Source organism: Clostridium sp. FP1 (genome assembly GCF_011065975.2).
Classification (GTDB): domain Bacteria; phylum Bacillota; class Clostridia; order Clostridiales; family Clostridiaceae; genus Clostridium_AD; species Clostridium_AD tagluense.
On sequence record NZ_JAAMNJ020000001.1, the window covers coordinates 3310789 to 3368459 of the forward strand.

A 57671-nucleotide genomic window follows, 5' to 3' on the forward strand; every position below is an offset into this window, starting at 1 on the left:
TCATCAAGAATTTTTTTAGCTTCTTTTTCAGCCTTAGAAATATTTGCTTGAGATATATTTTTTCTAGTATAAATTACAACAAAAATACCCACTAAAACAACAACCAAAATAGCACAAACTATTAAGATCATTCGACTATTAGTATCCATCGATTATCAACACCTCCTTTGCTTATTTTCGAGTCTATTTAAGAGTAAACATGAAAGCTAGAGAAGGTGTAATATTTATTCAATTGGTAGCAGTTTGAATATGCTAAACCAGTATTTGTATTTATTTTATATTACTTTTCAATTAATGTCAAGATTTTAACATTTAAATAAATTATTTTACTTTACTATCATACAATAATTATGCTAAACAATAATATGATACACCTTAAAAAGCATCTACTTCACATTATTATAGTAATAATATTCCACAGTTATACTTAGAATATACTAGTTAAATTAAGATAACATATAGCCTCTAATAATGAAAAGAAGAAAAAAAAGCAAGTAGCCACTTGCTTTTATTCTTCCTTTTTACTAACTTCTTTTATTTCTTTTACTTGTTTTACTTCTTTCTTATCAATTACTGGAGCTTTTGATAAAGGTAGATTATATTTTTCTCTGATTTTATTTTCTATTTCAAACATTACCAGAGCATTGTCTTTAAAGTATTGTTTTGCATTTTCTCTTCCTTGTCCAAGACGTATATCTCCATAGGCAAACCATGCTCCACTTTTTTGTACAATTTCTTCTTTAACGCCTATATCTAAAACATCTCCCTCACGAGATATACCTTCACCGTACATAATATCAAATTCAGCCTGTTTAAATGGAGGAGCAACTTTATTTTTGACTATTTTTATTCTTGTTCTATTACCCATAAATTGATCACCTTGTTTAATTGTATCTATTCTTCTGATATCTATTCTAACAGAAGCATAAAATTTTAATGCTCTACCACCAGGAGTTACTTCTGGATTTCCAAACATTACTCCAACTTTTTCTCTTAATTGGTTTATAAATACAATAACACATTTTGATTTATTTATAGATCCAGCAAGTTTTCTTAGTGCTTGTGACATAAGTCTTGCTTGCAATCCTATATGAGAGTCCCCCATTTCGCCTTCAATTTCGGCTTTAGGCACCAATGCGGCTACTGAATCCACAACAATAACATCTATAGCCCCTGAACGAACTAAGGCCTCTGTAATCTCTAAAGCCTGCTCACCAGTGTCTGGTTGAGAAACTATTAAATCATCTATATTAATTCCTAATGATTTAGCATAAATAGGATCTAGTGCATGCTCTACATCAATAAATGCAGCTGTACCGCCTTCTTTCTGTGCTTCTGCCACTATATGTAGTGCAACTGTAGTTTTACCTGAAGATTCTGGTCCAAAAATTTCAATCATTCTTCCTCTAGGAACACCACCTATACCGAGCCCTATATCCAGTCCCAAACAACCAGTAGAAATAGCATCTAAATTTAAAGTACTATGGTCTCCCAGTTTCATTATTGAACCTTTACCAAATTGTTTCTCTATTTGACCCATAGCTGCTTCTAGTGCTTTTAATTTTTCATTATTCATACATTTCCCCTTAGGGTTCACCATCCTTCTCATTACGAACATTTGTTCTATGTTAAGTATACACCATTTGTTTTGCATGGTCAACATGCAAAATAAAAATTCCTAGTTTTTCCTTCTCTTGGAATATTACAATATTAACCCCATTATTTGTATTATTAACAAATTATAATAAATTAATCACTTATCAATTCTAATTGAGTCTTTATTTTTAACAAAATAGTCAACTCCTGATATTATTGTAATAATTACTGCAGCAGCCATAAATATATCAGTTAATACATTTAAAATCGGATGTACATAAGATAAGTTTAATAATGCTGTAATTATAGCAACTATTTGAATAACAGTTTTTATTTTCCCCCACCAGCTAGCTGCAATTACTTTTCCTTCTGAGGCAGCTATTGTTCGAAGACCTGAAACTGCAAATTCTCTAGCAATTATAATCATAGCTACCCAACTAGCTACAATCTGAAGTTCCACTAAGGAAACAAGTGCAGCAGTTACCAACAGTTTATCAGCTAGAGGATCCATAAATTTACCGAAATTAGTTATTTGGTTTCTGCTTCTAGCTATATATCCATCTAATTTGTCTGTAAGAGAAGCTACTATGAAAATAATAGTAGCCACTTCTCTTCCATAAGGTATGTCTTGAACTGCCATAAATATTAAAAATATAGGCACTAGAAAAATTCGGAGCATTGTAAGTTTATTCGCAAGATTCATAGCACACAACTCCTATTAAATCGTATTCTAAAGCTTTAGTAACTTTGACATTAACAAATTCTCCCTTATTATACACCACATCAGATTCAAAGAAAATATTTCCATCAACCTCTGGTGCCATTTCATAACCCCTGCCAAAATATGTTTTATCATTAACCCCTTCTACTAAAACCTTGTATGTTTTTCCTATCTTTTTACTATTTAGTTCTTTGGATATACTTTGTTGTATTAACATCAGTTCTTCTTCACGTTTTACTTTTATATCTTCAGAAATTTGATTTTCCATTTCTGCTGCGGCAGTACCATCTTCCATTGAATACTTAAATACTCCCAATTTATCAAATTTAGTTTCTTTAATAAACTGTTTTAACTCCTGAAAATCTTCCTCTGTTTCACCTGGGAATCCAACAATAAGTGTAGTTCTAAGATTTACTCCAGCAATGTTTTTTCTCATCTTGTTTATGTTTTCTGTTATAATATGCTTTCTTCCTTTTCTTCTCATGGATTTAAGAATATCATCACTTATATGTTGGATTGGTATATCTACATATTTGCATACTTTATCGTTAATTGATATTTCATTTATAATTTCATCCGTAATTTCTTCTGCATAACAGTAAAGTACTCTAATCCATTCAATTTCACTTATTTCAGAAATTTTCCTTATCAGCTTATGCAAGGTTTTCTCACCGTATAAATCAATACCATATCTAGTAGTATCTTGAGCAACTAAAATAATTTCTTTGCAACCATGCTGGCTTAAGTCCTTAACCTCTTGTACTATATTTTCCATCTTTCTGCTTCTATATTTACCTCTAATATTTGGTATTGCACAATATGCGCAAGCATTATCACAACCCTCTGATATTCTAACATAAGCAGTGCACGTTCCTGTAGTTAGTACCCTTTGACCTTCATTAATATTTTCATCACTATAACTATAATGTTGTACTTTAATATTTTTAGAAAGCACCTCTTCTATACTATTTAGTAACTTACTATAATCATTGACACCCAACATTATATCAAGTTCTGGCATAAGCTCAAGCAGTTCTGCTCCATAACGCTGAGTAAGGCACCCAGTTGCAATTAAAACCGTACACTTGTATTTGTCTTTGTATTTTGACATTTCTAAAATAGTGTCTATTGATTCTTGTTTTGAAGATTCTATAAATCCACAAGTATTTACTAAAATTATATTTGCAAGTTTAGGATCGTTTGTAATATCATATTTTTCACTTAAACTACCTATTATAATCTCACTATCAATTCTATTTTTATCACAACCTAAATTTATAACTCCAACTTTTAATTTTTCCACGGGTCATCCTCCTTGTTTATATACCTTTTTAGATAACATTTAACTGTTATCTTCCTTGTTTGGTTTTATAAGTGAATAATAGTTATTAACTATTAACCTCATACATTTGTACACATAAATTATTGTAAATGTGATTTACAAATTAAACAAGGGTATTTGCAGTTTTTCTTACATAAATTTATATTATTAATCTTTTAATTCACTCTGGCTTAATAATATTTCTCTAGGCTTACTTCCATTTCTACCTGAAATAATTCCACGTTCCTCCATTTGCTCTATAATTCTTGCTGCTCTATTATACCCTATTTTTAGCTTACGTTGCAATAAGGAAGTGGACGCTTGATCATTTTCAACTACTATTTTAATTGCTTCATTTAATAACTCATCAATATCGCAAGCCTCATCTTTATTACTTAAACTACCTTCTATTTGGTCTATTATTTCTTTTTCATAGTTTAATTCTGAGTTCTGACTTTTTATAAAATCAACCACTCGCTCAACTTCTTCTTCTGATACAAAAGCCCCTTGAATTCTAAATGGTTTAGCCTCTCCTACAGGGTAAAAAAGCATATCGCCTTTACCTAGCAATTTTTCTGCACCAGCAGAATCTAAAATTGTTCTTGAATCTATTTGACTTGAAACTGCAAAGGATATTCTTGAAGGTATATTGGCCTTTATAACCCCTGTAATAACATCTACTGATGGTCTTTGCGTGGCAATTACTAAATGCATACCAGCCGCTCTTGCCATTTGTGCCAGTCTTCCAATGTATTCTTCTACGTCACTCGCACAAACAGTCATGAGGTCTGCTAATTCATCAATTATAATTACTATCCAAGGTAATTTATTTTCTTCAATACCTTTATTAACTAGTTCATTATATCCTTCAATATTACGTACATTGTTTTCAGCGAAAAGTTTGTACCTTCTTGTCATTTCATTTACAGCCCAATTTAAAGCGCCTGCAGATTTTTTGGGATCCGTTACAACTGGTATCAATAGATGTGGTATTCCATTATAAATATTTAATTCAACTACCTTCGGGTCAATTAATAAAAGCTTAACCTCCTCTGGAGAATATTTATAAAGTAAACTTATTATTAATGAATTTATACAAACACTCTTTCCAGATCCCGTAGCTCCCGCTACCAGCAAATGAGGCATTTTCGTTAAATCTGAAACAACACAATTACCCCCTATATCTTTTCCTAGACTAAAGGATAAATTTTTATTTGTAGCTGAAAATTCATTTGACTCTATTACCTCTCTTAGGTAAACTGCACTTAACTCTTTATTTGGCACTTCAATGCCTACAGCTGCCTTACCAGGTATAGGGGCTTCAATTCTTACACCAGAAGAAGCCAAATTCAATGCAATATCATCTGCTAAATTTACAATTTTGCTGACCTTAACACCTGCATTTGGTTGAAGCTCAAATCTTGTCACTGAAGGTCCTTTTGTAACTTGAATAACTTTTGCTTCAACTCCAAAGCTACTTAATGTTTCTTGCAACTTAGTAGCACTACTAAGCAACTCTTTTTTATCATTTTTATTCATTTTGGAAGTAGTATTTTCATTTAATAAATCCACAGTTGGAAAATCATATTTATAATTTGATTTTGAATGCGCACTATTTAATTGAATTTCTTGTTCTACTTCTTGTTTAATAGAATTATCTATATGCTTTTCTTTAGATACGCCTGCATCGCCTTGTTTAATATCATTAACAGTTTCTTCTTTATTTACAATTTCCACTTCTGACGCAACTTCACTCGATCTTATAAAATCAAATATTTTAATTTTATTGTTACTTCCTTTAATAAAATCATTTTTTTCTTCATTTGGTAGTATCAATTCTTCTTGCTTATCACTATTTTCTATATATAACTCCTTATTATTATTAGTCTTCTTAGTCTTTTTAGTCTTTTCAGTTACAAATTTATCCTTTAGATCGAAACAAATGTCATGCCAAGATATTTCTAATATTAAAGTTAAACATATAACATAAATACCAATAAAAATTATAAAAGTTCCCACAGCTCCAAATAATGTATGCAGTGGTACATCAATTGAATAACTAATAATCCCACCATGCAGCACATGCTCTGAATTGTATATTTTATTTATTCCCTGCCAAAACTCACCTTTAGCATAATACTTATTGAAAGACAGCATTTGTATAAATAGCAATGTATTTATTATAAAAAGTATTATTCCATAAAACTTCTTACTGAAGTTTATCTTACCTTTCTTAAGGATGGAGCATATACCAATAAATATTATCAAAAACGGCGAAAAGTATGCACCTACCCCTAGTATTGCAAAAAGTAAGTGGTTAATAAAATCTCCTATAGTACCTGATATAGAATCAGAACTTGAAAACATAGTAGAGAAGATACTAAATAAAATCAATATGCCTATTGTTATTAAAATAATTCCAAAAATTTCACTATCAGAACCTACACTACTACTAACTTTAGATTTAGTTTTTTTTCTAGTCAAAGTATCACCTCCATTCTTAATATTTCTACAAATTTTAGAAATCTCCTTTAACTTTATATAGATTTATAGATGAATTTTAAACTATAACATAAAAAACTCAATTACTCTTATGGGTTATGGTAAAAAAATCAATAAAATAGATATAAATAGGCCCATAGAACCTATTTATATCTATTTTTAAGCTTTATCTATCATTTCATTTAATTTTGATAAGGCTTCACTAATTCCACCAACCTCATCTATTAATCCATTATCAACTGCTTGTTTTCCGATAAGTATAGTGCCCATATCATTTAAAAGTTCATCAGTTTGAAGCATTAACCTATTTACGGTTTCCTTATCGATTCGAGAAGTTCTAATAATAAATTCAGTTATTCTTTCTTGCATTTTATTAAAATATTCAAAAGTTTGGGGAACCCCTATTATCAAACCATTCATTCTTATAGGGTGAATTATCATAGTTGCAGATGGTGATATGAATGAATAGGTAGCAGCTGTTGCGAGGGGGATACCTATTGAATGGCCACCGCCAACTACTAGTGATACTGTTGGTTTGCTAACACTTCTAATCATCTCAGCTATTGCAAGGCCTGCTTCCACATCTCCTCCTACAGTATTTAGAACTATAAGGATACCTTTTACTTTTTCATCCCTTTCCATAGCAATTAGCTCTGGAATAACATGTTCATACTTAGTAGTTTTGGTTTGAGGAGATAACATCATATGTCCTTCTATTTGACCAATAATAGACAAAATTTGAATTTTGTCGCTTTGAGTTGGAACATTAGTTACTCCCAGTTCTTTGATATTTTCAACCTGCTGATTTGAATTTTCCACAATAATTTCACTTTTCTTATCTTCTTTATTGTTTTGATCTTTTGGCATTTGCATTCCTCCTAATCCATCTTTATTTTGTGCATTAAGAGAAACTATATACATTTATTATCCTAATTTAAATTCCCTGTGCAAGGCATTAATTGCGCCTTCAACATATTCTGTTTCTACAAGACACCATATAGTCATATGTGAATCTGCTGTTTGTAGCACTTCAATTTTTTCTCTAGTTAACGCTTTAAGTATCCTAGCCATAACACCTGGTATACCTCTCATTTTTGAACCTATAATTGAAATTTTACTACAATCCTTCACAAAAGAACAAACCAGATTAATCTCTTTTATTAAATTTTGAAATTTAATAAAGTCTTTTTCATCAATGGTAAATATTTTTTCTTTAGGGAAAACGTTTATAAGATCTATGCTTATAAGGTTTTCAGCTAAGATATCAAAGAGATCCTCGTAACTAGAATCTAAATTTTTACCTATTTTTATTTGAACTCTATTATTCATATGTGTAATACCTGTAATTATATTTTCATAGCCTTCATTTCCTAAATTACTAATTATCGTTCCATCACAATTGTTCATAGTGTTCTTTATTACGAGTGGTATATTATATTTTCTAGATATTTCCACTGCTCTTGGGTGTATCACCTTGGCTCCTTGATCTGCAAATTGAAAAATTTCATCATAACTTATTTTCTTTATTAGAGTCGCTTCAGAAACTATTCGTGGATCTGCTGTCATAATACCATCTACATCAGTGTATATTTGAGTCTCTACTGCATTAAGTGCCGCTCCGAGTATTGCAGCAGTAACATCACTTCCACCTCTACCTATAGTTGTAATATAGTTATTTTCATCCTTACCTTGAAATCCTGCTACTACAGGAATTTTTCCTTTTTGGAGTATGCTAAGTATTCGTTTTGTATCCACGTTAAGTATTGCTGCATTGTTATAATTGCAATCTGTAATTATACCTGCTTGTCCCCCAGTTAAGGGCACAGCATCAATACCTTTATTATTTAATTCATTACACATTATTACAGTACTTATAGTTTCTCCACAACTCATTAGCAAATCTAGTGCTAATGGATTTGCTACTTTAAAATTATCATCTATAAGTGATAGCAGAGTATCCGTAGCGTAAGGATCTCCTTTTCGTCCCATGGCAGATACTACTACCACAGGAAAATAGCCTTCTTCCTTTGCGTTCATTACTTTACGTACTACAAGCTTTCTCTTTTCCTGTGTTGAAACAGATGTGCCTCCAAATTTTTGCACTAATATTTTCATTTATGGCCTCCAAAGTTAAATATGAGATTTTTTTAAAAATTCATTATCAACATCAATTATTATAGTTCTTGAGCCTATTTTTTTTACATATTCCCAAGGTACCTCAATAATATCATTATTTTTGAAAAAACTAAATTTAGAACTACCCTCATTAATAATTAAAAATTTCAGAAGGCCATTCTCATCGATAACCACATCATTGCTACCTAAATTGCTATACTTATCACCATCATTAATATTGATAATTTCATATCTTTCCATTTCACTGTATAATTTTATGTTATCTTCCATATAAGCTCCCTCCTTACCAATTCTCTGAGGGACATGAAAATAAATAACAAATACCTTTTATTTATTTTCATGCCCCTAAAATACTATGGAATATATTGTGGAGTTATGCATAATTTCTATATTATCATAAATAAATTTACTTATCCATAGAAATAATATTTCCTTTAAAGAGCTTATTTAGCATTTCTCTTTCTTTACCTACATATGCAGAATTTATTATACCCTTTTTAAAAGTCTTTTCCATGACAGAGTTTACACGTGCCATATCTATCTCATTTATTTTTCTAAGTACGTCTTTAGGCGTATTAATTTTATTCAAAAACATAACAGACTTACCATTACTAAACATTCTACTGCTGGTGCTTTCAAGCCCTAGAATATAGCTACCCTTTAACTGCTCTTTAGCCTTTAGTAATCTTTCATTGTCAATTCCTGATTTTGCGAATTTTTTAACCTCTTCTTTTATTGCATCAATAGCAACTTCTGCGTATAATGGATTTAGCCCCGCATAAATGCTTACAATCCCAGTGTTTTTAAAGGCTGATATGTAAGAATAAATTGAGTAACATAGTCCTAATTCTTCACGAATTTTTTGAAATAACATTGAGGAGGCTCCTCCTCCTAATATATTACTTAGTAATATTAGAGTATATGTGTCCTCATTTCCAATTTCCACTCCAGGTATTCCTAGACTTATGTGAAGTTGTTCAATATCCTTTTTTCTAAAATAATGGTGATTTAAAAGCCCAGGACTACTATATTTAGTAATATTTTTATTTTTAGTATGCCATTTCCCAAAATATTTTTCTAGAAGCTTTTCTATATTTTTCATGTCAAATTTACCAGAAATTGATATAACCGAATTTTCCGGTATATAATATGAATCAATGTAATCTAACATCATTTTTCTATTAAAAGATTTTACAGTTTCCATGGTTCCCAAAATAGGTAAGGATATAGAATCCTTATTCCAAATCGCCTTTGTGTGTAGATCTATTAATACATCCTCTGGTGAATCTTCGCTCATATTTATTTCTTCGAAAATTACACCTTTTTCTTTTTCAATTTCCTCTTCTGAAAAATTACTATTAAAAAGCATATCTGACAGAATATCCAATGATAATTCTAAATGTGTATCTAAGGCTTTTATGTAATAACAGGTGGCTTCTTTTCCTGTAAATGCATTTATTTGACCACCCACGTCTTCAATAGCTTCGGCAATTTGTTTTGCAGTCCTACCACTTGTTCCTTTAAAAAGCATATGCTCAATAAAATGTGATATTCCACTACTACTTGCATTTTCATTTCTTGAACCATTTTCTATCCATAGGCCTACGCTTACAGAGTTTACATATTCTATGTTCTCAACTACAACTCTTAACCCGTTATTTAACTTAAATAAATTATACATATGCGCCTCTCCTTAATGAGAATTTATATTTAATATGTGCATATTAGTGTTTTTTTATTAAAAAAAATAAAAAGGCATCTAAGCCCTTCTATTATTCAGCATCTTTTTTTTCAGTTTCACTATCTTTAATAGCATCTCTTCTTGAAAGATTTACTCTTCCTTGATTATCTATTTCCATTACTTTTACTAATATTTCATCGCCCACTGAAACAATATCTTCTACTTTATTTACTCTAGCAAAATCAAGTTTAGATATATGCACTAATCCTTCTTTATTAGGAAGTATTTCAACAAATGCTCCAAAAGCAGCAATCTTTGTTACTTTTCCTAAATATATTTCGCCTACCTTAACTGATTTAGTTAAATCTTCAATGATTTTTACTGCTCTATTTGCACAAACACTATCACTAGACATAATTACAACTTTTCCATCATCATAAGTGTCTATTTTAACACCGGTTTCTGCTATAATTTTCTTTATCATTTTTCCACCAGGTCCAATTATGTCTCTAATCTTATCAGGTGCTATGTTTAGTGTGTAAATTCTAGGAGCATATATTGATATTTCACTTCTTTCTCCTGAAATACATTGATTCATTTTCTCTAATATATGAAGTCTAGCAACTTTGGCATCATTAATTGCAGTTTTAATGCAATAATTAGACAAGCCATGAAGCTTTGTATCAACTTGTATAGCTGTAATCCCTATCTCAGTTCCAGCTACTTTAAAGTCCATGTCACCAAAGAAATCTTCTATACCTTGAATATCTGTCAATACTTTTTCTTTAGTTAAATCAGCATTTGTAATAAGTCCCATTGCAATACCCGCAGCAGGTCTCTTAAGTGGAACCCCAGCATCGAGTAGTGCTAAAATACTCGCGCTTACACTTGCTTGTGATGTTGAACCATTAGAACTTAACACTTCTGATACCACACGAATAGCATATGGAAAATCTTCTACAGATGGTAAAAGTGGTTCTACTGCTTTTTCTGCTAGTGCACCATGACCAATTTCACGTCTTCCAGGTCCACGCATTGGTTTAACTTCTCCTACGCTATAAGCTGGAAAATTATAATGATGCATGTATCTTTTAGAATCTTCATTTCCTATTCCATCTAAATTCTGAGCTTCACCTAATGCTCCAAGTGTTGCAACACCCATTACTTGAGTAAGCCCTCTTGTAAAGAGACCTGTTCCATGAGTTCTAGGAAGTATTCCTACTTCGCAACTTATTGGCCTAACTTGATCAAAAGCTCTTCCATCTGGTCTCCTATTTTCATTTAGCATCATATTTCTAACTATTTCTTTTTGGATGCTATATGCAACTTCACCTATATCAGATTTTTTATCTGCGTATTTTTCATTAAATTCAAGGCTTATTTTTTGTTTTATTTCATCTACCATTTTATTTCTCTCATCTTTATCCATTATGTACATTGCTGTCTTAAACATATCAAATGAGAAATCTCTAACTTCACTTTGGAGGGTTTCATCTATTTTACTTATTTGAGGAATGACTTTTTCTTTTCCAAACTTAGCCACAGCTTCTTCTTGGAAAGCTACAATTTTTTTACATGCTTCAAAAGCAAAATCAATTGCATTTATCATTACATCTTCTGGTATTTCATTTCCACTAGCTTCTATCATTGTTACATTGTCTTTTGTTGCACAAACTGTAAGATTCATAGAACTAGCATTTCTCTCTTCTACAGTAGGACTCAATATGAACTTATCGTCAACAAGGCCCACTGAAACCGTTGCAACAGCATCAGTAAAAGGTATACTTGATATGCATAATGCCATTGATGCTGCATTCATAGCAAGTATCTCAGGTGAATTATCTTGCTCAACTGATAATACAGTACAAACAATTTGCACATCATTTTTATATCCTTTAGGAAATAATGGTCTAAGTGGCCTATCAATACCTCTTGCTGTTAAAATTGCTCTTTCTGATGGTCTTGCTTCTCTCTTTATGAACCCACCAGGAATCTTGCCAACGGCATAAAGTCTTTCTTCATATTCTACACTTAGTGGGAAGAAATCAATACCTTCCTTTGGTTTTTCTGATGCATTTGCATTAACCATAACTACTGTTTCGCCATAGCTCATGAATATTGAACAGTTTGAAAGCATTCCAACCTTACCATATTCAACTTTAAGAGTTCTACCTGCAACAGTAGTTTCTATAACATGAATCATATATTTGCCTCCCTTCAATTTTTACTAATATTATTAGCTAATATATGTGTTTTTAAAATCTAATTTTATATATTTTATTACTATTACTTAAAATAATAGAGCGGCTAAGCCGCTCTTAATTACTTTCTTAGTCCAAGCTCTGCAAGAATTGCACGATATCTTTCAATATCCTGGTTCTTTAAGTAACCTAACATACCTTTTCTTTGTCCAACCATCATTAATAGACCTCTTCTTGAATGGTGGTCTTTTTTATGAATTTTTAAGTGTTCAGTTAACTCTAAAATTCTTTCAGTAAGTAGTGCGATTTGCACCTCTGGAGAACCTGTGTCTCCTTCATGTCTCGCATGTTTAGTCATTATTTCTTGTTTTTTAGCTTTTTGCATTTTACAACACCTCCGAATATAATCCCCATATTCCAAGTACACCGTTAGCAATTCGGTGAACTTAGCATAAGGTTCAAATCAATTATAACAAACTAAAATTAAATTGTAAATTAGTTTTTATATCTTAATGATATTTTTCTACTTTTTTTGCTTAATAGCGTATTCTTTATCTTTTATAAGCTGTTGTCTTAATTCCTCAACGGTATCAAATTTAACTTCATCTCTTATCCTATTTACAAAGTTAATTTTAACCTTTTCACCATAGATTTGTTTATCAAAATTCAAAATATAGGTTTCTACTGATAGCTTTCCACCTTCTACAGTAGGATTATACCCTATATTTGTTATAGCTTTATAAATATTATTATCATACTGGGCTAAAGTATAGTATACCCCCCCCTTAGGAATGATATATTGCTTATTGTAATTTAAATTTACAGTTGGAAATCCAATAGTTCTTCCAAGTTGTTTCCCTTTAATTACTTCACCAGTAATAGAATGCGATCTTCCTAAAAGTTCATTTGCTTTAATGATATTCCCCTCAGCTATAAGATGGCGTATATTTGAACTACTTACAACCTCATTGTTATTACTAATAGCTTCACAAACATATAGCTTATAGCCTAGTATACTACTGTACTTTTGCAGCATTTCTACATCGCCTAAATTTTTATATCCAAATCTATAATTAAAACCAACAACTATTCCCTTTGTATTATAGAAATTCACCATGTCTTTTATAAATTGCTCTGGAGTTATCTTCATAAATTCTTTATCAAATCTAACTAAATTAACAATATCAATACCTGTTCCCTCTAATAATTTTATTTTGGTATCATTATCCATTATTAGCTGTGGACAAATTTCTTTGTTGATAACAGACAATGGATGATTTTTAAAAGTACAAATCATACTTTTAGCATTATTCTCTTTTGATAATTCCACCGCTTTATTTACAAGATGCATATGTCCTAAATGGAGTCCATCAAAACTTCCCAGTGCAATGTATGTTGGATATTCAAGTTTAGTTTTAAAATTATCTTTTATAATTACCATTTTTAATATACTCCTATATAAATGATTTTATTAGCCTAACACCATCTTTTCCTTTATCTGCAATTCCAATAAAGTCGTTGTCATTATTATAGATACTATACATTTTTTCGCTTTCAAACTTAGAAGCTAAAGCTTTATCTTTTACTACAACACCATTTAATAAGAACTTAACAAATCTATCCTCTATGGTGATTTTAGTATTATTTTTAAAAATACTTTCTATAGGCATAATATGTCCATTTATATTTTCCTCATTTAAATCATTAATATTTATAGCATCTTCAATATGAAATTGCCCTGTAGCTGTTCTTTGCAAGTTCCACATCATTCCACCACATTTTAATAATTCTCCAATATCATAACATAGACTTCTAATATAGGTACCCTTAGAGCATTTTACCCTAAAGTTCACGTAAGGTATTTTAATAGAACTAATTTCTATGTCATAAATTGTTATAGCTCTTGCTTCTCTCTCTATTTCCATCCCAGCCCTTGCCAGTTCATAAAGTTTTTTTCCATTAACCTTTAAAGCTGAGTACATAGGCGGAACTTGTTTTATTTCTCCTATAAATGAATTAATCGCCCGTGTAATTTCATCTTCACTCCAATTGACCTCACACTCATGTAGAATTTTACCTTCTCTATCATAAGTATCTGTAATAACGCCTAACTTAAGTTCAGTTTCATAAATTTTAAAGTCCCCCATTATATAATCAATAGCTTTTGTTGCTTTTCCTATACAAACAGGTAAAACCCCGCTAGCCTCAGGGTCTAGAGTGCCAGCGTGGCCTACTTTTTTTATATGACTGATTTTTTTTATTATGCGAACTACATCAAAAGAGGTCATTCCTGTAGGTTTAAATACATTTAATATACCATTCATTTTATCAACTCTTTTTCTATAATTTCCAGCAATTTCACTTTAGTGTCATGAAAATCCCCTTCTGTGAAAAAACCTGAAGCTCTAATATGTCCGCCACCGTTAAATGCTTCGGCAACTTTACTAACATCTACTAGTGATTTAGATCTTAAACTCACTTTAACACCATTTTCAGCATCTTTTATAAGAATAGTAACTTCAACCGTATCTATGGAAGCACCAAAAGCAATAACATCTGATGTATCTTCGGAAAGGGTCTCATATTTTTCAAGCATGTTTTTAGATATATACATAATACACACTTTAGCATTGAGTTCTGAAGTCATACTATTAATAACTTCTCCATAGAATTTTATTTTTTCAAATTTCTTGTTTTCAAAAATCATTCTATGGATGTTACTAAACTCTATACCTGTATTAATAAGTTCACCTGCTATATTATGAGTTACTGCTGTGGTGTTCGAATGCCTAAATGATCCCGTATCTGTAAGTAGTGAAGTGTACAAGCATGCACTTATTTCTTTGTCTATTTCTATGTGAAGAAGTTTAAGCACTTCATACACAATTTCTCCAACTGCAGAAGCGCTTGTATCAACAAAATTTAAATCTCCATATAAATCATTAGATAAATGGTGATCCATATTAATTAATTCAAAATTCTTATTTTGCATACATAAATTTGCATTAATTCTTTTAAAATCACCACAATCTAACACTATAACACACTCTGTATCCTTTAATGGCTCAATTGTTTCACCATTAATTTCATTTGAGCATGGTAAAAACTGAAAAGTTTGTGGTATAATTTCTTTTGAAATTATATAGACTTCCTTTTTTAGTTTTCTAAGTCCAATAAGTAAAGCTAGCGCACTACCTAACGAATCACCATCTGGTGAAGCATGAAAAGTTATAGCAATTTTTTTGAATAGCTTTATCCTATCAACAATTTCGTTAATTTTCATCACTATCTTCGTTACTTATATCTTCTTCATTCATATCCTCATCATCTATATCTTCGTCAATTTTTTCTTTTGCCTTTATTTGATGAAAAATACTTTCTAAATGTATTGCACGTTCTATAGTTTCATCTACCTCTATGATAACTTGAGGAACATGTCTTAGCTTAACATGAGCCCCTATTTCTTTTCTCATAAGTCCAGTTGAACTTTTAAGTGCTTGAATTGTTTCTTTTTTAGAAGCTTCGCTACCAAATATACTAACATAAACCTTTGTATATGTTAGGTCTTTTGTTGTATCTACTTTTGTTACACTTACCATAGCACTTTTTCTTGGATCCTTTATTTTGTTTTGAATTGTATTGCTTACTTCTTTTTTGATTTCTTCGTTTATTCTACCATTTCTATAATTAACCATACAACCCACCACTCCTTATACTTATAATTTTGCTTTTACTTCTTCCATTATGAATGCTTCGATAATGTCGCCTTCTTTAAGATCATTGAATTTTTCTACACTTAATCCACATTCATATCCAGCAGCAACCTCTTTTGCATCATCTTTAAATCTCTTCAATGAAGCTAGTGTTGATTCAGTTATTACTATTCCATTTCTAAGCACACGTACACTACTATTTCTTGTAATCTTACCAGTTAATACATAAGACCCAGCTATTGTTCCTACATTTGAAACTTTATATATTTGTCTTATTTCAACTCTACCTAGAACAACTTCTTTATATACAGGATCCAGCATTCCAACCATTGCAGCTTTTATATCATCAAGAGCATCGTAAATCACTCTATAAGTTTTAATTTCTACCTTTTCTTTTTCACCAACTATTGCAGCATTATTATCCGGTCTTACATTAAACCCTATAATTATTGCATTTGAAGCTGCTGCAAGTGTAACATCTGTTTCTGTAATAGCTCCAACTCCAGAATGTATAATTCTTACTTTAACATTATCAGTAGATAATTTTTCTAGGGATTGGCGTACAGCTTCTACAGATCCTTGAACATCAGCTTTTACAATAACACCAAGTTCCTTAACAGCGCCTTCTTGTATTTGACTATATAGATTTTCCATAGAAACTCTATTACTAGATTGAAAATGTTCTTCTCTTGATTTTGATTTTCTAGTTTCAGCCATATTTCTTGCAGTTTTCTCATCTTTAACTACATTAAATCTATCTCCAGCTTCTGGCACTTCAGATAATCCAAGTATTTCTACTGGTATAGAAGGTCCTGCAGTTTTTATTTTGTTACCCTTATCATCAAACATCGCTCTTATTCTTCCGTAAGTTGAACCAACTATTATAGAATCACCAGTGCTTAATGTACCATTCTGTATTAATAGTGTAGCAAGTGGGCCTCTACCTTTATCAAGTTTTGCTTCTATTACAGTTCCTTTTGCGCGCCTGTTTGGGTTTGCTTTGAGTTCTAACATTTCAGCTGTAATAAGCACCATTTCAAGTAGTGTATCTATACCTTCTTTAGTATGAGCTGATACTGGAACACAAATTGCATCTCCACCCCAATCTTCTGCTACAAGTCCATACTCTGTTAATTCTTGCTTAACTTTATCAACATTAGCTCCTGGTCTATCTATCTTGTTTATAGCTACTATCATTGGTACCTTAGCAGCCTTACAATGATTTATAGCTTCTGCAGTTTGTGGCATAATACCATCATCTGCAGCTACAACAAGTATAACTATATCTGTTATTTGAGCACCTCTGGCTCTCATTGCTGTGAAAGCTTCATGACCAGGTGTATCTAAAAATGTAATTTTTTCTCCATTAATATTAACAGTATAGGCACCAATATGTTGTGTAATTCCACCTGCTTCTGTTTCAGTTACCTTAGCTTTTCTAATACAGTCAAGTAATGATGTCTTACCATGATCAACGTGACCCATAACTGTTACAACAGCTGGTTTTTTTGCTAATTCTAAATCAGCTTCAACTTCTTCAACTTCTTCATCATCAGCAATTTTGCCTTCTTCTGCGTCTTTGAGTACTGCAAGTGCGCCATATTTTTCTATTACTTTTTCTGCTGTAGCAAAATCAATTTCTTGATTCATTCCAGCCATAACGCCTATGAAAATAAGTTGTTTTATTACTTCAACATAAGGTCTCTTTAGCGTGTCAGCTAAGTCTTTAACTGTAATAGAAGCTTCAATTACTACAACTTCGTCATCTATTGCTTCAACACCATTGTTAGCATTTCCAAGTTCATCTCTACCTTTTCTACCTCTTTTTCTAATAACGACTTTGTTAGCATCTTCATTAGCTATATTTTCATAATGCTCTACTGTTTCATTTTTTTCATCTTTAAGTCCTGAATTTTCGTCATTATAAAGTTCCTTTATTAATTCAGCATCTTCTTCCTCAATTACACTCATATGATTCTTGGCTTTTATACTAAACTCTTCGAATAGTACATTAATTAATTCTTTACTTGACACCTCTAACTCTTTTGCTAATTCATATATTCTGACTTTTGCCAAATCATTCACCCCCGAAATTTAATTTATTCATTACTTTCATTCCATAAGCTAAGTAACTTATCGCTCATTCTTTTATCACTTACGCACAAAACATTAATTTCTGCTCTTCCTAGACAATTTCCTAGAACCTCATTGGATACTCCTTCTATAAGGGGTATATTATTTTTAACACTAAATCTTTTAAATTTATCTTTAGTATTTGTGGCGCTTTCCTCGGACAAAATTATAAGGGTTCCTCTCCTATGTGATAGTGCTTCTTCACATTGGTTGTAACCTTCAATAAGTTTGCCTGCTTTCTTAGTCAAACCCAAAAATTGAAAAAATTTATTGTTCATGCTATACCTCACCTTCAGGATTTATTTGTTCCTTCAGTGTTCCATAAATTTCTTCACTTATTTTTCCACCTAAATTTCGCTCTAATCTTTTTGTCTTAAAAGATTTTTCAAAGCATTCTATATTTTTACAAATATATGCACCTCTGCCTGGCTTTTTCCCAATTAAATCTATAGAAATTTCTCCTTGTTTACTACGAACTATACGTAATAACTCTTTTTTACATTTCATTTCCATACAACCTGTACACATGCGCTGAGGTATTTTTTTAACTTTCATAAAGCTATCACCTACTCTTCAGTAATTGTCTGGATTACTTCATTTTCAATAGTTTCGATTGTTTCCATCTGATATTGTGCTTGTGTTCTACTTTTGATGTCAATTTTCCAACCTGTAAGTCTTGCTGCTAATCTAACATTTTGGCCTTCTTTTCCTATAGCCAGGGATAATTGATTATCTTCCACTATAACCTTTGCAGATTTAGAAGCTTCCTCAACTACTACATTCAATACCTTTGCTGGACTTAAGGCATTTGAAATATATTCTTCAGATTTTTTGCTCCACTTAATAATATCAATTTTTTCATTTCTTAATTCATTAACTATATTTTGAACTCTAATACCTTTTGGTCCAACACAAGCTCCCATTGCATCAACATTTTCATCATTTGAGTATACTGCGATTTTAGTTCTTGAACCCGCTTCTCTTGAAATACTTTTTATTTCAACAACTCCACCAAAAACTTCTGGCACTTCCAGTTCGAATAAACGTTTTACAAGACCTGGATGAGTTCTTGATACTCCTACTTGAGCACCTTTAGTAGTATTTTTAACCTCAACAATATATAGTTTTAGTTTTTCATTGAAATTATATTCCTCACCAGGCATTTGCTCACTGGCTCCAAGCACAGCTTCAATTTTACCCAAATCTATAAATACATTTCCTCTATCTTTCCTTATAACACTTCCTGTAATAATATCAAATTCTTTGGTAATAAATTCATTGTAAATTATATTTCTTTCGGCTTCTTTAATTCTCTGAATAACAACTTGTTTTGCAGATTGTGCAGCTATTCTTCCGAATTTTCTTGGAGTTACTTCAATATCAACGATATCATCAATTTGATATCTAGGGCTATATTCTTTAGCTTCTTCGAGTGATATTTGATTAACTTCTTCAATTACTTCTTCTACAACTACCTTTTGACCATAAACATGTATTTCGCCTGTTTCTCTATTCATTGATACTTTTACATTTTGGCTATTGCTGGACAAAGTAGCATAATTTTTTTTATATGCTGCAACTAATGCATCTTCGATAGTTTGAAAAAGTAAATCTTCGCTGATTCCCTTTTGATCTACAATTTCTCTCAATGCTTCAATAAATTCCTGATTCATTTTAACGTCCTCCTTACAGCACTGGTTTCAAATTCACAATGGAAATCTTTTCTTTAGGAATAGATATATTATTCCCATCATATTGAATTTCTATTTGTATATCAGAAAATCCTAATAAATTGCCCTCAAGTTTTTTCTTGCCCTCATATAGACTATTTAAATTAACTAGTACATTCTCACCAATGTATTTTTTCAGATGATTATCATCATATAAAGTTCTCTCAATTCCTGGAGAGGAGACTTCTAAACAGTAACTATCAGTTATTGGGTCTTCTACATCTAATATCTCACTTGTGGCTCTGCTGACCTTTTCACAATCTTCTAAAGATATTCCATTATCACTATCTATATAAATTCTCAGAAAATTTTCTCCTGCTTCTTTTACATACTCTATATGATATAATTCAACATTATTTTTTTCTGCTATTGGCTCAGTTATTTTTCTAAGTCTTTGTATCAAGGTATCATTTTTCATTTTAACACCCTCCTTTTATTAATATTTTCTACAATTATTAACATAATTAATCATAATATTATAATTAAAACGCAACCATGAGTTGCGTTTCAATAAATAGAGAGTAGGCGGGCCTACTCTCTTACAATAAAATTCTCTCTTACAATAAAATTATCAGCCATAACCAATATGTATTATTCTATCATATAAAATTTGCTATTTCAAGGGCTAATTATATTTCGCTAAAAAAACGACAACTGATTTGTCTCAGGCAGCCCTTTTAAGCATCCATGATTCGCTAATGCTTCAACCACTGTTTTAGAAATTTTGCAACGAGTTCTCAAATCTTCTTTTGAAATGAACTCACCTTCATCTCTTATGGCAACTATGCTTTTAGCAGCATTTTCTCCTACACCCTCAAGACCGTTTAATGGTGGTCTTATTGCATCATCTTCAATTTTAAATTTAACAGCATCAGATTTATAAAGATCCACATTTAATAATTTAATTCCTCTTTTAAACATCTCATAAGATAATTCAAGGGTTGTTAGAAGTCCTTTTTCTTTAGTTCCTATATCATTACCCATAGCCGTTAGTTCATCCATTTTAAATTTTATAGCACTCTCACCTTTTGCAATCAAATCCGCATCAAAGTCATCTGCTCTTATTGTAAAGTAAGTAGCATAGTATTCCTTAGGATAATATACCTTATGGTAGGCTATTCTTACCGCCATCATTACATAAGCTACTGCATGCCCTTTAGGAAACATATACTTTATTTTTTTACAGGATTCTATATACCAATCAGGAACATCATGTTCTCTCATTATCTTTTCATCATCTTCCTTAAGTCCCTTACCTTTTCTTACACTCTCCATGATAGTAAAAGCCGTTTTAGGCGGAAGCTCCTTCTGCATTAAATATACCATAATATCATCTCTTGTAGAAATACAATCTTTTAATGTTGTAAATCCTTCTTTAATATAATATTGTGCATTATTAATCCATACGTCCGTACCATGAGATAATCCTGAAATTCTAACAAGGTCTGCAAAGGATTTTGGCTGAGTATCGAGTAGCATCTGTCTAACAAATTTTGTACCAAACTCTGGCAGACCATAACTTCCTACTTCACAACCCAATTCTTTAATGGTAAGCCCCAATGCTTTTGGTGACGTAAATAAACTTATAACCTTAGGATCTGATAATGGGATAGTTTTGGGATCAAGTCCTGTTAAGTCTTGAAGCATCCTAAGTACTGTAGGATCGTCATGACCAAGTATATCAAGTTTTAATAGCCTACCACTTATGGAATGGTAGTCAAAATGTGTTGTAACAATATCTGATGTTGGGTCGTCTGCAGGATGTTGTACTGGACAGAAATTATATATCTCATTGTCGCTTGGAACAACCATTATTCCACCTGGATGTTGCCCTGACGTCCTCTTAACACCAGTACACCCAAGTACAAGCCGTTCTATTTCGGCTTGGGGCACCATAATATCTTTTTCACCTAAATATTTTTTCACATATCCATAAGCAGTCTTGTCAGCAATGGTTCCAATAGTCCCTGCTTTAAAAGTATGCCCTTTTCCAAATAGTACCTCTGTATATCTATGGATGTCTGCTTGATTTTCTCCTGAAAAATTCAAATCTATATCTGGTTCTTTATCTCCTTCAAAGCCTAAGAAGGTTTCAAATGGAATATCATGACCATCTTTCATATATTGTGCACCACAATTTGGGCACTCTTTTCCAGGCAAATCAGCGCCTGAACCAATAGATCCATCTAAAAAGAATTCACTCTTTTTACAGCTCGGACATACATAATGGGGTGGAAGGCCATTTACTTCTGTTATATTAGACATATTGGCTACAAAAGAAGATCCAACTGAACCTCTCGAACCTACTAAATAGCCGTCAGCAAGAGATTTTGCTACTAGTTTTGCAGCTATCAGATACAGTACAGCATATCCATTATTTATAATAGAGTTTAATTCCTTGTCCAATCTTTTTTGGACTACTTCTGGTAAGTCATCGCCATATATTGAATGAACTTTATCCAAGGTCATCTTGCGAATTTCATCTTCTGCACCCTCTATTTTAGGTGGAAAAGTTCCATCCGGTATTGGTTTTATAACTTCTATAAGTTCAGCGATTTTGTTTGGATTTACAATTACTACTTCCCTGCATTTTTTTTCTCCTAAATAAGCAAACTCCTTTAACATCTCATTAGTCGTTTTAAAATATAGAGGTGGTTGGTCATCTGCATCTGAAAAACCTTTACCAGCCATTAAAATCCTTCTAAACACTTCATCTGAGGCATCTAAAAAGTGCACATCTCCTGTAGCCACTACTGGTAAATTATTTTTTTCTCCTAAAGCACATATTTTTTTATTAATATCCATTAATTCATTTTCATCTTTTACCATGCCATTTTTAATCAAAAATTTATTATTTAGGAGGGGTTGTATTTCTAAATAGTCATAAAATTCTACAATGCTTGTAATATTTTCTTCCGATTTCCCTTGAAGCACTTCCTTATATACTTGCCCAGCTTCACAGGCGGATCCAATTATAAGACCTTCTCTATATTTTTCAATTAATGTTTTAGGAAGTCTAGGCCTTCTATGGAAATGTTCTAAATTTGAAATTGAAATAAGCTTATAAAGATTTTTAAGACCTATTAGATTTTTCACTAAAATAATCACATGATAGGTATTTGCCTTTTTTATATCAAAATCACCTAAAAACTTTTTATTTAGTGTATCTAAGTCTAAAATATCTTTTTCTTTTAATAAACCAAAGCAATGTAATAATATTTCTGCAGTAGCTTTAGCATCATCTACAGCTCTATGATGATTTTCTAATGAAATGCCTAAATGCTTAGCCACAGTGTTAAGCTTAAAACGTTTCAGAGTTGGAAGTAAAAACTTTGCTAGTGGGATTGTATCCATAATTGCATTTTCAAAGACGAGTCCTAACCTCTGTGCATTTTTTATAATAAAAGCTGTATCAAAAGCAGCATTATGAGCTACTACCACGCTACCCCGTGTAAACTCTAAAAACTTAGGAAGAATTTCGCAAATAGAGTCTGCATCCTCCACCATTTCGTTTGTTATTCCAGTAAGTTCTGTGATCTTGTAAGGTATATCTATTCCTGGATTTACAAATTCATTAAATCTATCTACTATTTTCCCATTTTCAATTTTAACTGCCCCAATTTCAGTAATTCTATCATTTTCACTGGATAGACCCGTTGTTTCTATATCAAATACTACAAAGCAATCATCTAAAGTTTCATTTTCATTATTAATAACAATAGGAACTCCATCATCTACAAGGTAACCCTCTACACCATATATAATCTTAATATTATTCTTTTTTGCTGCATCCATGGCTTCAGGAAAAGCTTGCACTACACCATGATCAGTTATTGCTACTGCGCAGTGTCCCCATTTAGCAGCTCTTTCAATAAGTTTAGAAGTTGGAGTCATTCCATCCATTGCACTCATTTGAGTGTGCATATGAAGTTCAACTCTTTTCTCCTGCGCATTGTCCATTCTTTCTATTTTCTTTAGCTTTACTATATCTCTTGCCATTATAACAACTTCTTTTGCATAGGTATCATAACTTGCTTCTCCACGCAGCTTACAATAAAGTCCTACTTTAATTTCTTCCATAATCTTTTCTACATCTTTAGGCTTTGGAAAACATTTCACTGTAATTGAACTTGTGTAATCCGTAATAAAAAACGTTATAATTATTCTTCCTGTTTTTGTTTCTATTATATTTACTTTAAAAATATCACCACAGGCACATACTATTCCTGAAGTTTCATTTATATCTTGTATTTCTATATTTTCGCCATTTATATTTCTTCCCATTATTGTGTTTTCATCGGCAACCTCATTTTTTTTATAACCTTGCCCATTACCTTTATTCCATTTATTACTGTTGCTTAAATCTTTATTTTGACTATTACCTTGACTACTGCTCTGTGGTTTATCTTTCTTTTCTACATTTATATTTTTAATAATCTCATTGATTATAGTTTGATTTTCCTTTTCTTTTTTTCCGAGATCCTCTTCTTTAGAAAGTTCACTGTTATGCTCTAATTTAATAAGTGAATTAACTCCGAACATATCATTTATAGTGTTTTTTAAAAGAAGTTCTATGTTTTTGTCTCTTAGAATTTTGCACATAAAATCATTACCACACTGAATTTTCAACGTACCATTTTCAATAGTTCTAGAAGATTTTAACAAACTATCCTTACTTGATGGTTGTGAGGTAGCTATTACATTGACAACATCTAACCAAAACTTATCTGCTACATCTTCTATTGTGGCATTTGATACATCTTGGTAACAAATTAATTGTATATCTTCAAAACTACTTAACCGTTTTGAAATAATATTTTTGATTAGTAGTTTTTTATAATCATCTATATTTACAAAAGATTTTATTATTACCCTTAATTTGTTGCTTTTTTTAAGGTATTGAACTCGGAGTACCTTAATATCATCTACTAATGTTTGTTCGTTTGAATCAAAATCATTTTTTAACATTTCAGCTAGGCTTACATTCATTAGTATTCCTCCTGATGTGACATTTTATAGTTTATCTATCTCGCGAAGAAGTTCTTCCACTAGATCTTCTTCCTTAACAGTTTTAATTATTTCGCCTTTTTTAAATATTAGGCCAACTCCTTTGCCTCCAGCGATTCCAATATCAGCTTCTCTTGCTTCACCAGGACCATTAACGACGCACCCCATTATTGCTATTTTTATGTTCTTATGGCAATTTGCCAGTCTCTGCTCTACTTCATTTGCAATTTTTATAAGATTAATTTGAGTTCTACCACAAGTAGGGCATGATATAAATTTAATTCCATCATCAATATAGCCCAAAGATTTTAAAATTTCTATAGCAACTTTAACCTCGTCTACTACATCTCCAGTTAGAGATACCCTTATAGTGTCTCCAATTCCATCTGCTAGTAGTGCTCCAATGCCCACACTTGATTTTATTGTTCCTCGCCATGTAGTTCCAGCCTCAGTAACGCCTAGGTGCAGTGGATAATCTACCTTACTTGATATTAATTTATAACTTTCAATCATCATTACTACATCAGAAGACTTTATAGAAATAACTATATCATAGAAATTTAAACTCTCTAATATCTCAACATGCCTTAAGGCACTTTCCACTAGTGCCTGCGCACATACATGACCATACTTTTCAAGAATATCACTTTCTAATGATCCTGAATTTACACCAATTCTAATAGGAATACTCTTATCACTGGCTGCTTTTGCAACTAATTTTATTTTATCAATACTACCAATGTTCCCTGGATTAATCCTTAGTTTAGCTATGCCATTTTCAATAGATTTTAATGCTAGCCTATAGTCAAAATGAATATCTGCAACTAAGGGTATATGAATTCTTTTTACAATATCTTTAATAGCCTCTGCCGCTAGCATATCCGGCACTGCGCATCGTACAATGTCACAGCCCGCCTCTTCTAACAAAAGAATTTGTGCTACAGTAGCCTCTACATCTCTTGTATCAGTGTTTGTCATAGACTGCACCGCTACCTTCGAGTCTCCACCTATATATATACTTCCAACTTTAATCTTCTTGGTTTCGCGTTTTTTCATAGTCCTCATCTCCTAGAATTTTATTGGACTGACTATATCCTTAATGACTACTAATACCATTATTGCCATTAAAACCATAAATCCAATATTATTTACAGCTCCAACTTTATTTTCATCTAATTTTTTACCTGATATTATTTCAAATAACAGTATAAAAATCCATCCTCCATCCAAAGCTGGAAAAGGTATTATGTTGAATATTCCCAGTTGCACACTAAGTAGTGCAGTAAGAAAAAGTAATTTCACAAGGCCAGCGTGTGCCGCCATTGTTGATATTTTTATTATACTTACTGGTCCCCCAACATCATTGGCAGAAACTTGGCCGCGAAATAAGCTACCGAAAAATCCAAAAGTTTGTTTTGCTGTACCAATAGTTTGATTAAATCCATATCCCACAGACTGACCAAAGTTTAATTTTTTTTCTAAATTAGAAGCTGCAATTCCTATCACGAATCTTTTTTCTTTGACATTCATAATAGGTTTTACTGTAATTTTTTCTGCCTTTGAATTTCTTACTATTTCAATATTCATACTTTCACCTTTAGAAGCCAAAATCTCATTTAAAGCTTGATCCCATCTATCTACTTTAACTTCATTAACCTTAGTAATTTCGTCTCCAACTTTTATTCCGGCCTGCATTGCTGGACTATTAGGGGATACTTGCCCTATTATAGGTAATACATACCCTTCTGAAGCTCCTACAATAGCAAATAAAACCACCGCTAAAATTAAATTCATAATTGCACCTGCTGAAACTATGCTTAATTTTTGACCTGGAGTTTTATTGTTGAAAGCTCTCGGATCATTGCTTCCTTCATCTTCACCTTCCATTTTAACATATCCACCAATAGGAAATGCCTTAATTAAATACTCTGTTTCTTTTCCTTTTATTCCAAAAAGTTTTGGCCCCATTCCTAGTGAAAATTCATATACTTTTACTCCATTTAGCTTACACATAGCAAAATGACCTAATTCATGTATTATAATCAAAAGACTAAATGCTAATATGGCCATAATAAAATATGGTATATTTGCTATAATACTACTCATAGTAATTCCCCTCCCTATTCTTTATCATAATTATTTCTTACGTATTCTCTTACCTTTAAATCAATTTCTAAAATTTCTTCTAAATTAGGCCTGGTTTGGTGCTCAAATTTATTCATACATTTTTCTATAATATATTCTATTTGAAGATACTTTATTTTATTATCTAAGAATAATTCAACCGCTACTTCATTAGCTGCATTCATTATAGCAGGCATATTACCGCCCATTTTTCCCGCACTATAAGCTAATTTAAGACATTTGAAAGTATCCATATCCGGCTTTTCAAAAGTCAAATTACCCATATTATAAAAATCTAATTTATCAATAACAACGTCTTTTCTTTCTGGGTAGTTAATAGCATATTGAATAGGTAATCTCATGTCAGTAGAACTTAGTTGTGCTATTACACTTCCGTCTATGTATTCTACCATAGAATGTATTATACTTTGAGGATGAACTACTACTTGTATATTTTCGTAATCTACACCAAATAACCAGTGTGCTTCTATAACCTCAAGCCCTTTATTCATAAGCGTTGAAGAATCAATAGATACTTTTTTGCCCATATTCCATTTAGGGTGTTTTAGTGCCTCTTCCGGTTTTATTTCCACTAATTGCTGTTTGCTTTTCCCTCTAAATGGTCCACCTGACGCAGTTAGTATTATTTTATTAACGCTCTCCAACCTATTACCTTGAAGACATTGAAAAATAGCACCATGTTCTGAATCAACCGGTAAAATATTTACATGGTTTTTTCTAGCTGCCTCCATTACAAGGCCACCAGCCGCCACTAGTGTTTCCTTATTAGCTAAAGCGATATCTTTTCCAGCATGTATAGCTTTTATAGTAGGAACAAGTCCTATCATACCTACAACTGATGTTACTACAACATCAACTTCTGCTAGTGTACTTATATAGTTTAAACCTTCCAGTCCTTGCAAAATTTCTGTTGAATAATTTTTATCCCTGCAATGTTTTTCAAGTTTGACTGAAGCTTCCCTGTCCATCATGGCAACATATTTAGGTTTAAATTCCTCTATGATGGGTATAATTTTTTTCCAATTTGTATTGGCAGATATTCCTACAATATCAAAATTATGAATATCATTTCGAATAACATCTAAAGTTTGAGTTCCTATGGACCCCGTAACTCCTAAAATAGTAACCTTCTTCATGCAAATCTCTCCATTCGTGTATTGCTATAATTAAATCATCACTTGCGCAACTGTTTATCTTCTTCGAATCTACAATATTAGTTTTACCTTATTATACAGCATTTAATATAACATATTTATCTACTAAAATAAAGCGAGTAGTAACATTTCCTATTATATAAGATATTACTACATATGTAGTATAATTCCATAATCAGTGGAAATATTACTTTGAAATATAAAATCATATATTTTCGCCAATGCCAATTATTCAATTGAGTTAATAATAACTACGAATAGTTTTTTGCATTCTGCTAAATATATGTTTTTTTAACATTATGTGAATTTATAATCCTAATACAAATGTAATATAATAAAATGCTCCCACGGATACAAATAGAATACTATCAAACCGATCCAAAATTCCGCCATGTCCCGGTATAAGACTACTATAATCTTTAGCTCCTACAAATCTTTTTATAGATGAAGCAATTAAATCTCCAAATTGTCCAACAATCCCACAAAGAACACCAATTATAACAAAATGATATAATTGAATAGGAACACCATATTTTGAAATAGCATAACCATAAATTGTGCACCCTATAGTACTTCCAAGTAAGCCTCCGATTGAACCCTCAATTGTTTTATTAGGGCTAACTTTAGGGCATAGCTTATGAATACCTCCTTTACCAAAAAATCTTCCGCAGTAGTAAGCTGACGTATCACAAACCCATGAGCAAATAAATATAATCCAGACTAAATATCCACCATAGGGTTTACTATTTGTAAATACTATAAAGCTAAAAAATACTGCCACATACAAAAAACCGAATATAGTGAGAGCCACATCCACAAAATTATAATTTGTATAAATCACAGGAATACATAACATCAAGAAAATTGCCCCTATCAAAATGTATATATTAAAACTACTTGAAAAATCATTTCCCATATTTAAGTAATATACTATACATAAAATATATCCTATAAGTCCCATGGGCTTATAGTGTTTTTTCCTAGAAACTTTGTAGAACTCATACATACCCAAAAGTGAAAGTACCATTACAAGATATTTTAGGTAAACTCCCCCTAAAAATAAAAATATTATTAGCGGTGCTAGAATAAGTGCTCCTATATATCTATTATTCATAATTTTCTCCCCTATTTAACCTTTCCAAATCTTCTGTCTCTTTTTTGGTAATCCACTATTGCAAGTGTTAGATGCTTCTCATTAAAATCGGGCCAATTAATATCTGAAAACCAAAATTCTGAGTATGCGCTTTGCCAAAGTAAAAAGTTGCTTAATCGAAGCTCTCCGCTGGGCCTTATTATAAGATCTGGATCTGGCATTTCCCCCGTATACATATATTTTGAAAATAACTCTTCGGTTATTTCATCCTTTGATATTTTTTTGTTAATTAGATCTAGTGAAATTTCTTTTACAGCATCCACTATTTCGTTTCTTCCACCGTAATTTAAAGCTAAATTTAAAACTAAGCCTTTATTATTCTTTGTTTTTTCATAAGCATTGTCCAGTTCCACTCTACATATCCTTGGTAACTTCGATATGTTACCAATAGAATTAATAACAACATCATTAGCGTTTAATTCCTCGAATTCATTTTTTAAATATTCTACTAATAATTTCATTAGTGCATCTATTTCTTGCATTGGCCTATTCCAATTTTCAGTGGAAAATGCATATAGTGTTAAATATTTAACCCCTAGATTATTACATTCTTTTACAATTTTTCTTATTGTTTCTACACCAGCCTTGTGCCCAAGTGCTCTAGGCAGATTACGTTGCTTGGCCCATCTTCCATTTCCATCCATTATAATAGCAATATGCACAGGTATTCTTTTCGTATCTAAATCAATATTAGTGCTTATATTTTTATCTTTTTTTAAAAAAGCGAATAATTTTTTCAATAAAATTCTCTCCTTTTTATTAGTTATAATATAATTTTAAATAGAACCTGCATAACTGCAGGTTCTATTTAAAATTATATACTAAACTACCATTATTTGTTTTTCCTTAGTGTCTATCATTTTATCTACTTCTTTAATAAATTTATCTGTTTCCTTTTGGATGGTATCTTCTGATTTCTTCACTTCATCCTCAGTAACTTCATTGTTTTTTTTCAAAGCCTTAATTTTATCATTAGCGTCTCGCCTAATAGACCTTATGGCTACTTTAGCATCTTCTCCTGCTTTCTTAACAGTTTTAAGCAGTGTTTTTCTTGTTTCCTCAGTAAGTTCAGCAATAATCAATCTAATCGCAGAACCATCATTCGATGGGTTTAATCCTAAATCAGATTTCAATATAGCTTTTTCTATATCTTTCATAGATGATTTATCCCAAGGCTGAATAAGCAATACTCTAGGTTCTGGTGCAGAAATGTTTGCTAGTTGACTTAGTGGCACAAAACTACCATAACATTCAACCTGAACCCTATCTAGCATTTTAGGATTTGCTCTTCCTGCTTTCATACTTTCAAACTCATGTTTTAAAACAGCAATAGTTTTATTCATTTTTTCATCAGCAATACTAATAATTCCCTTAATCATAGAATTCCCTCCATATTATTGTTATTCTTTAATAGAAGCAGTTACTAAAGTACCAATTTTTTCTCCTAAAACTGCTCTTTTTATATTTTCTGGTTTATCAAGTCCAAAGACTAATATAGGTATATTGTTGTCCATACATAATGATGTAGCAGTAGAATCCATAACTTGAAGCCCTTTTTCAAGCACATTAATATAACTTAGCTCCTCAAACTTCACTGCATCCTTATAAATATGTGGATCCTTATCGTAAACACCATCAACTTTTTTAGCCAGCAGAATTACTTCAGCTTCTATTTCTGCTGCTCTGAGTGCTGCTGTTGTATCAGTTGAAAAATATGGATTTCCTGTGCCGGCTGCGAATATAACAACTCTACCTTTTTCCAAATGTCTCATTGCTCTTCTTCTTATAAATGGTTCTGCTACTTCTTTCATTTCAATGGCAGTTTGTACTCTAGTATTAACTCCTAGATTTTCTAGTGAATCTTGAAGCGCTAATGCATTGATGCAAGTTGCCATCATCCCCATATAATCTGCAGTAGTTCTGTCCATACCTTCACCACTTCTACCACGCCATATATTTCCACCACCAACAACTATTCCTATTTCAACACCGAGTTTTACCAATTCTTTTATTTGAAGTGCTATATCATTTGTAATATCAAAGTCTATTCCAAATCCCTGCACGCCAGCTAGTGCTTCTCCGGAAATCTTTAACATAATTCTTTTATACTTAGCAACCTCCATAAACATTACACCTCCAAATTTAAAGTATTACTTATTTTAAAAAAGAGAACACGCAGTGTTCCCTTTAATTATTATTTACCTTGCACTTGTCTTTGAACTTCTTCAGCAAAGTTTTCTTCCTTCTTTTCTATTCCTTCGCCTCTTTCAAATCTTACAAATCTTGTTATCTTTATTTCAGCACCAAGTTTTGCAGATTCTTCTTGAAGATATTTCGTAATAGTATAGTCAGCGTTTTTAACCCAAACTTGTTCAAGCAAACAAACTTCTTTATAATATTTATTTACTCTACCCATAACCATTTTTTCAACGATTTTTTCTGGTTTTCCTTCGTTTAAAGCTTGAACCCTGTATATTTCTTTTTCTTTTTCTAAAGTTTCATGATCAACGCATGTATTATCTAAGAATAGTGGACTAGCAGCTGCTATTTGCATTGCAACATCTTTAGCAATCTGAATTAACACGTCATCTTGTTTGTCGCAAGCTAGTTCTACTAAAACTCCTATTCTTCCGCCACCATGTATATAGCTTTGAACTATACCTTTTTCAATAGCAAACTTTTGAAATCTTCTCACAGACATGTTCTCACCCAATTTTGCTATTAGTGCTGTAACAACATCATTAATAGTAATTGCTTGATCAGCTATGTATTTTTCTGAAACAAATTCATCAATAGTAGTTGAAGAATTTTGCATTGCTTGAATTGCTACGTTTTTTGCTACAGTAATAAAATCTTCATTATCAGCAACGAAATCTGTTTCACAGTTAACTTCTACAATAGATCCAGCCTTCATATCTTCTGAAATAGCTGTGCATACTAATCCTTCTGCAGCTATTCTTCCAGCTTTTTTAGCTGCTGCTGCTAACCCCTTTTCTCTTAAAAGTTCAATAGCTTTATCCATATCACCCTCTGTTTCGCTTAGAGCTCTTTTACAATCCATCATTCCAGCCCCAGTTCTTTCTCTTAACTCTTTAACCATGCTTGCAGTAATCATTATTTATTTCCTCCTATTCCTATCTAACTTAAAAGGTAAATGAAAGAATTAACTTCCACCTACCCCTCAAATGTTATTTCATAATTATGTTTTAGATAAATATAGCTACTATTCTTATTAGATAAATATAGTTACTATTATTCAGCTAATTGTTCGCCTTGTCTTCCTTCTATAATAGCATCAGCTAATCTTTCAGTTATTAATTTAACTGCTCTTATAGCATCATCATTACCTGGAATTACATAATCAACTTCATCTGGATCACAGTTAGTGTCAACTATAGCAACTACAGGGATTCCAAGAATTTTAGCTTCAGAGATTGCATTTTTTTCTTTTCTTGGGTCTACGATAAATAGAGCTCCAATTTTACTCGCATCCATACTTCTGATTCCGCCTAAATTCTTTTCTAGTTTTTCTCTTTCATTTAAAAGTTTACTAACTTCTTTTTTAGGAAGAACTTCAAAAACTCCATCTTCTTCAATTTTATATAATTCTTCTAATCTTTGTATTCTTGTTTTAATTGTTTTGAAGTTTGTTAACATTCCGCCTAACCATCTATTGTTTACAAAATGCATTCCTGATCTTATAGCTTCAAATTTAATAGCTTCTTGAGCTTGTTTTTTTGTTCCTACGAATAGGATATCCTTACCTTCTTCAGATACAGATTTAATAAAGTCATATGCCTCATCGATTTTTCTAACTGTTTTTTGTAAATCGATAATGTATATTCCGTTTCTTTCTGTAAATATGTAAGGAGCCATCTTAGGGTTCCATCTTCTAGTTTGATGTCCAAAATGAACACCTGCCTCTAATAATTGTTTCATTGAAATAACTGCCATTAATAGTAACCTCCTTGGTTTTTACCTCCATTACTATCATCTTATTGAAGACCAAATATTGGCACCCTTCCATAATCAAGCAATGTGTGTATTTTCTCACGGACTTATTGTATCACATGCTAAATATCTATTCAATAAAAATTTTCAATAAAGCCAAAAACTTTTAATATACTAAAGGATTTTTAATAGAATTAAAAAATAATACATTTATTAAAATGCTCATTTAATACATATTTATACTTTAAAAATAAAAAAAAAAAAATGAGTCAGGGCCTCATTGCCCTGACTCAATTTATTTTATTTTTTTAAGTTCATCCATTAGTTTATCATTTAAAATTTTAATATGAGTACCCTTCATTCCAAGTGATCTTGATTCTATTACTCCTGCACTTTCAAATTTTCTAAGTGCATTGACTATAACAGATCTCGTTATTCCAACTTTATCTGCTATTCTAGATGCTACTAGCAATCCTTCAGTACCATCTAATTCGTTAAAAATATGTTGTACAGCCTCGAGTTCTGAATAGGATAAAGTTCCAATAGCAAGTTGCACTACAGCTTTCTTCCTTGCTTCTTCCTCTATCAAATCATTTTTCGATCTCAAAATTTCAAGACCAACTATAGTAGCACTATATTCAACTAAAACTAAATCTTCATCTGTAAAATCTTTATCAAATCTTGCAAGTAAAAGAGTACCTAGTCTTTCTCTATTTCCGTTTATTGGTACAATTGTTGTTATTTTATTTTCTATTGCACATTCCTTACTATCTTCGAATACACAGTTTTTTTTGTTAGTAAGATTTTCTCTTGTTTCATTGATATTAAGTAAACTATTATTATAATTTTCTGGGAACCTCATATTTTTTATAATTTCATCTTTCATAATATCACATTCATATCCGCTTGATAAATTATAACCAAGTATTTTACCTCTTCTGCTAATAATATACACACTACACTGCAGTACATCGCTTAGCAAATTACAAATATCATCAAAAACTACAGGCTCTGTTCCTGATTTTTGCAATATTTTATTTAACATTCTTGTTTTAGCTAATAGTGACACAATATTCCTCCTCGTTTATGTTATAAAACACAATCTATATTATTTAACCCAACTCATAAAGCAAGTTTTTCAAAAACTACTTCTGAATAGATAGAAATCAAAATATTTTAAATTTTTAGAATCGTTCCTTCTCTATTTATAATATCATAGTATTCATTCTATATCAACAGTGTTTTCATAAATTTCGACATAATATTTATATATTTATTAAAAAATCTGGTGATTTTACCTCGATTTTACTTTTCTTCGGCATTTTCTTCGGCATTTTCTTCGGTATTCTCCTCTACTTTGTATTCCTTGTGTTTACATTCTTTATTTGAGCATTCCATATATTCCCCTTTAGTTTTGCTATACCTTTTTAACATATACACACCACACAAAGAACATTTTATTTCAGTGGGTTCAAACCAACTTACAAAATCACACTCTGGATAATTACTACATCCGTAGAATTTAGTGCCCTTCTTACTTCTTCGTTCTAAAATTTTCCCTCCACATTTAGGGCAAGGAACTTCTAACTCTTTAGTAATTGCTTTTGTATTTTTGCACTCTGGATACCCGGGACATGCCAAAAAATCTCCAAATCTCCCATGTTTTATTACCATGAACTTACCACATTTATCGCATTCTACCTCTGTAACTTCATCTTCAATGGTAATTTTAGCTATCTCTTTTTCAGCAATTTCAATATCTTTTTTCAATGGTGTAAAAAATTCATCAACTATATTTTGCCACTTTTCTTGTCCTTCTTCTATAAAATCTAAATTATTCTCCATCTGTGCTGTAAATTCAATATCCACTATTTGTTTGAAATATTCACTTACAATGTTATTTACTATATGCCCCAGTTCTGTTACTTCCAATGTTTTTTTATCTTTTTCTACATACCTCCTGTTTAGGAGAGTTGTAATAATTGGTGCATAAGTACTCGGTCTGCCTATACCATTTTCTTCTAATGATTTCACTAGAGATGCCTCTGAATATTTTGCAGGTGGTTGCGTAAAATGCTGTTTCCCTTCAGTTTTTTCACTTTTTAGAATATCCTCTTCATTCAATTCTGAAATTTTCAAATTATTTTCTTCTTCATCAAGCTCTTCATTATAAACTTTTCTAAATCCATCAAAGGCTACTTTAGAACCTGATGCCTTAAGCATATATTCTCCGTTAATAATGTCTATAGAAATAGTGTCAAGTAAGCATGATGCCATTTGGCTTGATACGTATCTATTCCAAATCATTGTATACAGCTTGTATTGTGGAGCTTTTAGAGTTTTTTTCGCTATTTCTGGCGTTATTTCAACATAAGAAGGTCTAATAGCTTCATGAGCATCTTGTATATTTTTTTTACTTTTAAATATTCTAGGAGTACCCGGATAGTATTTCTCCCCATACTTACTACAAATAAAGTCTTTTGCATTTATTTGGGCTTCTTCAGATATTCTAGTGGAATCAGTTCTCATATATGTAATTAGTCCTACTGTCCCATGTCCTTCTATCTCCATGCCTTCATACAATTCTTGAGCAATAGACATAGTTCTTTTAGTTGCAAAATTAAGTTTTCTGTATGCATCTTGTTGAAGGGTACTTGTTGTAAATGGTGGTAGTGGATTTTTACTTTTAGATAATCTTTTTATCTTGCTTACAATAAACTCTTTTTCATTAAGTGAATTAATAATAATCTCGCTTTCTTCTTTAGAATTTATTTCAATTTTTTCTCCACCCTTAGAAGTTAATTTAACATTTAACTTCTGTTTCTCTCCGTCTTTAAAGAGCTGACATTCTATGCTCCAATACTCTTTAGTGATGAATTTTTCTATCTCCTTTTGTCTGTCACAGATTATTTTAAGCGTAACTGATTGAACACGCCCAGCGCTAAGTCCCCATTTAACTTTTCTCCAAAGTATAGGACTAATTTCATATCCAACTAATCTATCCAGTATACGCCTTGCTTGTTGCGCATCTACTAGAGTTGCATTTATTACTCTTGGAGTTTTTATGGCATTTTTAACAGCTGTTTTTGTTATCTCATTAAATTCTATTCTGCATTTTTCTTTGTCATCTATCTTCAAGGCTTTTGCTAGATGCCAAGCTATGGCTTCACCTTCTCTATCAGGGTCAGTAGCCAAGTAAATTTTGTCACATTTTTTTGCTTCTTTTCTTAATTTATCAAGTAGTTCACCTTTACCACGAATAGTTATATATTTAGGTTGATAATTATTTTCTGTATCAACCCCTAATTGACTCTTTGGCAAATCTCTAACATGTCCCATGGACGCCTCAACTATATAATTACTACCTAAATATTTTTTTATAGTTTTAGCTTTTGCTGGTGACTCAACTATAACAAGTTTTTGTCCCATCTTATCCCCTCCATCAATGTATTATATCTTTAACTTATATTTTGTTGTTTACTCTTACATAATAGTTTCCTGATAAACATAATATTTCATTTTTAATCTGCATTTCAAATAATACCTCATATAATTGTTTTATGTCAATGTTAGTTATTCTAATAATATCGTTAATATGTAACGGAGTATCATTTATAATGCTATATACTCCACTATGAATTTCCCTATTAAAAGACCTTACAGTTGTCTCATTTTGATTTTTCATTTCTATTCCAATTAAATTAAATATATCATTTGCGGCTGTCAATGGGAAGGCTCCATCTTTAATTAATTTGTTTGTTCCTTTACTTTCCGCTGAAAATATAGACCCTGGAACAGCCATAACATCCTTACCTTGCTCAAGAGCTAAATTCGCTGTAATTAGGGACCCACTTTTCTCACCAGCCTCTATTACTATAATAATATCACTTAGAGCGCTTATTATTCTATTCCTTAGTGGAAAATTGTAGGCATATGGCGGTGTTCCCGGTAAAAATTCTGAAATAACGCAGCCCTTTTCGACTATTTTATTGAAAATTTTAAAGTTTTCTTTAGGGTACACTATATCAAGGCCCGAGCCCAAAACTGCACAAGTATAACCTTCATTATCCAAACAGCTCTCATGAGCAAAAGTATCAATTCCCTTAGCCATTCCACTAACAATATTAATATTATTGGCACATAAATCTTTACATATAATTTTAGTAACATCCTTTCCGTAATTTGAATACTTCCTTGCTCCTACTATAGAAATATTATATCCTTCATTTATGGGCGTTATGTTCCCTTTATAAAATAATGCAAATGGTGCATCCTCATAATTTTTTAATTTCTTAGGATATTTATCTTCGTGATAGGATATTGATTTTATTTCATTTATTTCTAAGCTTGTTTTTATATTAGCAATTTCACTTTCATTCCAGGCATTATTTAGTATATCCATTAAATTATTTTTAAAATATTCTGTTTTTTTGCTATGTACACTATAATACCATATTTTTTCTGTGTCATGGAAATCATTTATTAATTTCAGCTTAACTTTAGGGGCTAATTTAACTAGTGAAAACCATATATCATAATCATTCATATCATTATACCTCCAGTATATTAATTTTTTATTAATTAAATTATTCTTTCATCTATAAATTTTCTGTATTGCATAGCTTCAATGATATGTATATCTAAAATATTTTTACTGCTATCCAAATCTGCAATAGTCCTAGCTACCTTAAGAATCCTAGAATACGCCCTTGAACTTAGATTAAATTTATCATACATAAGTTCCATGATTTTACTAACACTATTATCTAAATGACAGTATTTTTTAATTAGCTTTTGACTCATTTCTGCATTACAATGAATTATATCTTGGCTAAATCTTTTTTCTTGAATTTTTCTTGCTGCTTCAACTCTTTTTTTTATAATCACAGATTTTTCGCTATTCGCTACACCCGCTATTTTATTATAAGGCAAAAGATTCACTGCTGTAAAAATATCAATGCGGTCCAGTAATGGTCCACTCAGTTTACTCAAATACCTTCGTCTTTCATAATCACTACAACTACATTGCTTTTCATAAGAGCCGTAATATCCACAGGGGCACGGATTTAAAGCACTTACAAACATAAAATTTGATGGATATTCAACAGTTCCGTTATACCGTGAAATAGTGATTTTTCTCTCCTCTAGAGGCTGCCTTAATATTTCTATTACACTCTTTTTAAACTCTAATATTTCATCTAAAAACAATACCCCTTTATGTGCTAAAGATATTTCTCCAGGTATTATTTTATTTCCACCACCAACCAAAGCAATCCGTGATATAGTATGATGAGGATTTCTAAAAGGTCTTTGCAGAATAATCCCGCAATTACCATCGAGCTTTCCAGAAACACTATAAATTTTAGTAACCTCCAGTGACTCCTCCTGACTTAGGGAGGGTAATATAGTGGGAATCCTCTTTGCCATCATTGATTTTCCAGAACCTGGTGGTCCATACATAAGCAAATTATGCCCTCCAGCCGCAGCTACTTCAATGGCACGTTTCGAACTCTCTTGCCCCATAACATCCTCATAATCTAACTCTTCATTAATTAATATCTCTAGATCCGTGCACTGCTTATAAGGCATTAAATCCTTATAATTTAAAAAATCCACTACTCCATTTAAATTATCTAAAGGAAATATCTTTGCAGTTTTAACAAGACTACATTCTTTTGCATTGTTCGTCGGAACTATAAACTTTTCAATTTTATTTTCAATCCCCTCCATGACCACCGGTAATGAACCTCTTACTTTTTTAAGTTCACCCGATAGTGATAATTCACCTATAAAAAGATAATCATTAATATCATTAACTATTATTTGTTTAGTTGCTAGCAGTATACCTATAGCTATTGGTAAATCAAATAGAGAACCTTCTTTTTTGAGGTCCGCTGGTGCTAAATTTATAGTTGTTCTATTTACTGGAAAATCAAAGCCTGAATTTAGTATTGCAGATCGTACTCGCTCTTTTGATTCTTTAACTGAAACATCTGCAAGACCAACAATGTTTAGCGCAGGGAGTCCCCGAGTAATATCAATTTCAACTGTAACTAAAACCCCTTTAATTCCTGTAAATGCAGCAGACATAATTTGTATTGCCATATTATCACCTTTACCCTTATTATTTGTTATTACATAATTATTGACAAAATAAAATTCAGTAAACTTAATATTAAATAAAATTTACATTAACTTTTAATTTTATGTACATAATTATTAGTATACAAATTAATAAACTTGTGGAAGGGTGTTTTATTCATGAAGGCTTTCAATAAAGATGTCGGATCACTTGGTGAAGATATATCAGAAAATTATTTAAAAAATTTAGGATATAGGATTTCAGAAAAAAATTTCAGATGCAAATGTGGCGAAATAGACCTAATAGCCACAAATAAAGGTTACATTTGTTTTATAGAAGTCAAAACTAGATATGGAACGAATTTTGGTGTGCCCGCTGAATCAGTCACTTTTTCAAAGCAGCATAAAATTCATAAAACAGCTGAGGTATATATTTTAAGAAAAAATATTATTGACTGTAATTTTAGATTTGATGTTATAGAGGTCTTGCTAAGTCATGATAATAATAATTTTTCAGTTAATCATATCCAGGATGCTTTTCAATTAGGATTTTAGGAAAAAAAACAAAGGCACTTTTGTAATTTAAAAGTACCTTTGTAAATTTTTCGTTAATTATTATTTTCTAGTATGTTTCTCAAAAAACTTTTTCTATGTATTGGAGTAGTTCCATATTTTTTTATTGCAAGCACATGTTCTTGCGTACCGTATCCAACATTTCTGTCAAAACCATAATTGGGGTACTCCTCATGATACTTTAGCATCAGTTCATCTCTGTATACTTTTGCAATTATAGAAGCACAAGCGATACTTATACTTTTAGTATCTCCTTTTATCACAAACTCATTTAAACTAGAAAAGTTTTTTATTTTGTATCCATCAGATAAAACTAAATCAGGCACAATAGAAATCGCCTCACAGCAGTCTAAAAACACTTGATTATTACAAAATCCAACACCCTTTTCATCAATAATTTTATTATCAATAGCAATGATTTTATAGGCTAAGGCTTTTTCTTTAATAATATATGATAGTTCTTTTCTGCAAGATATTGATAATTTTTTAGAATCGTTTGCTCTTAGGATTAAATCGCTCTCTTCATTTGCTTTTAAATCTAATATTACAGCCGCTGCTACTATAGGGCCAGCTAGAGGACCTCGTCCCACTTCATCAACCCCAGCAATGTATTTATAGTTTCCAAAATTTTTATCGAATTCGTACATTTTTTTTACTCGCTGAATTTCCTTTTCTTTTAACTCAATACTTTTATACATTTTGTCACCTAGTTTTTGAACGGTTTTCCTACCGTCTTGTAATAACATTTTTATTATACTTTCTCTATTGATATCGTTTTCAATTTTTAATACATAACTATGTATTTCACTATAGCTCATGTTTGAAAAATCAATATTAAACTCCATTACATTTTCTCCTTAAATCATGACATGCGCAGCTGTCTATCTTCTTCCAAGCTGCAATATTAACTTATCTTAATTAATCCTAAAAAAAAGACAACCTTCCGTTATTTTTACAAGTAGATAGCAATTAATGCTTGTAATCTACTTTTAAACAGAAAGTTGTATATTTAATAAATTTAAAATTAAATATGATATCCTTATAAAATATTTTAAACTTATTTTACTCTTTCTAGAGATATAGCACCTAATTTTCCGCCTCTAAATTCATCTAAAAGCATAACCGCTATCCTATTATAATCAATGTTACCCCCAGAAATTACAGCTCCTCTTTTTTTCCCTATGTTATCCATATTGTCTAGTGGATTCTCCATGATTTCTGAAAGTTTATATCTTTCCATTAATCTTTGTGCATTATTGGTCTGAAGTCTTTCAATTAATCTAAGGGCTAATTCCTCAATATCCATAATTTCATCTTTTATAGCCCCTGTAAATGCTAAATTAAGCCCAACTTCTTCATCTTCAAATCTAGGCCATAATACTCCTGGAGTATCCATTAGTTCTATGCCTAAGCTAGTTTTTATCCATTGCTTACTTTTAGTAACCCCTGGTCTATCGCCAGTTTTAGCAATATTGTTTTTGGCCAACTTATTTATAAAAGAAGATTTACCAACATTAGGTATACCAACTACCATAACTCTAGTAACTATATTAACTAATCCTTTTTTTCTCTGTCTATCTTGTTTTTCTTTTAATAATTCATCAAGAATAGGCTTTATACTTTTTAATCCTTCACCTGTAATACTATTTACAGCCAATGGTTTTACAGTATCAGTTGTAAGATTTTTAATCCATTCTTTAGTTACTTTATCTTCAGCTAAATCACTTTTGTTTAATAAAATGACTCTAGGCTTATCTTTACAAATCTCATCAATTTGTGGATTGGCACTTGATTTAACTATTCTTGCATCTCTAATTTCTATTACAGCATCAACAAGTTTTAAACTCTCTTGAATTTGTCTTCTTGTTTTTGCCATATGACCTGGAAACCAATTTATGGTCATACTCATGCTTATCAAATCCTTTCCATACTATTTAATGGATAAAGCCTTATAAAGGCTCTTCCTTCTTAAAGTAGCTTAAAAATAAAAAGGGACTCTGCAGCCCCCAATTTTATCTCATTCTTTCTTTAACTTTTGCAGCCTTACCAACTCTATCTCTTAAGTAGAATAGTTTAGCTCTTCTAACTTTACCTAATCTTACGATTTCAATTTTCTCAATAACTGGAGCGTTTACTGGGAATGTTTTTTCAACACCAACACCAGATGCTACTCTTCTTACTGTGAAAGTTTCTCTTAAACCGCCATTTTGTCTTTTAAGAACAGTTCCTTCAAATACTTGAATTCTTTCTTTGTTACCTTCACTGATTTTGATGTGAACCTTAACAGTATCACCTGCACCAAATTTCGGTAAGTCTGTTCTAATTTGTTCTGCTTCTATTTCTCTTATAATTTCTAACATGTGCATTCCCTCCTAAAATTTTATTGTGACGTTCATACTCATTATAATATGGGCAGAGGACCGTCCGTACTAGCACAAGCTACATTTTATCATATATATATATATATATCAACATAAAAATATTTTTTATACCCATATATATGATATTATTTATTTTATTTCAAATAAATCTTTGTTGCTTATACTACTTTTTTTCTAATTCCACGCTTAATAGTTTTTTATCTTCCTTGGTAAGTTTAAGCTTTTCAAACATATCAGGTCTTTTTTCTTTAGTTATTAAAAGTGATTGCACTCTTCTCCACTTTCGTACATTTTCATGATGTCCTGAGGTCAATACCTGTGGTACCACAACGCCTTCAAAAGATTCCGGTCTTGTATATTGAGGATATTCTAATACTCCATCATAAAAAGATTCTTCTGTATAACTCTCACTACTAGATAATACCCCTGGAATTAACCTACAAATGCTATCCACTATAGGAATACATGCCATTTCTCCACCTGTCAAAACATAATCGCCCAAAGATAGCTCCATATCTATATAATCATAGGTTCGCTCATCAATACCTTCGTAATGACCACATATGAATATCAATTCACTTTCCTGGCATAGCTGCTTTGCAATTTCTTGAGTAAATGTAACCCCTCTTGGCCCCAAAAATATTACCTTTCCAGCATTATGCAATTTAACATCCTTAATACTATCAACTAGTGGTTGAGCTTGCATTACCATTCCTGCTCCACCGCCATAAGGGTAATCATCTACTTTTTTGTGCTTATTTAAGGCATAATCCCTAATATTATGAGGTGTAATATCCAGTATATTTTTCTCTATGGCTCTTCCAATGATACTTTGGTTGAAAATTTCAAACATTTCAGGAAATAGAGTTAAAATATCTATTTTCATTCTTGCCATTCATTCACTGGCTTAATTATTATCTCGCGTTTATCAATATCTATACTAACCACGATATCCTTAAGTACTGGAATAAGCACTTCTTTATTTCCCTTAACCCAATATACATCATTACCGGGAGTATGAAGAACATCAAATACTTTTCCTAGTTCTTCTCCATCTGAGTCATAAACACTGCAATCTATAAGGTCAGCTACATAATAGCTACCCTCCGGAAGTTTAATAGCATCTTCACGACTAATCATCAAATACTTGTTTCTATATAATTCTGCCTGTTCTATGCTGTCTATACCTTCAATTTTTAGTATTGCTTTATCTGCTTGAAGTTTACAGCCTTCAACTTTTCTAATTTCCCCATCAATATACACACTTTTTAATTTTTTAAATCTTTCAAGCGAATCTGTTAGTGAAAAAACTTTAACTTCACCTTTTAATCCATGTGTTTTACCAATCTGACCTACACTCATAAAATCTTTCATTTAAAACCCTCCTTTCAATATTGCTTATATGAATAACTATGATTTTAACAATAAAAACTATTTATTTAAATTTCCCTTGTAGATAAACCCCAATATTTAATTAAAATAAGAGTTAGGCAGAACCCAACTCTTACTTTATTTCAACAACTACTTTTTTGTTTTCTTTAACAGCAGCTGCCTTTACAACAGTTCTAATAGCTTTAGCTATTCTACCTTGTTTTCCTATAACTTTTCCCATATCCTCATGAGCAACAGATAATTCAAGAACCACTGTATGCTCATGTGCTACTTCGTTTACTACTACCATTTCTGGTTTATCAACTAAAGACTTTGCCAATACTTCAAGTAACTGTTTCATGGAAAACTCCTCCATTCATTACTTACAAACTTTTCTAGTTGACTGCTACTTTTTTAAGTAATCTTTTAACTGTATCAGAAGGTTGTGCACCATTCTTAATCCAACTAGCTGCTTTTTCAACATCAATTTTAATAGTTGTTGGCTCTGTTGTTGGGTTATAGTATCCTATTTCTTCGATAAATCTTCCATCTCTAGGTGCTCTTGAATCTGCAACTACTACTCTATAAAATGGAGCATGTTTAGCGCCCATTCTTTTTAATCTTATTTTAACTGCCATGTATATCACCTCCTTAAATTTATTCACTACCAAAGTTTTTTTATTAAAAAGGCATTTTACCAAATAAACCTTTTTTACCAGGCTTTTGGAATCCTTTTGCTTGCTTCATCATTTTCTTCGCCATTTCAAAATCTTTCAACAACTTATTTACCTGTTGTACCAAAGTACCTGACCCATTTGCAATTCTCTTTTTTCTAGAAGAAGAGCTGCTAATCATACTAGGATGTTTTCTTTCTGATGAAGTCATTGATTTTATAATAGCTTCAACTTTTCCCATATCCTTTTCGCTTTTGGACAAATCTAAACCCTGCAATTCTTTTTTATTAGCACCTGGCATCATTTCAAGTATCTTGTTTAATGGTCCAAGCTTTTTCATCTGCTGTATCATTGCTAAATAGTCATCTAAATTAAATTCTTGAGAAAGCATTCTATTTCCAAGTTCTTTTGCTTCATCTTCATTTATAGCTTGCTGTGCCTTTTCTATTAATGAAAGTACATCACCCATACCAAGTATCCTTGATGCCATTCTATCTGGGTAGAAAACTTCTAAATCATTCATTTTTTCACCAACACCAACAAATTTTATAGATTTGCCAGTTATTGCTTTAATAGATAACGCTGCTCCGCCCCTTGTATCTCCATCTAATTTAGTCAAAATCACTCCAGTTATATCTAGCTGCGAGTTAAAACTTTCTGCTACATTAACTGCATCTTGTCCTGTCATAGAATCTACAACAAGCATTATTTCACTTGGCTGCACACTGGATTTTATATTTTGAAGTTCTTCCATTAAATTTTCATCTATATGAAGTCTTCCTGCTGTATCTATTATAACTACATTATTACCATTATCCTTGGCAAATGCTAAGGATGCTTTTGCTATATCTACAGGACTAACCTTATCTCCCATAGTAAATACCGGAATATCAATTTGCTTTCCTACTACCTGCAATTGTTTAATTGCAGCTGGTCTATATACATCGCAGGCAACTAATAGTGGTTTTTTGTTTTTCTTTTTCAATGAAAGAGCAAGTTTTCCACCCATTGTAGTTTTACCAGCACCTTGAAGACCTACCAGCATTATTACTGTTAATCCATTTACAGAAAACTCTAATTTACTTTCTGCATTACCCATTAAATTAGTTAACTCATCATTAACAATTTTGATAACCTGTTGCCCAGGTGTTAAGCTTTCTAACACTCCATTACCTAAACACTTTTCACTAACATTTTTCACAAAATCCTTAACTACTTTATAATTAACATCTGCCTCAAGCAATGCTAATTTTACTTCTCTCATAGCTTCTTTAATATCTTTTTCGGAAAGCTTACCCTTACCTTTTAATTTTTTTATGGTATCTTGTAACTTAGAAGATAATCCTTCAAAAGCCATAATAAACCTCCTAAATGTTTTCACTAATCTGAGCTTTTATATCATATATAAGCTGATTCATTTTTTCATCTTTTATATCAATTTGTAAATTATCTAATTCTAATATAATGTTTTTTAAAGTTTCTTTTAGTTTATGGTCTTTATTTAATAATTTTAATTTCTCTTCATATACTAAAAGCACTTTTTCACATGTTTTAATTGTATCATGAGTAGCCTGCCTACTAGTATTATTTATCTCTGCTATTTCTGATAGAGACAAATCATTATTAAAATACAAATCCATTATATCTCTTTGCTTTTCAGTAAGCAATTCACCATAAAAATCAAATAATAGGGAAATTTCAAATCTTTTTTCCATTTAATCACCCTGCTCACAAGTCATATAATATCAGAATTCAAAGACCCTGTCAAGTAGTTTTACTTAACAGTTTAATATTTTTATAAATTAACCTAAAAAGTATTGATTTTAAAACAGTGCCTCTACAAAATCTCTTGAATTAAACTCTTGCAAATCATCTATACCTTCACCAACGCCTATATATTTTACAGGTATATTAAGTTGTTTTTTTATTGATATTACAACACCGCCTTTAGCGGTACCATCCAATTTAGTTAGTATTATCCCATCTATAGGACATATCGCCATAAATTGTTTAGCTTGTTCTACACCATTTTGACCAGTTGTAGCATCAAGAACTAATAAAGTTTCCATATTAGCCTCACTATACTCCCTCTGAATTACCCTATTTATTTTTGCCAGTTCATCCATAAGATTTTTTTTATTATGAAGTCTACCTGCAGTATCACAAATAAGCACATCAACTTTTCTTGCTTTTGCTGCTTGAACAGCATCAAAAACTACAGCAGCTGGATCCGAGCCCTCTTGATGTTTTATAAGTTCCACAGAAGCTCTACTACTCCAAACCTCTAACTGGTCAATTGCTGCTGCTCTGAATGTATCTGCTGCTGCAATGAGAACTTTATATTTTTCAGCTTTTAGTGCTGCGGCGATTTTTCCAATAGAAGTAGTTTTTCCAACCCCATTAACACCAATTATGAGCATTACCTTCGGTAAATTTTTAGGGTTTATTGAATTCTCATCTTCCCCTAATAATTCAATTAAAACTTCTTTTAAACAAGGTCTAATCTCTGTTGGATCTTTTATTTTATTTTCCTTTACCTTTTTTTTAAGCTTCTCAATAACATAAATAGAAGTCTCTGCACCTATATCTGCTGTTATTAATATTTCTTCTAGTTCCTCATATAATTCATCATCAATTCTAATGGCTAAATTTAACACTTCACTAACTTTTTCCGTTATGCTATTTCTAGTTTTAGTTAGGCCATCTTTTAGTTTGTCAAAAAATCCTCCGAACATTTTTAGTCCTCCTTTTAGTCTTACATTTACTATAACTTTGCTACTTTTTACTTATTAAAATCCACAGACACTATTTTTGATACTCCCTTTTCCTCCATTGTAACCCCATACATTACATCACTAGCTTCCATGGTTCCTTTTCTGTGAGTTATTATAATGAACTGAACATTATCAGAGAATTTCGTTAAAAACTCTGCATATCTAACTACGTTTGCATCGTCAAGAGCTGCCTCAATTTCATCTAAAATGCAAAAGGGCGTTGGTTTCATCTTTAAAATAGCAAATAATAATGCAATGGCGGATAGCACTTTCTCCCCACCAGACATTAAACTTATGTTTTGGAGTTTTTTTCCTGGTGGTTGTACATTAATATCAATTTTAGCTGTAAGTTCATCACCTTCTGTAAGTATTAAATCCGCACTTCCGCCTTTAAACAATTCTACAAAGGTTTCGTGAAAATTTTGCCTTAATATATCAAAGTTTTCTGCAAATATCTCTTTCATTTTTTTGGTCATTTCACATATTACCGTTAATAATTCATCTTTAGATAACACTAAGTCTTGTTTTTGCACATCCATAAAAGTAAATTTCTCTTTTACTTCTTTATACTCCTCAATAGCGCCTACATTAACTTTTCCCAGCATGGATATATTCCCTTTTAGTATTAAAATTTCTTTTTTAAGCTTATCAATATCATCAATTTCATTTTTAAATTCTAACGCTTCTGCATAGGTTAATTCAAAGTCTTCATTCAATTTTTGGTAGTAATTATCCTTTTCCGTGCCTATTTTCTCAAGAGTCAGCTCACATTTATAGGAATCTTTCTCATTTTTTTCTAGGATTTGCGAAACATTCTCTAACTGCTCCAGACTTATTTTTATTTTTTCTTTAATTTTAATTCTTTGAATTTCACTCTCTTCAAAGTTTTTTTCCATATTTTCTAATGTGGCCTTTGTTTCACTTGCTTTTTCTTCACCACTTTTTATTTCATCTTCACTTATATTCTTATTTTCCATCGCTTCTTGTATTTCTTTAGAACATATTATTATTTTTTTATTATATACTAACATTTCCTCATTTAACCTTTGAATTTCAGAAACCTTATTACGTATTGTTTCGTCGACTCCAGCTTTTTTTATCTTAGCATCAATAATAGTTACTTTTATATTTTCAATTTCTTGTAATCTATCTTTTAATTTTAAAAAAGCCGCACTCCGTTTTTGCTGTATTTCATCTTTTGAACGTGTCAATTTACAAACAGACATATTCTTTTCTTCTACTTCACTATTGTCATTTTTCAGTTTACTTTCTTCTGACAATTTTTCAGTGTTTAAATTCCTCATATTATTTTTAAGCCTATTTGTTTCATCTTCTATTGTATTTATTCTAGCTTCCATTTTTGTTTTTTCAATATTTTCTAAATGAATATTATCCTTTAAGTTTGTATTTTCCTGTTCCAACCTTAAGGTTTCAGATTTATTTTGTTTAATTTTTTCTAAATAAATAAGTGACTCATTTTTTAAGATATTTAAATCTTTAGCCAGTTCTTGTAGTTCCCTTTTTCGTCCAATTATACTTGAGGTTTTTGAATATACACTTCCACCAGTTAATGATCCACCAAGGTTTACAACTTCTCCTGATAATGTCACTATTTTATATCTATAATTATTTTTTTTAGAAATGTTTAGGGCTGAGTCCATATCTTTACATATAATTGTTCTACCAAGTATAAAGGAAATTACTTCACTAAACTTTTCGTCATAGCCTATTAGTTCGCTAGCAATTCCAACAAAACCAGGATTATTTTTAGTTTCAATATCAATTGCTAACTTTTTACCTTTAATAATGTTTAAAGGCAAAAATGTTGCACGTCCAAGATTATTTACCTTCAAATATGTAATTAATAGTTTTGCCACAATTTCATCTTTAGTTATCATGTGTGATATTGTTCCACCTAAAGCAATTTCTATAGCTACTTCTAAGTTTTTTTCAACTTTTATAACTTCTCCAAGTACAAAGCATTCATTAATATTGCCTACTTTACCTTCACTAATATGCTGCATTAAATTTTTTACTGATTTATTATACCCTTCATGCTTCTTTTCTAAAGCATTTAGCACATTAAAATTAGCTTCATTTTTATTTATTTTAAAATTACAATTTTTCATAGTTATTTCATGGTTATTTAAATCCTTTTGAAGTTTACTAATCTTTTGCTTGTTTTCCAGGAGTATACCATCATAATTGAGTATTTTCTCTTTAAATTCTTCCATTTGGCTTTGAAACATTATTTTTGTAGTGGCATTAACTTGTATTAAATTACTAAAATCTTCAATATTATTTTTCAAAAAAGCTATCCTTTTTTTAGCACTATCTATATTGTTATTTAAAATTAATAATCTATTAGTAAATAAAATAGTTTTCTCAATACTTTTTTGTTCTTCTTCCTTAAGAGATTTAGCTTCAGTGTTTTCAACTTCTATATTTTCTTCGATAATCTTAATTTTCATTTCCTCAGATTGAATTTTTTCTTCTATTTCTATTTGAGTGTTTTTTATATTACTTAAAGAATTCTCTATTCCATGTAGATTAAGTTTAAAATCTGACAGTTTTTCATTAATGCCATCGCTGTCCTTTGATGTCTTATTGATTAGTTTTACTAAATTTTCTATTCTCTCATTTAAAATATTTATTTCTGAAATACTATTTTGGTAAATTAACTTATTGTTATAATATAGTTGCTTTTCTTCCCGATTCTTATTATCAAACTTTTCAAATTCACTATTCCAGTATTCAACATCCTGCTTTAACTGGTTTTTCTCACCTGTAATTTTTATAACTTCTAGCTTTAATCTAGAACATTCTTCTTGCGTTATTTTAATTTTTTTTTCAACTTTATTTATAGAATCAATTATTATGCTAACTTCTTTACTTTTTAATTGTTCAAAAAATTTTAAAAATTTCTTTGCCTTTTCACTTTCATTCATTAATGGTTCTAATCTTTCTTCATAAGTACTTAATATATCTTCTATTCTAATAAGATTCTGCTGGGTGATGTCCAATCTCTTTTCTGCTTCTTCTTTTCTGCTCTTAAACTTCACAATTCCTGCAGCCTCTTCAAACAATTTTCTTCTTTCTTCAGTTTTTCCACTTAATATAGCATCAATTTTACCTTGACCAATAATAGAGTATCCTTCTTTTCCTATGCCTGTATCCATAAAAAGCTGTTGAACATCTTTTAATCTACAAGATGTATTGTTTATTAAATATTCACTTTCTCCAGACCGATATAATCTTCTGGAGATGGTGACATTAGAATAATCAATATCCAATTCGCAATCACTATTATCTAGTGTCAAGGAAACCTGTGCAAGGCTAACAGGTTTCCTAAACTGTGTGCCTGCGAATATAACGTCCTCCATCTTATCTCCTCTTAGACTTCTTACACTTTGTTCTCCAAGAACCCATCTAACAGCATCAGAAATATTGCTTTTACCACTACCATTAGGTCCTACTACCGCTGTAATACCCTTCTTAAATGTTAATTCTGTTTTATCTGCAAAGGATTTAAATCCTCTTATTTCAATAGATTTTAAAAACATGATAACACTCTCCTATTTTACCTAAATAACATGGGTAATACAAAACTTAATGTAAAAATTATAACCAATCCATAGATCATTACCTTTGTATACTTATCTCTTTTTTTCTTATTCATAATTCACCTCATATTTTTATTTTATAATACCTTTAATATAAAAAATAAAAGTATATATTACTACAAATTTAGTAATCTTAATATATCCTTTATTTAATGTGCTAACTGGTAGAGCTTATATGTATAATTCAAAATTATCCTATTATATAGTCTATAGCATTTATATGAAAATATCAATTACTAGACTAAGAATAAATTAAGAAAACCGTGCATGCACGGTTTTTTATCTTGGTTCAACTATGAATTTTATAGCTGTCCTTTTTTCTCCATCTATGCTTATTTCCACAAAAGCTGGAACTACTACTAAGTCCATACCATTTGGTGCAACAAATCCCCTTGTAATGGCAATAGCTTTTACAGCTTGATTAACGGCCCCCGCACCTACAGCTTGTAACTGCGCAATTGAATTTCCCCTTAGTGCTGCTGCTAATGCTCCTGCTACTGATTTAGGTTGTGAATTTGCCGACACCTTTAATACTTCCATCATATATTACCCCCTACTAAATTCCTTGTTACAAGTACTATAGGTAATATATTCTATACAGTAAATTAAAATCCTTTTTTATATTTTGCATGTGCATATTCATATATGCTCATATTAATACATTTTTCTCCTATACATACTCCAACACTTCCACGTTCTATAGTGATATCTTGATATACTTCTATTAAAATTGTAGCTATTTGTTTTTTTATGTCATAAAAAAAGCTTTTGCCATTAGCGTAAAGTTTTGAAATGTCTTTTGGATTTATTTTAACTAAAACCTTATTAACAGTGTGATCATTTTTAATATTATCCATTATGGCATCATATAGTATATCATTATATATACTGCCTTCAACCAACTCTCTAAATGCAGGATGAAATGGTCCTGCAACTAAATCATTACCCTCTGAGATTTCTTCAGTGGGCTGTAATCCTATTCTAATAACGTTTATTTTGTTTGCCATCATCATAAGGTAAATTATTTTGCTTATGTTTACTGCCTCACTTAATGAATAAGGTTTGAATGTTTGACTTTCATACATTTTTTCCATAGGCGTATCTTTAATTACAAGAGCCGGATATATTCTACAAATATCCGGCTTAAGAGCAATAACACCTTTAGCTGTATCCATATCTTTGTTTATATTATCTCCTGGCAGACCTATCATAATTTGATGCCCTAAGATAAAACCATATTCCTTTATAAGTTTTGAAGCAAGCTCTACATCTTTTGCAGTATGCCCTCTGCCTGATTTTAATAGCACTTCCTCGTCCATGGACTGCACTCCTAGTTCTATAATATCTACAGTGTATTGTTTAAGAACACGGAGTACACTATCGTCAATATAATCTGGTCTTGTAGATAACCTAATGAATTTTATTTTGTTACTATCTTTAAACTTCTTCGCAACTGTTAGAAGTTCTATCTGCTTTTCTGTTTTTATAGCTGTAAATGTTCCTCCAAAAAATGATACCTCAATAATAGCTTCATCATTGTTTATTGTTTTTAAATATTCATTTACTGTTTTCTCCACATAGGCTGCATCAACTTTTGATTTTGTTCCTGTTATGCTATTTTGATTGCAAAACACACAATCATGCGGGCAACCTTCATGTGGAACGAAAATTGGAATAATGTAATGCAAATTACTCATGCATATCCTCCCGACTTATCATAACTTCTTTAGCTGCATTTTGCTCTGCTTCTTTTTTACTATGCCCTTGACCTGATCCACTTATAGAACCATTTATTAATACATCAACAAAAAATTTCCTTTTATGCGGTGGTCCTTCAAATTTTACAAGTTCATAGCAAATATGAACTTCTCCATTTTGCTGTAATATTTCCTGAAGCTTAGTCTTGTAATCCAAAACTATCTCATTACTAATTGCTTTATCAATAGTTGCTTTAAAGTTAGTAAGTATAAAAGTCTTTGAATATTCTATTCCGGAGTCTAAATATACAGCAGCTATTACTGCTTCAACACAATCAGCCAATATTGAAACCCTATTTCTACCACCAGTAATTTCTTCACCTTTACTCATGTTCATATACATTCCAAGGTTCCAGCCACTTGCAATATCACACAGTGAATTTTCGCAAACAATTAGGGACCTAATTTTAGTTAGATATCCTTCATACTTTTCAGTGAAATTAGTATATAAGTATTCAGATATAATAAGTTGTAACACTGAATCTCCGAGGAACTCAAGTCTTTCATTAAATTCAACTTTTTTTTTCTGATTTGCAAAGGAACTATGAGTTATTGCGGTTTTTAATAACTCCTTATCACTAAAATTTAGTCCTAGTTGGTTCTCAAGGTCCTGTAATTTTATGTTGCACTTCATTAATCATTGCTCCTTTTAGGAATTTTATTTAAATATTTTTTATTCTATGCATCTTAGCCATATTTATCAAGTTTATTATTCAATTTACTCCGCCAAGCCTAATAAAACAACTAGATTTGATTTTTATAATAAATTCAAAAATAAGTTTGAAAAAGCTAAAGGCCCGCAATACTGCGGAGCCTTATATTATTCTTCGATGTGGGCTTTAATATATTCTACTACATCGCCTACAGTAGCAATTTTCTCAACATCTTCATCTGGAATTTCTATTTCATATTCTTCTTCCAATGCCATGATTAATTCAACAATATCAAGGGAATCAGCTCCTAGATTATTCATAAAAGATGATTCCATTTTTATTTCTTCTTCATCTATACTTAACTGTGATGCTATGGTCGCTCTAATTTTTTCAAACATAATATTTTCACCTCCTTAACTTTCTCTAAAATATATTTTTTACAAATTACTACTTATGTTTTTTTCCTGCTCAGATAATTTTTCAATTTCCAATTTTAATTTTTCTACAACATTATTTTCATTAAATATTATAGCCTGTTTAATTGCATTTTTAAAAGCTTTGGCATCCGAACTCCCATGAGCTTTTATACAAATTCCATTTACTCCCAGAAAAGCAGCGCCACCATATTCTTTATAGTCAAAATCAGCTTTAAACTTTTTAAAGACTGGTTTCAATAACATTCCTCCAAGCCTGGTTCTAAAGGAACTCATTATACCAGTTTTTAATATATCAAATATATTAGCAACTGCGCCTTCGTATAATTTTAAAATTACATTTCCTACAAACCCATCACATACCAAAATATTAGTATCTCCAGTTGGTATTTCTCTAGCTTCCACATTACCTACAAAATTTAAATTTGCTTCTTTAAGTAGTTTATGCGCTGATTTAGAAAGTTCATTACCTTTTTCTTCCTCAGTCCCTATATTTACAAGGCCTACAGATGGATTTGATATTTTAAGAATATTTTCAAAATATGTTTTACCCATAAGTCCAAATTGCACTAAATAATGAGGCTTACATTCTGCATTAGCTCCACAGTCAATTATCATAAACGGGCCATTCTTACCTGGCATTATAGGTGCAAGTGCAGGTCTATCTATGCCTTTTATCCTTCCTACTATAAGCGTAGAGCCAGCTAAAAAAGCACCAGTGCTTCCTGCTGAAATAATAGCATCTGCATCCCCACTTTTTACAAGATTCAATGCTTTTACAAGACTTGAATCTTTTTTGCGCTTAATAGCCATTACTGGATGTTCGCTTGTACTAATAACCTCTTTGGCATCAACAATTTTTATTCTATTACAATCATATGTATATTTCAATAGCTCGCATCGAATTAATTCCTCAGACCCAGTTATTAATATATCTATATCATATTCTTTTAAAGCCTCAACGCAACCTTCAACCACAGCATTTGGAGAAAAATCTCCACCCATGCCATCTACAACAACTACCATTTTAAAACCTCACTTTGAATTTGCCTTATAAATAAATATAATATATATAAATTATATTTATATATATTATATACTATATAGTGCAAATATTTCTAGTATTATTAATACTATAATTATATTTATATAATAAAAAAAAAGTCTTTCGACTTTCTTTTTATTTTGGTTCCATAACAATAACTTCTCTATTTTTGTAATAACCACAGTTTTTACATACTCTGTGAGAAAGTTTCATATCGTGGCATTGAGGACACTCAACTATTCCCGGTAAACCAAGTTTAAATGTTTGCGCTCTTCGAGAATCTCTTCTACCTTTAGAAAATTTTCTAGCTGGATTTCCCATTGTAACACCTCCTTAATCAGTTAAAAACAGTTCTTTTAATTTTGCCAACCTTGGATCAACATCGTCAATAGCACATTTACACGTACTATGATTCAAATTAATTCCACAATGATGGCATAAGCCTTTACAACTTTTACTACAAAGTCGTTTTATAGGCAACATAGAAATGATATTATTTTCCACGATTTCATCTAAATCTAATCTATCATTATTAATAAAAATAATATCCTCATCTTCACTCTTTAGAGTTTTCGACAATCTCTCATTTAATTCAATGTTTACTGAATATGAAAAAGTCTCAAGACACCTAGAACAAGCAAGCAATAGTTCTGTCTCTATTTCCCCAGATAAATCTATTTCATCACCGTTAGGTTTTAAAATCAAATCTAACTTAACTGGTTTAGAAAATTGTACAAATTCATTTTCATAAAAAAACTTATCTTTTTCTAAATCTAAATGAATTTTTTTTCTTGTGTTTTTATTACTAAACAATTCTGAAACATCTATTACCATATCATCCACTCTGAAAAACTAAATAACATTTAGTTTTTTCTCATATAAAGAAAATCTTTATACCTTGTATAAAAAATATACAGCTCGAGCAAAGCTTCTGCGTCCCTCCTAACTAAATAGTTTTTTACTTACATCAAACACAGACTATTATATAAACAATACAGTAAAAAGTCAAGATTTATTTATCATAGGAATTAACACTGTCTTTATTAAAGTCTTTATTTTATTAAAGCCTGCGTGTCTCTTGCAATTACCAATTCTTCATTTGTTGGTATAACAAATATTTTAGTTTTAGAATCCACTGTATTTAATTCCACAGCTTTTCCGCGAACCTTATTCTTAGATTTGTCTAAAACTGCCCCCAAAAATTCTAGGCCATTACATACGTCTTCCCTTGTTTCTGGAGAGTTTTCACCAAGTCCAGCTGTGAATATAATTGCATCTACGCCACCCATTACTGCAGCATAAGATCCTATGAATTTTTTAACTTTATAGGAGAATATATCAAGTGCTAACTGTGCTCTATGATTTCCATCTTCCCATGCAGCTTTTTCTATATCTCTAAAATCACTACTTACTCCAGATATTCCCAGAACTCCTGATTTTTTATTCATTAAATCATTTACTTCATCAATTGTTAAATTTAGCTCTTGCATTATATATACTATTATAGCTGGGTCTATGCTTCCACATCTAGTTCCCATAGCTATTCCTTCAAGTGGAGTAAATCCCATACTTGTTTCTATAGATTTACCATTTTTTATAGCAGAAATACTTGCTCCATTTCCTAAGTGACAAGTTATTAATTTTAAATCTTTTATGTCTTTACCCATCATTTCTGCAGCTTTTTCTGAAACAAATTTGTGAGATGTACCATGGAAACCATATTTTCTAACACCATTGTTAGTATAAAGCTCATATGGTAGTGGGTACACATATGCAACCTCTGGCATTGTTTGATGGAATGCAGTATCAAATACTGTTACCATAGGAGTATTCGGCATTAATGCTTTACAAGCATTGATTCCAATTATATTAGCTGGATTGTGAAGTGGTGCAAGCTTTGAACATTCCTTAAGGTTCTTCATCACTTCATCATTAACCATAACTGATGAAGCATATTTTTCTCCACCATGAACAATTCTATGTCCCACTGCACCAATTTCTGATAGTTCTTTAATAACACCATGCTCCGGATCTACAAGTGCTCCAAGTACTAATCTAATTGCATCTGTATGATCTTTCATGGACTCTTCAATAATATATTTCTGTCCACTTGCCTTTTGAGTTAATATTGATCCTTCTATTCCTATTCTTTCTACGAGTCCAAGCGCTAAGCATTCCTCATTTTCCATGTTTATTAATTGATACTTTAATGATGAACTTCCACAGTTTATAACTAATATTTTCATTAAATTCGCCTCCCGAGCTGTATGTGTTTTTGAATATATATAAAACTATTTTTGAATTTGAGCTTGAACTGCAGTTACAGCAACAACATTAACTATATCTTGTACACTGCATCCTCTTGATAAATCATTTATTGGCTTTGCAAACCCTTGACAAACTGGTCCAATAGCTTCAGCTTTTGCAAATCTTTGTACTAATTTGTACCCAATATTTCCAGATTGTAAATCTGGGAAGACTAATACATTTGCATTTCCAGCTACAGTGCTATTTGGTGCCTTTTGTTTTGCTACACTAATATCTATAGCTGCATCTAGTTGAAGCTCTCCATCAATTTGTAAATCTGGTCTAGCATTTTTTGCGATTTCAGTAGCTTTTGCAACTTTATCAACTAATTCATGCTTTGCACTTCCCATAGTTGAAAAAGATAACATTGCAACCTTAGGTTCAAAATTACATAAACATTTTGCATTATCTGCAGTACTTATAGCTATAGACGCTAATTCCTCTGGATTAGGATTTGGATTGACAGCACAATCTGCAAATAAAAGCAGTCCATCTTCACCATATTCATTGGTAGGTAATTCCATTATAAAGAAACTTGAAACAACCTTAATTCCCGGTGCAGTTTTAATAATTTGCATTCCAGGTCTAAGTAAATCTCCTGTAGTATGTACTGCTCCTGATACCAATCCATCCGCATCTCCCATTTTAACCATCATGGTTCCAAAATACAGTGGATCCTTTAATGTCTCTGCGGCTTTTTCCGGAGTCATTCCTTTATTTTTTCTTAATTCATAAAACGCCTTTGCATATCCATCAGTTTTTTGAGAAGTTTTTGGATTTACAATTTCTATCCCATCAAGGTTAACTCCAAGCTCAGTTGCTTTTGTTTTTATTACAGTTAAATCACCTATTAA

General features: G+C 31.3%; 54 protein-coding genes and 1 pseudogene (2 of these 55 only partly in view). 1 reads left to right on the forward strand and 54 read right to left on the reverse strand.

The genetic code is table 11. The features are described from left to right. The 34 genes and pseudogenes from rny to G9F70_RS16340 form a co-directional block, all read right to left on the reverse strand. On the reverse strand, positions 1–149 hold the 5' end (the start) of the coding sequence (gene rny / locus G9F70_RS16175; RefSeq protein ID WP_224617623.1) for a ribonuclease Y. Its footprint begins 1405 nt before the window's first position; only the first 149 of its 1554 coding nucleotides appear in the window; its start codon is at positions 147–149; its stop codon lies off the left edge, out of view. A 359-nt stretch (positions 150–508) separates the two neighbouring features. Beyond that, positions 509–1576 (reverse strand): recombinase RecA, encoded by a 1068-nt coding sequence (gene recA, locus G9F70_RS16180; RefSeq protein WP_164944174.1) that lies wholly within the window; start codon positions 1574–1576, stop codon positions 509–511. Between the two features lie 177 nt (positions 1577–1753). Then, complete coding sequence (pgsA, locus tag G9F70_RS16185) at positions 1754–2299, reverse strand: CDP-diacylglycerol--glycerol-3-phosphate 3-phosphatidyltransferase (protein ID WP_124999114.1); 546 nt, start codon at positions 2297–2299, stop codon at positions 1754–1756. Further along, positions 2283–3620, reverse strand: a complete 1338-nt coding sequence (gene rimO, locus G9F70_RS16190; protein WP_164944175.1) for a 30S ribosomal protein S12 methylthiotransferase RimO — start codon at positions 3618–3620, stop codon at positions 2283–2285. The genes pgsA and rimO overlap by 17 nt, the downstream gene beginning before the upstream one ends. Positions 3621–3806: 186 nt before the next feature. Then, on the reverse strand, positions 3807–6122 hold the full coding sequence (locus G9F70_RS16195) for an FtsK/SpoIIIE family DNA translocase (RefSeq protein ID WP_224617625.1): 2316 nt from the start codon (positions 6120–6122) through the stop codon (positions 3807–3809). A gap of 177 nt (positions 6123–6299) precedes the next feature. After that, positions 6300–7007 carry a ClpP family protease gene (locus tag G9F70_RS16200; RefSeq protein ID WP_164944176.1) on the reverse strand — a complete coding sequence of 236 codons (708 nt, stop codon included), beginning with the start codon at positions 7005–7007 and terminating at the stop codon, positions 6300–6302. A gap of 57 nt (positions 7008–7064) precedes the next feature. Then, positions 7065–8255: an aspartate kinase gene (dapG, locus tag G9F70_RS16205; protein WP_164944177.1), complete on the reverse strand. Its 1191-nt coding sequence runs from the start codon at positions 8253–8255 to the stop codon at positions 7065–7067. A gap of 15 nt (positions 8256–8270) precedes the next feature. Then, on the reverse strand, positions 8271–8546 hold the full coding sequence (locus G9F70_RS16210; protein ID WP_124999106.1) for a YlmC/YmxH family sporulation protein: 276 nt from the start codon (positions 8544–8546) through the stop codon (positions 8271–8273). Positions 8547–8682: 136 nt separating this feature from the next. Then, positions 8683–9957 carry a M16 family metallopeptidase gene (locus G9F70_RS16215; protein WP_164944178.1) on the reverse strand — a complete coding sequence of 425 codons (1275 nt, stop codon included), beginning with the start codon at positions 9955–9957 and terminating at the stop codon, positions 8683–8685. A gap of 91 nt (positions 9958–10048) precedes the next feature. Further along, the gene (locus tag G9F70_RS16220; protein WP_164944179.1) at positions 10049–12160 is read right to left on the reverse strand and encodes a polyribonucleotide nucleotidyltransferase; all 2112 of its coding nucleotides are present in this window, start codon (positions 12158–12160) and stop codon (positions 10049–10051) included. A 119-nt stretch (positions 12161–12279) separates the two neighbouring features. Further along, the gene (gene rpsO, locus G9F70_RS16225) at positions 12280–12543 is read right to left on the reverse strand and encodes a 30S ribosomal protein S15 (protein WP_164944180.1); all 264 of its coding nucleotides are present in this window, start codon (positions 12541–12543) and stop codon (positions 12280–12282) included. 138 nt (positions 12544–12681) lie between these two features. Then, positions 12682–13599 carry a bifunctional riboflavin kinase/FAD synthetase gene (locus tag G9F70_RS16230; protein WP_164944181.1) on the reverse strand — a complete coding sequence of 306 codons (918 nt, stop codon included), beginning with the start codon at positions 13597–13599 and terminating at the stop codon, positions 12682–12684. A 13-nt stretch (positions 13600–13612) separates the two neighbouring features. After that, entirely contained in the window at positions 13613–14482 is an 870-nt protein-coding gene (gene truB, locus G9F70_RS16235; RefSeq protein ID WP_164944182.1) for a tRNA pseudouridine(55) synthase TruB, read from the reverse strand. Further along, positions 14479–15441: a DHH family phosphoesterase gene (locus tag G9F70_RS16240; RefSeq protein ID WP_164944183.1), complete on the reverse strand. Its 963-nt coding sequence runs from the start codon at positions 15439–15441 to the stop codon at positions 14479–14481. The genes truB and G9F70_RS16240 overlap by 4 nt, the downstream gene beginning before the upstream one ends. A 55-nt stretch (positions 15442–15496) precedes the next feature. Then, positions 15497–15853, reverse strand: a pseudogene (gene rbfA / locus G9F70_RS16245) (30S ribosome-binding factor RbfA); the annotation flags it as partial. 21 nt (positions 15854–15874) lie between these two features. Next, a complete protein-coding gene (gene infB, locus G9F70_RS16250) occupies positions 15875–17947 on the reverse strand; it encodes a translation initiation factor IF-2 (protein ID WP_164944185.1) in 2073 nt (690 codons plus the stop codon). Between the two features lie 23 nt (positions 17948–17970). Further along, positions 17971–18282, reverse strand: a complete 312-nt coding sequence (locus G9F70_RS16255; RefSeq protein WP_164944186.1) for a ribosomal L7Ae/L30e/S12e/Gadd45 family protein — start codon at positions 18280–18282, stop codon at positions 17971–17973. A 1-nt stretch (position 18283) separates the two neighbouring features. Continuing rightward, positions 18284–18559, reverse strand: coding sequence for an RNase P modulator RnpM (gene rnpM / locus G9F70_RS16260; RefSeq protein WP_164944187.1), 276 nt, complete (start codon positions 18557–18559; stop codon positions 18284–18286). Between the two features lie 11 nt (positions 18560–18570). Next, positions 18571–19677: a transcription termination factor NusA gene (gene nusA, locus G9F70_RS16265; RefSeq protein WP_164944188.1), complete on the reverse strand. Its 1107-nt coding sequence runs from the start codon at positions 19675–19677 to the stop codon at positions 18571–18573. A gap of 13 nt (positions 19678–19690) precedes the next feature. Continuing rightward, the gene (gene rimP, locus G9F70_RS16270) at positions 19691–20152 is read right to left on the reverse strand and encodes a ribosome maturation factor RimP (protein WP_164944189.1); all 462 of its coding nucleotides are present in this window, start codon (positions 20150–20152) and stop codon (positions 19691–19693) included. Positions 20153–20373: 221 nt separating this feature from the next. Next, complete coding sequence (locus G9F70_RS16275) at positions 20374–24723, reverse strand: PolC-type DNA polymerase III (protein ID WP_164944190.1); 4350 nt, start codon at positions 24721–24723, stop codon at positions 20374–20376. A gap of 24 nt (positions 24724–24747) precedes the next feature. Then, positions 24748–25797 (reverse strand): flavodoxin-dependent (E)-4-hydroxy-3-methylbut-2-enyl-diphosphate synthase, encoded by a 1050-nt coding sequence (ispG, locus tag G9F70_RS16280; protein WP_164944191.1) that lies wholly within the window; start codon positions 25795–25797, stop codon positions 24748–24750. 12 nt (positions 25798–25809) lie between these two features. After that, a complete protein-coding gene (rseP, locus tag G9F70_RS16285; protein WP_164944192.1) occupies positions 25810–26847 on the reverse strand; it encodes an RIP metalloprotease RseP in 1038 nt (345 codons plus the stop codon). A 14-nt stretch (positions 26848–26861) separates the two neighbouring features. After that, complete coding sequence (locus tag G9F70_RS16290) at positions 26862–28022, reverse strand: 1-deoxy-D-xylulose-5-phosphate reductoisomerase (RefSeq protein ID WP_164944193.1); 1161 nt, start codon at positions 28020–28022, stop codon at positions 26862–26864. Between the two features lie 325 nt (positions 28023–28347). Then, entirely contained in the window at positions 28348–29154 is an 807-nt protein-coding gene (locus tag G9F70_RS16295; RefSeq protein ID WP_164944194.1) for a phosphatidate cytidylyltransferase, read from the reverse strand. Between the two features lie 11 nt (positions 29155–29165). Then, positions 29166–29933, reverse strand: a complete 768-nt coding sequence (locus G9F70_RS16300) for an isoprenyl transferase (protein WP_164944195.1) — start codon at positions 29931–29933, stop codon at positions 29166–29168. Between the two features lie 81 nt (positions 29934–30014). Next, complete coding sequence (gene frr / locus G9F70_RS16305) at positions 30015–30572, reverse strand: ribosome recycling factor (protein WP_164944196.1); 558 nt, start codon at positions 30570–30572, stop codon at positions 30015–30017. 21 nt (positions 30573–30593) lie between these two features. Continuing rightward, positions 30594–31316, reverse strand: coding sequence for a UMP kinase (gene pyrH, locus G9F70_RS16310; RefSeq protein WP_164944197.1), 723 nt, complete (start codon positions 31314–31316; stop codon positions 30594–30596). A 71-nt stretch (positions 31317–31387) separates the two neighbouring features. Then, a complete protein-coding gene (gene tsf, locus G9F70_RS16315) occupies positions 31388–32308 on the reverse strand; it encodes a translation elongation factor Ts (RefSeq protein WP_164944198.1) in 921 nt (306 codons plus the stop codon). Between the two features lie 137 nt (positions 32309–32445). After that, the gene (gene rpsB / locus G9F70_RS16320) at positions 32446–33147 is read right to left on the reverse strand and encodes a 30S ribosomal protein S2 (protein ID WP_164944199.1); all 702 of its coding nucleotides are present in this window, start codon (positions 33145–33147) and stop codon (positions 32446–32448) included. Positions 33148–33439: 292 nt separating this feature from the next. Continuing rightward, on the reverse strand, positions 33440–34216 hold the full coding sequence (gene codY / locus G9F70_RS16325; protein WP_164944376.1) for a GTP-sensing pleiotropic transcriptional regulator CodY: 777 nt from the start codon (positions 34214–34216) through the stop codon (positions 33440–33442). 233 nt (positions 34217–34449) lie between these two features. Beyond that, positions 34450–36573, reverse strand: coding sequence for a type I DNA topoisomerase (topA, locus tag G9F70_RS16330; protein WP_164944200.1), 2124 nt, complete (start codon positions 36571–36573; stop codon positions 34450–34452). Positions 36574–36607: 34 nt separating this feature from the next. Further along, complete coding sequence (gene dprA, locus G9F70_RS16335) at positions 36608–37690, reverse strand: DNA-processing protein DprA (RefSeq protein ID WP_164944201.1); 1083 nt, start codon at positions 37688–37690, stop codon at positions 36608–36610. 35 nt (positions 37691–37725) lie between these two features. Then, positions 37726–39249, reverse strand: coding sequence for a YifB family Mg chelatase-like AAA ATPase (locus G9F70_RS16340; protein ID WP_164944202.1), 1524 nt, complete (start codon positions 39247–39249; stop codon positions 37726–37728). Positions 39250–39405: 156 nt separating this feature from the next. Between G9F70_RS16340 and G9F70_RS16345 the strand changes: the two genes are divergently transcribed. Further along, complete coding sequence (locus G9F70_RS16345) at positions 39406–39780, forward strand: YraN family protein (protein WP_164944203.1); 375 nt, start codon at positions 39406–39408, stop codon at positions 39778–39780. A 53-nt stretch (positions 39781–39833) separates the two neighbouring features. Here G9F70_RS16345 and G9F70_RS16350 read toward each other — a convergent pair whose 3' ends face one another. The 20 genes from G9F70_RS16350 to pta all read right to left on the reverse strand — a co-directional run. After that, complete coding sequence (locus tag G9F70_RS16350; RefSeq protein ID WP_164944204.1) at positions 39834–40643, reverse strand: ribonuclease HII; 810 nt, start codon at positions 40641–40643, stop codon at positions 39834–39836. 212 nt (positions 40644–40855) lie between these two features. Continuing rightward, the gene (ylqF, locus tag G9F70_RS16355; protein ID WP_124999341.1) at positions 40856–41701 is read right to left on the reverse strand and encodes a ribosome biogenesis GTPase YlqF; all 846 of its coding nucleotides are present in this window, start codon (positions 41699–41701) and stop codon (positions 40856–40858) included. Positions 41702–41810: 109 nt separating this feature from the next. Next, complete coding sequence (rplS, locus tag G9F70_RS16360) at positions 41811–42158, reverse strand: 50S ribosomal protein L19 (protein WP_164944377.1); 348 nt, start codon at positions 42156–42158, stop codon at positions 41811–41813. 184 nt (positions 42159–42342) lie between these two features. Continuing rightward, entirely contained in the window at positions 42343–43065 is a 723-nt protein-coding gene (gene trmD, locus G9F70_RS16365) for a tRNA (guanosine(37)-N1)-methyltransferase TrmD (RefSeq protein ID WP_164944205.1), read from the reverse strand. Further along, positions 43062–43553 carry a ribosome maturation factor RimM gene (rimM, locus tag G9F70_RS16370; protein WP_164944206.1) on the reverse strand — a complete coding sequence of 164 codons (492 nt, stop codon included), beginning with the start codon at positions 43551–43553 and terminating at the stop codon, positions 43062–43064. The genes trmD and rimM overlap by 4 nt, the downstream gene beginning before the upstream one ends. Before the next feature lie 130 nt (positions 43554–43683). Continuing rightward, positions 43684–43911 carry a KH domain-containing protein gene (locus G9F70_RS16375; RefSeq protein ID WP_124999039.1) on the reverse strand — a complete coding sequence of 76 codons (228 nt, stop codon included), beginning with the start codon at positions 43909–43911 and terminating at the stop codon, positions 43684–43686. Between the two features lie 34 nt (positions 43912–43945). Continuing rightward, entirely contained in the window at positions 43946–44188 is a 243-nt protein-coding gene (gene rpsP, locus G9F70_RS16380; protein WP_164944207.1) for a 30S ribosomal protein S16, read from the reverse strand. Positions 44189–44231: 43 nt separating this feature from the next. Further along, the gene (ffh, locus tag G9F70_RS16385; protein WP_164944208.1) at positions 44232–45581 is read right to left on the reverse strand and encodes a signal recognition particle protein; all 1350 of its coding nucleotides are present in this window, start codon (positions 45579–45581) and stop codon (positions 44232–44234) included. 10 nt (positions 45582–45591) lie between these two features. Further along, positions 45592–45939, reverse strand: coding sequence for a putative DNA-binding protein (locus G9F70_RS16390; protein WP_164944209.1), 348 nt, complete (start codon positions 45937–45939; stop codon positions 45592–45594). Between the two features lie 108 nt (positions 45940–46047). Continuing rightward, positions 46048–46959, reverse strand: a complete 912-nt coding sequence (gene ftsY / locus G9F70_RS16395) for a signal recognition particle-docking protein FtsY (protein WP_164944210.1) — start codon at positions 46957–46959, stop codon at positions 46048–46050. A 47-nt stretch (positions 46960–47006) separates the two neighbouring features. After that, entirely contained in the window at positions 47007–50561 is a 3555-nt protein-coding gene (gene smc / locus G9F70_RS16400) for a chromosome segregation protein SMC (protein WP_164944211.1), read from the reverse strand. Positions 50562–50900: 339 nt separating this feature from the next. Next, positions 50901–51161: a stage V sporulation protein S gene (locus tag G9F70_RS16405; RefSeq protein ID WP_124999335.1), complete on the reverse strand. Its 261-nt coding sequence runs from the start codon at positions 51159–51161 to the stop codon at positions 50901–50903. 65 nt (positions 51162–51226) lie between these two features. Beyond that, positions 51227–52318: an elongator complex protein 3 gene (locus tag G9F70_RS16410; protein ID WP_164944212.1), complete on the reverse strand. Its 1092-nt coding sequence runs from the start codon at positions 52316–52318 to the stop codon at positions 51227–51229. Continuing rightward, the gene (rnc, locus tag G9F70_RS16415; RefSeq protein ID WP_164944213.1) at positions 52311–53012 is read right to left on the reverse strand and encodes a ribonuclease III; all 702 of its coding nucleotides are present in this window, start codon (positions 53010–53012) and stop codon (positions 52311–52313) included. Before rnc ends, G9F70_RS16410 begins: the two co-directional genes overlap by 8 nt. 186 nt (positions 53013–53198) lie before the next feature. Further along, positions 53199–53432 carry an acyl carrier protein gene (gene acpP / locus G9F70_RS16420; RefSeq protein ID WP_318011017.1) on the reverse strand — a complete coding sequence of 78 codons (234 nt, stop codon included), beginning with the start codon at positions 53430–53432 and terminating at the stop codon, positions 53199–53201. Between the two features lie 36 nt (positions 53433–53468). Then, positions 53469–54491, reverse strand: a complete 1023-nt coding sequence (plsX, locus tag G9F70_RS16425) for a phosphate acyltransferase PlsX (protein WP_164944215.1) — start codon at positions 54489–54491, stop codon at positions 53469–53471. Between the two features lie 154 nt (positions 54492–54645). Continuing rightward, positions 54646–54831, reverse strand: coding sequence for a 50S ribosomal protein L32 (gene rpmF / locus G9F70_RS16430; protein WP_124999019.1), 186 nt, complete (start codon positions 54829–54831; stop codon positions 54646–54648). Positions 54832–54843: 12 nt separating this feature from the next. After that, complete coding sequence (locus tag G9F70_RS16435) at positions 54844–55344, reverse strand: YceD family protein (RefSeq protein ID WP_164944216.1); 501 nt, start codon at positions 55342–55344, stop codon at positions 54844–54846. Between the two features lie 218 nt (positions 55345–55562). Next, complete coding sequence (locus G9F70_RS16440) at positions 55563–56756, reverse strand: acetate kinase (RefSeq protein WP_164944217.1); 1194 nt, start codon at positions 56754–56756, stop codon at positions 55563–55565. Positions 56757–56801: 45 nt separating this feature from the next. Next, positions 56802–57671: the 3' portion of a phosphate acetyltransferase gene (pta, locus tag G9F70_RS16445; RefSeq protein ID WP_164944218.1), read on the reverse strand. It continues 132 nt past the right edge of the window; the window shows 870 of its 1002 coding nt (coding positions 133–1002); its start codon lies beyond the right edge, outside the window; the stop codon is at positions 56802–56804.

Coding starts and splice junctions, on each gene's coding strand:
- pyrH (WP_164944197.1), bottom strand. CDS start 31,316: ATGGAGGTTGCTAAGTATAAAAGAATTATGTTAAAGATTTCCGGAGAA.
- tsf (WP_164944198.1), bottom strand. CDS start 32,308: ATGATTACTGCAAGCATGGTTAAAGAGTTAAGAGAAAGAACTGGGGCT.
- G9F70_RS16290 (WP_164944193.1), bottom strand. CDS start 28,022: ATGAAGAAGGTTACTATTTTAGGAGTTACGGGGTCCATAGGAACTCAA.
- G9F70_RS16390 (WP_164944209.1), bottom strand. CDS start 45,939: ATGGAAAAAAGATTTGAAATTTCCCTATTATTTGATTTTTATGGTGAA.
- ffh (WP_164944208.1), bottom strand. CDS start 45,581: ATGGCTTTTGAAGGATTATCTTCTAAGTTACAAGATACCATAAAAAAA.
- G9F70_RS16375 (WP_124999039.1), bottom strand. CDS start 43,911: ATGAAACAGTTACTTGAAGTATTGGCAAAGTCTTTAGTTGATAAACCA.
- G9F70_RS16350 (WP_164944204.1), bottom strand. CDS start 40,643: ATGGAGTTTAATATTGATTTTTCAAACATGAGCTATAGTGAAATACAT.
- G9F70_RS16410 (WP_164944212.1), bottom strand. CDS start 52,318: ATGAGTAATTTGCATTACATTATTCCAATTTTCGTTCCACATGAAGGT.
- frr (WP_164944196.1), bottom strand. CDS start 30,572: ATGATTAAGGGAATTATTAGTATTGCTGATGAAAAAATGAATAAAACT.
- rpsP (WP_164944207.1), bottom strand. CDS start 44,188: ATGGCAGTTAAAATAAGATTAAAAAGAATGGGCGCTAAACATGCTCCA.
- G9F70_RS16435 (WP_164944216.1), bottom strand. CDS start 55,344: ATGGTAATAGATGTTTCAGAATTGTTTAGTAATAAAAACACAAGAAAA.
- rpmF (WP_124999019.1), bottom strand. CDS start 54,831: ATGGGAAATCCAGCTAGAAAATTTTCTAAAGGTAGAAGAGATTCTCGA.
- topA (WP_164944200.1), bottom strand. CDS start 36,573: ATGGGACAAAAACTTGTTATAGTTGAGTCACCAGCAAAAGCTAAAACT.
- G9F70_RS16215 (WP_164944178.1), bottom strand. CDS start 9,957: ATGTATAATTTATTTAAGTTAAATAACGGGTTAAGAGTTGTAGTTGAG.
- smc (WP_164944211.1), bottom strand. CDS start 50,561: ATGTTTTTAAAATCTATTGAAATAAGAGGATTTAAATCCTTTGCAGAT.
- nusA (WP_164944188.1), bottom strand. CDS start 19,677: ATGAATCAGGAATTTATTGAAGCATTGAGAGAAATTGTAGATCAAAAG.
- trmD (WP_164944205.1), bottom strand. CDS start 43,065: ATGAAAATAGATATTTTAACTCTATTTCCTGAAATGTTTGAAATTTTC.
- rplS (WP_164944377.1), bottom strand. CDS start 42,158: ATGTTAGAAATTATAAGAGAAATAGAAGCAGAACAAATTAGAACAGAC.
- G9F70_RS16340 (WP_164944202.1), bottom strand. CDS start 39,249: ATGGCAATACAAATTATGTCTGCTGCATTTACAGGAATTAAAGGGGTT.
- rseP (WP_164944192.1), bottom strand. CDS start 26,847: ATGAGTAGTATTATAGCAAATATACCATATTTTATTATGGCCATATTA.
- rimM (WP_164944206.1), bottom strand. CDS start 43,553: ATGAAAGATTTTATGAGTGTAGGTCAGATTGGTAAAACACATGGATTA.
- G9F70_RS16240 (WP_164944183.1), bottom strand. CDS start 15,441: ATGAAAATTAACGAAATTGTTGATAGGATAAAGCTATTCAAAAAAATT.
- rimP (WP_164944189.1), bottom strand. CDS start 20,152: ATGAAAAATGATACCTTGATACAAAGACTTAGAAAAATAACTGAGCCA.
- G9F70_RS16345 (WP_164944203.1), top strand. CDS start 39,406: ATGAAGGCTTTCAATAAAGATGTCGGATCACTTGGTGAAGATATATCA.
- G9F70_RS16440 (WP_164944217.1), bottom strand. CDS start 56,756: ATGAAAATATTAGTTATAAACTGTGGAAGTTCATCATTAAAGTATCAA.
- dapG (WP_164944177.1), bottom strand. CDS start 8,255: ATGAAAATATTAGTGCAAAAATTTGGAGGCACATCTGTTTCAACACAG.
- plsX (WP_164944215.1), bottom strand. CDS start 54,491: ATGGTAGTTGTTGTAGATGGCATGGGTGGAGATTTTTCTCCAAATGCT.
- truB (WP_164944182.1), bottom strand. CDS start 14,482: ATGAATGGTATATTAAATGTATTTAAACCTACAGGAATGACCTCTTTT.
- recA (WP_164944174.1), bottom strand. CDS start 1,576: ATGAATAATGAAAAATTAAAAGCACTAGAAGCAGCTATGGGTCAAATA.
- G9F70_RS16295 (WP_164944194.1), bottom strand. CDS start 29,154: ATGAATAATAGATATATAGGAGCACTTATTCTAGCACCGCTAATAATA.
- G9F70_RS16230 (WP_164944181.1), bottom strand. CDS start 13,599: ATGGTAATTATAAAAGATAATTTTAAAACTAAACTTGAATATCCAACA.
- G9F70_RS16255 (WP_164944186.1), bottom strand. CDS start 18,282: ATGAACAATAAATTTTTTCAATTTTTGGGTTTGACTAAGAAAGCAGGC.
- ftsY (WP_164944210.1), bottom strand. CDS start 46,959: ATGTTCGGAGGATTTTTTGACAAACTAAAAGATGGCCTAACTAAAACT.
- dprA (WP_164944201.1), bottom strand. CDS start 37,690: ATGAATGATTATGATATATGGTTTTCACTAGTTAAATTAGCCCCTAAA.
- G9F70_RS16210 (WP_124999106.1), bottom strand. CDS start 8,546: ATGGAAGATAACATAAAATTATACAGTGAAATGGAAAGATATGAAATT.
- ispG (WP_164944191.1), bottom strand. CDS start 25,797: ATGAAAAAACGCGAAACCAAGAAGATTAAAGTTGGAAGTATATATATA.
- rpsO (WP_164944180.1), bottom strand. CDS start 12,543: ATGCAAAAAGCTAAAAAACAAGAAATAATGACTAAACATGCGAGACAT.
- ylqF (WP_124999341.1), bottom strand. CDS start 41,701: ATGACCATAAATTGGTTTCCAGGTCATATGGCAAAAACAAGAAGACAA.
- rnpM (WP_164944187.1), bottom strand. CDS start 18,559: ATGAAAGTTAAAAAAATACCTCAGCGCATGTGTACAGGTTGTATGGAA.
- G9F70_RS16275 (WP_164944190.1), bottom strand. CDS start 24,723: ATGAATGTAAGCCTAGCTGAAATGTTAAAAAATGATTTTGATTCAAAC.
- G9F70_RS16200 (WP_164944176.1), bottom strand. CDS start 7,007: ATGCCAAAAGATCAAAACAATAAAGAAGATAAGAAAAGTGAAATTATT.
- rpsB (WP_164944199.1), bottom strand. CDS start 33,147: ATGGCAGTTATTTCAATGAAACAATTATTAGAGGCAGGTGTTCATTTT.
- G9F70_RS16405 (WP_124999335.1), bottom strand. CDS start 51,161: ATGGAAGTATTAAAGGTGTCGGCAAATTCACAACCTAAATCAGTAGCA.
- G9F70_RS16220 (WP_164944179.1), bottom strand. CDS start 12,160: ATGATTCATGTTATAGAAACTACTGTTGCAGGTAGAACTCTTAAAGTT.
- rnc (WP_164944213.1), bottom strand. CDS start 53,012: ATGAAGTGCAACATAAAATTACAGGACCTTGAGAACCAACTAGGACTA.
- pgsA (WP_124999114.1), bottom strand. CDS start 2,299: ATGAATCTTGCGAATAAACTTACAATGCTCCGAATTTTTCTAGTGCCT.